This window comes from Burkholderia sp. JP2-270, assembly GCF_003233675.1.
Lineage (GTDB): Bacteria > Pseudomonadota > Gammaproteobacteria > Burkholderiales > Burkholderiaceae > Burkholderia > Burkholderia pyrrocinia_C.
This window is the reverse complement of sequence record NZ_CP029828.1, coordinates 114,198-170,307: the sequence shown is the minus strand read 5'-3', so window position 1 is coordinate 170,307 and position 56,110 is coordinate 114,198. Positions and strand designations below refer to the sequence as shown.

52 protein-coding genes and 11 pseudogenes (2 of these 63 only partly in view) are annotated in these 56,110 nt (G+C 61.0%); 34 read left to right on the top strand and 29 right to left on the bottom strand.

Features of this window, described 5'->3' with window-relative positions; genetic code table 11:
• Window positions 1–99 (bottom strand): annotated as a pseudogene (locus DM992_RS40200) (reverse transcriptase domain-containing protein); its annotated part reaches 638 nt to the left of the window's first position; the annotation flags it as partial.
• A 47-nt stretch (window positions 100–146) separates the two neighbouring features.
• Here DM992_RS40200 and DM992_RS40195 point away from each other — a divergent pair.
• From DM992_RS40195 to DM992_RS40180, 4 genes are all read left to right on the top strand, one after another.
• A complete protein-coding gene (locus DM992_RS40195) occupies window positions 147–689 on the top strand; it encodes a transposase (RefSeq protein ID WP_111021981.1) in 543 nt (180 codons plus the stop codon).
• Window positions 665–1,015: an IS66 family insertion sequence element accessory protein TnpB gene (gene tnpB, locus DM992_RS40190; RefSeq protein ID WP_111021798.1), complete on the top strand. Its 351-nt coding sequence runs from the start codon at window positions 665–667 to the stop codon at window positions 1,013–1,015. The genes DM992_RS40195 and tnpB (DM992_RS40190) overlap by 25 nt, the downstream gene beginning before the upstream one ends.
• A gap of 31 nt (window positions 1,016–1,046) precedes the next feature.
• On the top strand, window positions 1,047–2,612 hold the full coding sequence (locus DM992_RS40185; RefSeq protein WP_111021797.1) for an IS66 family transposase: 1,566 nt from the start codon (window positions 1,047–1,049) through the stop codon (window positions 2,610–2,612).
• 98 nt (window positions 2,613–2,710) lie between these two features.
• Complete coding sequence (locus DM992_RS40180) at window positions 2,711–3,277, top strand: AAA family ATPase (RefSeq protein ID WP_111021796.1); 567 nt, start codon at window positions 2,711–2,713, stop codon at window positions 3,275–3,277.
• 59 nt (window positions 3,278–3,336) lie between these two features.
• Here the strand turns inward: DM992_RS40180 and DM992_RS40175 are convergent.
• The 5 genes and pseudogenes from DM992_RS40175 to DM992_RS40150 all read right to left on the bottom strand — a co-directional run.
• Window positions 3,337–3,651, bottom strand: a pseudogene (locus DM992_RS40175) (group II intron reverse transcriptase/maturase); the annotation flags it as partial.
• Window positions 3,652–4,164: 513 nt separating this feature from the next.
• A pseudogene (locus DM992_RS40165) lies at window positions 4,165–4,904 on the bottom strand (IS3 family transposase); the annotation flags it as partial.
• A 50-nt stretch (window positions 4,905–4,954) separates the two neighbouring features.
• A complete protein-coding gene (locus DM992_RS40160; RefSeq protein ID WP_111021794.1) occupies window positions 4,955–5,317 on the bottom strand; it encodes an IS3 family transposase in 363 nt (120 codons plus the stop codon).
• Entirely contained in the window at window positions 5,314–5,703 is a 390-nt protein-coding gene (locus DM992_RS40155) for a transposase (protein WP_111021793.1), read from the bottom strand. Before DM992_RS40155 ends, DM992_RS40160 begins: the two co-directional genes overlap by 4 nt.
• Window positions 5,704–5,771: 68 nt before the next feature.
• Window positions 5,772–5,876 (bottom strand): annotated as a pseudogene (locus tag DM992_RS40150) (transposase); the annotation flags it as partial.
• A gap of 508 nt (window positions 5,877–6,384) precedes the next feature.
• On the opposite strand from DM992_RS40150, the gene DM992_RS40145 reads away from it, so the two are divergent.
• Complete coding sequence (locus DM992_RS40145; RefSeq protein WP_111021792.1) at window positions 6,385–6,942, top strand: hypothetical protein; 558 nt, start codon at window positions 6,385–6,387, stop codon at window positions 6,940–6,942.
• A gap of 288 nt (window positions 6,943–7,230) precedes the next feature.
• The gene (locus tag DM992_RS40140; RefSeq protein WP_162631876.1) at window positions 7,231–8,736 is read left to right on the top strand and encodes a class II fumarate hydratase; all 1,506 of its coding nucleotides are present in this window, start codon (window positions 7,231–7,233) and stop codon (window positions 8,734–8,736) included.
• Here the strand turns inward: DM992_RS40140 and DM992_RS42155 are convergent.
• Complete coding sequence (locus DM992_RS42155; RefSeq protein WP_162631875.1) at window positions 8,727–9,125, bottom strand: hypothetical protein; 399 nt, start codon at window positions 9,123–9,125, stop codon at window positions 8,727–8,729. The genes DM992_RS40140 and DM992_RS42155 overlap by 10 nt on opposite strands.
• Here DM992_RS42155 and tatA point away from each other — a divergent pair.
• The 5 genes from tatA to DM992_RS42150 all read left to right on the top strand — a co-directional run bounded on the left by tatA (window position 9,124) and on the right by DM992_RS42150 (window position 13,674).
• Entirely contained in the window at window positions 9,124–9,360 is a 237-nt protein-coding gene (gene tatA / locus DM992_RS40135) for a Sec-independent protein translocase subunit TatA (protein WP_111021790.1), read from the top strand. The genes DM992_RS42155 and tatA overlap by 2 nt on opposite strands.
• A 210-nt stretch (window positions 9,361–9,570) precedes the next feature.
• On the top strand, window positions 9,571–11,007 hold the full coding sequence (locus DM992_RS40130; protein WP_111021789.1) for an NAD-dependent succinate-semialdehyde dehydrogenase: 1,437 nt from the start codon (window positions 9,571–9,573) through the stop codon (window positions 11,005–11,007).
• 13 nt (window positions 11,008–11,020) lie between these two features.
• Window positions 11,021–11,398 carry a carboxymuconolactone decarboxylase family protein gene (locus DM992_RS40125; protein WP_111021788.1) on the top strand — a complete coding sequence of 126 codons (378 nt, stop codon included), beginning with the start codon at window positions 11,021–11,023 and terminating at the stop codon, window positions 11,396–11,398.
• Window positions 11,395–12,390, top strand: coding sequence for an NAD(P)H-quinone oxidoreductase (locus tag DM992_RS40120; RefSeq protein WP_111021787.1), 996 nt, complete (start codon window positions 11,395–11,397; stop codon window positions 12,388–12,390). The genes DM992_RS40125 and DM992_RS40120 overlap by 4 nt, the downstream gene beginning before the upstream one ends.
• 1,053 nt (window positions 12,391–13,443) lie before the next feature.
• Entirely contained in the window at window positions 13,444–13,674 is a 231-nt protein-coding gene (locus DM992_RS42150; RefSeq protein WP_162631874.1) for a hypothetical protein, read from the top strand.
• A 289-nt stretch (window positions 13,675–13,963) separates the two neighbouring features.
• Here DM992_RS42150 and DM992_RS40110 read toward each other — a convergent pair whose 3' ends face one another.
• The 5 genes and pseudogenes from DM992_RS40110 to DM992_RS40090 form a co-directional block, all read right to left on the bottom strand.
• The gene (locus DM992_RS40110; RefSeq protein ID WP_111021785.1) at window positions 13,964–14,266 is read right to left on the bottom strand and encodes a DUF2471 family protein; all 303 of its coding nucleotides are present in this window, start codon (window positions 14,264–14,266) and stop codon (window positions 13,964–13,966) included.
• 140 nt (window positions 14,267–14,406) lie between these two features.
• Window positions 14,407–14,886 (bottom strand): annotated as a pseudogene (locus DM992_RS40105) (IS3 family transposase); the annotation flags it as partial.
• A gap of 80 nt (window positions 14,887–14,966) precedes the next feature.
• Window positions 14,967–16,484, bottom strand: a complete 1,518-nt coding sequence (gene ltrA, locus DM992_RS40100) for a group II intron reverse transcriptase/maturase (protein WP_111021784.1) — start codon at window positions 16,482–16,484, stop codon at window positions 14,967–14,969.
• A gap of 680 nt (window positions 16,485–17,164) precedes the next feature.
• A pseudogene (locus DM992_RS40095) lies at window positions 17,165–17,873 on the bottom strand (IS3 family transposase); the annotation flags it as partial.
• A 441-nt stretch (window positions 17,874–18,314) separates the two neighbouring features.
• Window positions 18,315–18,731: a BON domain-containing protein gene (locus DM992_RS40090; protein ID WP_239511587.1), complete on the bottom strand. Its 417-nt coding sequence runs from the start codon at window positions 18,729–18,731 to the stop codon at window positions 18,315–18,317.
• A 623-nt stretch (window positions 18,732–19,354) separates the two neighbouring features.
• Here DM992_RS40090 and DM992_RS40085 point away from each other — a divergent pair.
• Genes DM992_RS40085 through DM992_RS40075 form a run of 3 tightly spaced genes read left to right on the top strand, consistent with a single transcriptional unit; the run spans window position 19,355 to window position 21,007 of the window.
• A complete protein-coding gene (locus DM992_RS40085) occupies window positions 19,355–20,305 on the top strand; it encodes a helix-turn-helix domain-containing protein (RefSeq protein WP_204356239.1) in 951 nt (316 codons plus the stop codon).
• Window positions 20,292–20,567, top strand: a complete 276-nt coding sequence (locus DM992_RS40080; RefSeq protein WP_162631873.1) for a hypothetical protein — start codon at window positions 20,292–20,294, stop codon at window positions 20,565–20,567. Before DM992_RS40085 ends, DM992_RS40080 begins: the two co-directional genes overlap by 14 nt.
• A complete protein-coding gene (locus DM992_RS40075) occupies window positions 20,567–21,007 on the top strand; it encodes a DUF3331 domain-containing protein (RefSeq protein ID WP_204356236.1) in 441 nt (146 codons plus the stop codon). Before DM992_RS40080 ends, DM992_RS40075 begins: the two co-directional genes overlap by 1 nt.
• Before the next feature lie 516 nt (window positions 21,008–21,523).
• Here the strand turns inward: DM992_RS40075 and DM992_RS40070 are convergent.
• The 4 genes and pseudogenes from DM992_RS40070 to DM992_RS40055 form a co-directional block, all read right to left on the bottom strand.
• Window positions 21,524–22,194: pseudogene (locus tag DM992_RS40070) on the bottom strand (SDR family oxidoreductase).
• Window positions 22,195–22,344: 150 nt separating this feature from the next.
• Window positions 22,345–22,805: pseudogene (locus DM992_RS40065) on the bottom strand (hypothetical protein).
• Window positions 22,798–23,958, bottom strand: a complete 1,161-nt coding sequence (locus DM992_RS40060) for a HoxN/HupN/NixA family nickel/cobalt transporter (RefSeq protein ID WP_111021779.1) — start codon at window positions 23,956–23,958, stop codon at window positions 22,798–22,800. The pseudogene DM992_RS40065 and the gene DM992_RS40060 overlap by 8 nt, the downstream one beginning before the upstream one ends.
• A gap of 223 nt (window positions 23,959–24,181) precedes the next feature.
• Entirely contained in the window at window positions 24,182–24,535 is a 354-nt protein-coding gene (locus tag DM992_RS40055) for a DUF4148 domain-containing protein (protein ID WP_111021778.1), read from the bottom strand.
• Between the two features lie 405 nt (window positions 24,536–24,940).
• Here DM992_RS40055 and DM992_RS40050 point away from each other — a divergent pair, with 405 nt between their 5' ends.
• From DM992_RS40050 to DM992_RS39995, 10 genes and pseudogenes are all read left to right on the top strand, one after another.
• A complete protein-coding gene (locus tag DM992_RS40050) occupies window positions 24,941–25,327 on the top strand; it encodes a response regulator (protein ID WP_111021777.1) in 387 nt (128 codons plus the stop codon).
• A 42-nt stretch (window positions 25,328–25,369) separates the two neighbouring features.
• Window positions 25,370–27,565, top strand: a complete 2,196-nt coding sequence (locus tag DM992_RS40045) for a PAS domain-containing sensor histidine kinase (RefSeq protein ID WP_239511586.1) — start codon at window positions 25,370–25,372, stop codon at window positions 27,563–27,565.
• Window positions 27,555–28,229 carry a response regulator gene (locus DM992_RS40040; protein WP_111021776.1) on the top strand — a complete coding sequence of 225 codons (675 nt, stop codon included), beginning with the start codon at window positions 27,555–27,557 and terminating at the stop codon, window positions 28,227–28,229. Before DM992_RS40045 ends, DM992_RS40040 begins: the two co-directional genes overlap by 11 nt.
• 515 nt (window positions 28,230–28,744) lie before the next feature.
• Window positions 28,745–29,008: pseudogene (locus DM992_RS40035) on the top strand (transposase); the annotation flags it as partial.
• A 68-nt stretch (window positions 29,009–29,076) separates the two neighbouring features.
• Window positions 29,077–30,197 (top strand): IS3-like element IS407 family transposase gene (locus DM992_RS40025; RefSeq protein ID WP_111021774.1). Its coding sequence is split into 2 segments (ribosomal slippage): window positions 29,077–29,335 and window positions 29,335–30,197, totalling 1,122 coding nucleotides; the frame shifts between segments, so codons are not numbered across the junction.
• 616 nt (window positions 30,198–30,813) lie between these two features.
• Complete coding sequence (locus DM992_RS43630) at window positions 30,814–32,118, top strand: hypothetical protein (RefSeq protein WP_204356235.1); 1,305 nt, start codon at window positions 30,814–30,816, stop codon at window positions 32,116–32,118.
• 255 nt (window positions 32,119–32,373) lie between these two features.
• Entirely contained in the window at window positions 32,374–33,096 is a 723-nt protein-coding gene (locus tag DM992_RS40010; RefSeq protein ID WP_162631872.1) for a carboxypeptidase-like regulatory domain-containing protein, read from the top strand.
• A 191-nt stretch (window positions 33,097–33,287) separates the two neighbouring features.
• On the top strand, window positions 33,288–33,680 hold the full coding sequence (locus tag DM992_RS40005; RefSeq protein ID WP_111021772.1) for a DUF302 domain-containing protein: 393 nt from the start codon (window positions 33,288–33,290) through the stop codon (window positions 33,678–33,680).
• 32 nt (window positions 33,681–33,712) lie between these two features.
• Window positions 33,713–34,204, top strand: coding sequence for a hypothetical protein (locus DM992_RS43625; protein WP_343212499.1), 492 nt, complete (start codon window positions 33,713–33,715; stop codon window positions 34,202–34,204).
• Window positions 34,205–34,352: 148 nt separating this feature from the next.
• A pseudogene (locus tag DM992_RS39995) lies at window positions 34,353–34,919 on the top strand (IS110 family transposase); the annotation flags it as partial.
• Window positions 34,920–35,040: 121 nt separating this feature from the next.
• On the opposite strand, the gene DM992_RS39990 reads toward DM992_RS39995, so the two are convergent.
• From DM992_RS39990 to DM992_RS39970, 5 genes are all read right to left on the bottom strand, one after another.
• Window positions 35,041–36,150, bottom strand: coding sequence for a glycosyltransferase family 4 protein (locus DM992_RS39990; RefSeq protein ID WP_111021770.1), 1,110 nt, complete (start codon window positions 36,148–36,150; stop codon window positions 35,041–35,043).
• 337 nt (window positions 36,151–36,487) lie between these two features.
• Window positions 36,488–36,799, bottom strand: a complete 312-nt coding sequence (locus tag DM992_RS39985; protein WP_111021769.1) for a BON domain-containing protein — start codon at window positions 36,797–36,799, stop codon at window positions 36,488–36,490.
• Between the two features lie 151 nt (window positions 36,800–36,950).
• Window positions 36,951–37,109, bottom strand: a complete 159-nt coding sequence (locus DM992_RS39980) for a DUF3309 family protein (RefSeq protein ID WP_111021768.1) — start codon at window positions 37,107–37,109, stop codon at window positions 36,951–36,953.
• 507 nt (window positions 37,110–37,616) lie between these two features.
• Window positions 37,617–38,885, bottom strand: a complete 1,269-nt coding sequence (locus DM992_RS39975) for an IS256-like element ISBcen18 family transposase (RefSeq protein ID WP_081938342.1) — start codon at window positions 38,883–38,885, stop codon at window positions 37,617–37,619.
• A 176-nt stretch (window positions 38,886–39,061) separates the two neighbouring features.
• A complete protein-coding gene (locus DM992_RS39970) occupies window positions 39,062–39,871 on the bottom strand; it encodes a Crp/Fnr family transcriptional regulator (RefSeq protein WP_111021767.1) in 810 nt (269 codons plus the stop codon).
• A gap of 1,414 nt (window positions 39,872–41,285) precedes the next feature.
• Here DM992_RS39970 and DM992_RS39960 point away from each other — a divergent pair.
• The 8 genes from DM992_RS39960 (at window position 41,286) to DM992_RS39925 (ending at window position 47,802) form a co-directional block, all read left to right on the top strand.
• A complete protein-coding gene (locus DM992_RS39960; protein ID WP_111021765.1) occupies window positions 41,286–41,804 on the top strand; it encodes an arsenate reductase (azurin) small subunit in 519 nt (172 codons plus the stop codon).
• An 11-nt stretch (window positions 41,805–41,815) separates the two neighbouring features.
• Entirely contained in the window at window positions 41,816–44,305 is a 2,490-nt protein-coding gene (locus DM992_RS39955) for an arsenate reductase (azurin) large subunit (protein WP_111021764.1), read from the top strand.
• Between the two features lie 134 nt (window positions 44,306–44,439).
• Complete coding sequence (locus DM992_RS39950; protein WP_111021763.1) at window positions 44,440–44,781, top strand: metalloregulator ArsR/SmtB family transcription factor; 342 nt, start codon at window positions 44,440–44,442, stop codon at window positions 44,779–44,781.
• Window positions 44,778–45,257, top strand: coding sequence for an ArsI/CadI family heavy metal resistance metalloenzyme (locus DM992_RS39945; protein WP_111021762.1), 480 nt, complete (start codon window positions 44,778–44,780; stop codon window positions 45,255–45,257). The genes DM992_RS39950 and DM992_RS39945 overlap by 4 nt, the downstream gene beginning before the upstream one ends.
• A 9-nt stretch (window positions 45,258–45,266) precedes the next feature.
• Window positions 45,267–45,761 carry an arsenate reductase ArsC gene (locus DM992_RS39940; protein ID WP_111021761.1) on the top strand — a complete coding sequence of 165 codons (495 nt, stop codon included), beginning with the start codon at window positions 45,267–45,269 and terminating at the stop codon, window positions 45,759–45,761.
• 17 nt (window positions 45,762–45,778) lie between these two features.
• A complete protein-coding gene (locus tag DM992_RS39935) occupies window positions 45,779–46,273 on the top strand; it encodes an arsenate reductase ArsC (protein WP_111021760.1) in 495 nt (164 codons plus the stop codon).
• A gap of 64 nt (window positions 46,274–46,337) precedes the next feature.
• Complete coding sequence (gene arsB / locus DM992_RS39930) at window positions 46,338–47,411, top strand: ACR3 family arsenite efflux transporter (RefSeq protein ID WP_060349295.1); 1,074 nt, start codon at window positions 46,338–46,340, stop codon at window positions 47,409–47,411.
• A gap of 79 nt (window positions 47,412–47,490) precedes the next feature.
• Window positions 47,491–47,802, top strand: coding sequence for a hypothetical protein (locus DM992_RS39925; protein ID WP_239511585.1), 312 nt, complete (start codon window positions 47,491–47,493; stop codon window positions 47,800–47,802).
• Between the two features lie 334 nt (window positions 47,803–48,136).
• Here DM992_RS39925 and DM992_RS39920 read toward each other — a convergent pair whose 3' ends face one another.
• The 6 genes from DM992_RS39920 to DM992_RS39895 form a co-directional block, all read right to left on the bottom strand.
• Window positions 48,137–48,733 (bottom strand): plasmid pRiA4b ORF-3 family protein, encoded by a 597-nt coding sequence (locus DM992_RS39920; RefSeq protein ID WP_111021759.1) that lies wholly within the window; start codon window positions 48,731–48,733, stop codon window positions 48,137–48,139.
• An 11-nt stretch (window positions 48,734–48,744) separates the two neighbouring features.
• Window positions 48,745–50,289 carry an IS66 family transposase gene (locus tag DM992_RS39915; RefSeq protein WP_111021758.1) on the bottom strand — a complete coding sequence of 515 codons (1,545 nt, stop codon included), beginning with the start codon at window positions 50,287–50,289 and terminating at the stop codon, window positions 48,745–48,747.
• A 51-nt stretch (window positions 50,290–50,340) separates the two neighbouring features.
• The gene (tnpB, locus tag DM992_RS39910) at window positions 50,341–50,688 is read right to left on the bottom strand and encodes an IS66 family insertion sequence element accessory protein TnpB (protein WP_074295443.1); all 348 of its coding nucleotides are present in this window, start codon (window positions 50,686–50,688) and stop codon (window positions 50,341–50,343) included.
• Window positions 50,685–51,116: a transposase gene (locus DM992_RS39905; protein ID WP_239511595.1), complete on the bottom strand. Its 432-nt coding sequence runs from the start codon at window positions 51,114–51,116 to the stop codon at window positions 50,685–50,687. The genes tnpB (DM992_RS39910) and DM992_RS39905 overlap by 4 nt, the downstream gene beginning before the upstream one ends.
• A gap of 249 nt (window positions 51,117–51,365) precedes the next feature.
• Window positions 51,366–51,767, bottom strand: a complete 402-nt coding sequence (locus tag DM992_RS39900) for a type II toxin-antitoxin system VapC family toxin (RefSeq protein ID WP_111021756.1) — start codon at window positions 51,765–51,767, stop codon at window positions 51,366–51,368.
• Window positions 51,767–51,985: a type II toxin-antitoxin system PrlF family antitoxin gene (locus DM992_RS39895; protein WP_111021755.1), complete on the bottom strand. Its 219-nt coding sequence runs from the start codon at window positions 51,983–51,985 to the stop codon at window positions 51,767–51,769. The genes DM992_RS39900 and DM992_RS39895 overlap by 1 nt, the downstream gene beginning before the upstream one ends.
• Window positions 51,986–52,244: 259 nt before the next feature.
• On the opposite strand from DM992_RS39895, the gene DM992_RS39890 reads away from it, so the two are divergent.
• The gene (locus DM992_RS39890) at window positions 52,245–52,727 is read left to right on the top strand and encodes a hypothetical protein (RefSeq protein ID WP_111021754.1); all 483 of its coding nucleotides are present in this window, start codon (window positions 52,245–52,247) and stop codon (window positions 52,725–52,727) included.
• A gap of 573 nt (window positions 52,728–53,300) precedes the next feature.
• Here the strand turns inward: DM992_RS39890 and DM992_RS39885 are convergent.
• Window positions 53,301–53,597: pseudogene (locus DM992_RS39885) on the bottom strand (transposase); the annotation flags it as partial.
• Window positions 53,598–53,753: 156 nt separating this feature from the next.
• Entirely contained in the window at window positions 53,754–54,968 is a 1,215-nt protein-coding gene (gene phaZ / locus DM992_RS39880; protein WP_111021753.1) for a polyhydroxyalkanoate depolymerase, read from the bottom strand.
• A gap of 674 nt (window positions 54,969–55,642) precedes the next feature.
• Between phaZ and DM992_RS39870 the strand changes: the two genes are divergently transcribed.
• Window positions 55,643–56,110, top strand: the start of a protein-coding gene (locus DM992_RS39870) for an FAD-dependent oxidoreductase (RefSeq protein ID WP_111021752.1). 1,863 nt of this gene lie beyond the right edge of the window; only the first 468 of its 2,331 coding nucleotides appear in the window; the start codon lies at window positions 55,643–55,645; its stop codon lies off the right edge, out of view.

The window sequence follows — 56,110 nt, the reverse complement described above, 5'->3', positions numbered from 1 at the left end:
CGAATTCCACAACCCAGTCATACTCCCAGCTTCGCCGCCTCACCAAGGCAATCGCGTAAGGGGAGAACGCCCAGGTCGATAGCCATAGGAGTTTGGATGTAAGCCGTCAATAAACGACGCTCTACCAATGGTAGGCAGAAGGTCAGATGCTAAGTGTCCGCGTGGACACATGCACTCAGACCGTGATGACAGAGAAACAGGACCTTCGAAACAGACTGGTGGTTGGCCACAGACGGGATGGCCGGCGGGAATTTGATGAAGATGCCGTGCGGGAGCTGGTCGAGTTTTGCCTGAAGCCGGGGGTATCGATCGCCCGGGCGGCCATGGACCATGACGTCAATCCGAATCAGTTGCGCCGTTGGATCTCGCGCCATCAGCAGCATACGCTGCAAACCCCAACAAGGCCGGACCCGCTGGTGATCGACGGCGTATCGATCGACATTCCGGGCACTGCACGTCGAGTTCCGACGAGTGAAGCGCAGGCATTCGTTCCTGTCGTCACGACTGCGTCGACCGTGCCTGCCGTTTCCCCAGTACTGCCACCAGCCCCGTCGTTGATGGCGCTCTCGTTACATGTGCGCTTGTCCAATGGTGTCGAATTTGATCTCGGCGAGGCGAGTGTCGATGAGCTGGCCACGGTGATCCAGATGCTCGGGAGGCTGCCGTGTTCCGGTTCGACGAAGGGCTGAAGGTCTACCTGCATCGCGATCCCGTCGACTTCCGCATGGGCATCAACGGGCTGTCGATCCTGGTCGAACAGGCGATGCGCCTGAACTCAATGACCTCGGCGCTGTTCGTCTTCGGCAACCGCCGTCGTGATCGAGTCAAGATCCTCGGCTGGGGCGGCAACGGATTCTGGTTGCTGCTCAAGCGACTCGAAGCCGACCGCTTCGTCTGGCCGAACGGTGGCGACACGATCACGCTCAGCACCGAGCAGTTGCACTGGCTGCTCGACGGCATCGACCTGGTCGTGATCCAGAAGCATCCCCAGCGATATTACGCGCGGATGAGCTGAACACCACGCAGGTGGCATGGTCTAATCGGCCATGCCGAACAACCCCGTCATGTTGAGCGCCGAGGAGTACGAGGCGCTGATTGCCGCGAGCGCCGAACGCGATGCGCTGCGCGGTGAGCTTCGGCTCGTGACGGCTCAGCGCGATCTGGCCGAAGAGAAGCTGCGGGCCTACAAGCACGAACTGTTCGGCGCATCGAGCGAAGCGCGCCATGCCGATCAGCTCGGCCTGTTCAACGAAGCCGAGGCACTTGCGACGGCTACCGACGCGCCCGCGCGCGAGGACGTGCCCGGCACATCGGTCGCCGCCCACACGCGAGGCAAGCGCGGGCGCAAACCCCTCGATCCGAACCTGCCGCGCGAGGTCGTGCGGCACGAGTTGCCCGAGTCCGAACGGTTCTGCGCGCATGATGGCCATGCTCTCGTCGAGATCGGCGTGGAAACGAGCGAACAGCTCGACGTGATTCCCGAGCAGGTGCGCGTCGTTCAGCACCAACGGGTCAAGTACGCATGCCCATGCTGCGATCTCGGTATCAAGGTCACGCCCGCACCGGCGCGTATCATCCCTCGCGGGCTGCTCACGGAATCCGCGCTGGCGTGGATCATCGCCGGCAAGTACCAGTACGGCATGCCGCTGTATCGTCAGGCCACGCTGCTGCGTCGCTTCGGCGGAGACATCTCGTCGAATACGCTGGCGGCCAGCGTGGTGCGGGTGGGACTGGCCACGCAGCCGGTAATCAACCTGATGCGCGACGCGCTGCTCGAGTCGGACCTGATCTACGGCGACGAGACAACGTTCCAGGTGCTGAAGGAACCGGGACGAAGGCCGCAGGCGAAGAGTTACCTGTGGGCGCAGATCAACGGCTTGGGGCCGCCTGTGCGGATGTTCTCTTACTCGCCGGGACGCGGTGCCCAACATGCGCAGAAGCTCTATGCTGGCGTGCAGCCCAGCACCGTGTTGATGACGGACGGGTATGAGCTCTACAACGGCATCGCCCACGATCACCAGCTCGTGCATCTCGGATGCTGGGCACACGTGCGCCGCGGCTTCATCAAGGCCGAGGAGTCGGTGCCGAAGGCGGCACGCTCGCCGGACCTGCTGGCGACGCGCTTCGTCGTGCTGATCGGTAAGCTGTTCGCAGCCGAGGCGCGCAGTGCGAAGTGGGCGCCCGAACGCCGGCAGCGACTGCGTGCCCGATACAGTGCCCGCGTGCTCTCCATCATCGAGCGCATGCTGGTCGAGCATCTACCGGGCATCCTGCCGTCGAGTCTGCTCGGCAAGGCATTGCAGTACATGAGCGGACAGTGGCCCAAGCTGGTCCGCTACGTCGAGAACGGCAACTGGCCGATCTCGAACAACCTGTGCGAGAACGCGATCCGGCCGTTCGTCGTCGGCCGCAAGGGCTGGCTGTTCTCAGATACGGTTGCCGGCGCGCAGGCCAGCGCCAACCTGTACTCCCTCGTCGAGACGTGCAAGGCGAACGGCCTCGAGCCGTATCGCTATCTGGTCTGGCTATTCAAGAAACTACCGCTCGCCATCGCAGCCGATGACTTCGCGGCGCTGACCCCATGGAATATGCCCGCTGCGGCGACGCTTTAAGATGCATCCTTATTTAATAGCCTACAGATTTCTTCGTTCGTATACTTGTGCACACGCGCCGGAATCTCCTTGGCTCTCAAACTACAGACGAGACTTTTATGCAAGCGCTGCGCCCAGCAGGACGCATCATTGTTCTGAATGGTCCGAGTAGCTCGGGAAAAAGTACCCTCTCCAAATATCTGTGTGAGAATTTGGAGCCGCAGCATTTGCATGTCGAGCTTGACGCCTTCCGACGGATGGAGCCTGCCCAATATTGGGACGTCGATAAGCCAACGATACAGGTTCGCGTGGCCGCCTTGTGTCGGGCAATTAATGCCACAGTTGCCACCTTTTCCCGACACGGCGAGGCTGTGATCGTCGACCATGTTCTTTCGGCCGACGCGTGGCGCTACCTACTTGAAGACCTTAGCGAACTACCCGTTCTCATCGTGGGCGTTTTTTGCGCGCTAGACGTCCTGGAGGGGCGCGAAGCAACCCGTGGTGACCGTAAGATCGGCTTGGCAGCGTCTCAATTTCAATCGATTCACGCTAACCGGCATTACGACTACGTCGTAGACACATCGTCCACAAACGCTGATGAATGTGGCCGACGGGTCCTGGAATGGTTGAACACTCAGCCGGCGCCGGCTGCATTTGCGACGATGCGTCAGAGACTCTTGCCGTAGTTTCGCAGGCCTGCCAATTCAAGACTACGACGTTAGGACGTCTTTTCCTGACCGCTTACGTTTGGATGGAACATCGGGTCGATCTTCGGCTCCAGCAGGAGCTTGACCGCCGTCTGCGCCACCCGGTCAGCAACCGTGGGCACGCCCAACATGCGCACACCACCTGACTTCTTCGGAATCGGGACCCCTTTGACCGGCGGCGGGAAGTAACTGCCGGAACAGAGTCGATTCCATAGCTTGTACAGGTTGTCGCCCAAGCGACTTTCGAATTGCTCGATCGATTCACGGTCGACGCCTGCGGCGCCGCCGTTCGCTTTCACACGTTGGAATGCTTTCCAGATTAACGCTTTAGGAATGTCAAACGGTCTGGTCATGCAGCCGCGCTCCTCCTGCTCACGCAGTTGACACGACTACAGACCGGGATGATGCAGCCCCTTCGCTCCACCACCATTACAGCGGCTTCAACACTACTACGAGCTGCTCCGCCCCTTGGTGGCGCATCGCTACTTTCGGCCTCGCCTTTCGGGCTTGTGCCTTTCGCTTGGCATCGCCACCGAAGGTTCCCGCAGTTCAACGTAAGAGCCCGAATCAGGCTGACGCTGCCTCTATGCCGGACACCGCCTGGCCCGTAAGCAGGTAACGGCCAGACTGATCGCAGGGCAACATCACTCCCCGGTTTTGATGTCATCTGAGTAGTTTCGACACTTGAACGGCAGTTCACGGTTGTTCGTCTTCCTGATTCATACCTGACGTCTTCCCGACGCCTTTTCCATGACGCTCACGACCAGGGCTTTTGACCCAAGCCGCTCATGGTGGTTTGCCACCCGCTCCTGCAAGCCGATGGCGAGGGGCCATACCCTCATCTCCTACGCCGCTTGCTGCGGCACACTGATGTCGCTTACCCAGGCTTGATTGGGCCGCCAGCCATCGAAACGCCGATCCAACAGATTCGGCGCCACCGGCAGGCGATGGGTCGAATCCGTCGTCACCCGATACGGGCGCTTGTAGACCGGGCGCAGCCCCTGGCGTTGCAGGCTGCGACGCACGCGTTCGGCGCTCGCCGGCCGGCCCTGAGCACGCAACTGTCGCACGATACGAGGACGGCCATAGCTGCCGCGGCTGGCACGATGAATGGCGGCGACCTCAGCGTCCAACATGGCATTGGCCAGTGCCCGCCGACTTGGCTCCCGGCCGCGCCACTGGCAATAGCCGCTGCGCGACACACCCAGAACCCGGCAAAGCCGACTCACGCTGTACTGGTCGCGATGTGCGTCAATCCAGGCGTACCTCACCGCGACCCCTTCGCGAAGTACGCCGTCGCCTTTCGAAGAATTTCGATATCCAGTTTTGCGCTGGCCAGTTCCTTACGCAGACGACTGTTCTCGGCCTCCAGGTCGCTGACCGGACGACGACTTGAGCTCGGTGCACTCGGCGCCGGCCCTGCTGCGGCCTGCGCACTGCCATCGCGCCGATCACGGCACCAGTTTCCCAGCGTCGCCACCGGCACGCCCAGCCTGCGAGCAGCCTCATGCTGACCGACGCTCTCAGCCAGCCGCAGCGCCTCAACCTTGAATTCCTTCGTGTACTGCCGTCTCGGTACCACGTTCTCTGCCATGTTCTTCTCCATACAGTCAAAAAGTTATCAAACTTCTTGCTGTACGTGGAATCGAGGCAGGGTCAGTGCGCGTTTGGTGGTTTCTGCGCTCGCCGGTGGGGCGAAAGCAAACCGTGTTCGCGCATCAGCCGCGAGACACGGGTTCGGGACACGCGGATGTCGTCCTGGATGCGCAGGCGCGCCCAGACCTTACGTGCACCTTCACCGACGAACGGCGTACGAGCCAGATCGGCACGGATTGCCGCGAGCAACTCGTGATCCGGTACCTTGGGTTTGGGACCGCGCCGCACTGGAGCAAGCTGGGTGACGTTGCTGAGCGTCCTGGCGCGTTCGGCATAGATCGTCGAACGCGGGAAGTCGAGCACCCGGCATACCCGCTGCAATCCGAAGGGCCTGCCGATCGTCATGGAGATCGCGTGACTCATGTCGACGACCTCCGTCCGAACAAAGGGCGACGTTCCTGCCGCTCCCGCTCCATGCGCAGAATCTCGACCTCCATGCTCAGCTCACCGACCCGATGCACGGCTTCCTTGAGCTTGATCTCCAGCGGATCGGTCTGGCGCGACTTGAGGCTGGCTTCGATGCCCGCCAGGGCGAGTTCACGCCATTGCTCGAGCTCGGCGATCGTGACGCCGACTTCGCGGGAAACGGCGTCAACGGATTCCCCACGCAACAAACGCAGGACGACAGCACGTTTGCGCCCGACGGACCACCGCTTGAATTCGGCCGCGCTGGCGGCGTCTACGGTCGCGCTACGCGCTCCCTGCGTCGCCGCCAGCGCGGCTCCCTGCAGGTCTACCTTCTTCAACATCTCAGACTCCAGTTTGGATGATGTCTTTTACCCCAAATCTGTGTCTAGAAAAACCGGAGCCGCCGCAACGCGTCACTGAACCCGTGCTTCCTGCACAGTTCCTTGACCGGCATACCGGCTTCAGCTTCCTTCAGAAACCCGATGATTTGCTGTTCCGTAAAGCGCTTCTTCATGTTCGTCTTCTTCTCCGAAAACGAACTTTACTAGACTCCGGCTGGCCCTGTTTGTACGGGGCAGGTCAGCAGGTCAATGGTGCACGCTGCGCTTCTAGCAAGATTCTTCGCCACCTTGCAACCATATTGACAAGCAAGCCGTTTGCACGAGTCCCTCGGCAATCGAGCGATTCGGACCGGTCGCTTCGGCAGCAACCGCCTCCCGAAACTCCTTCGTCTGGTCCATCGATCTCGGTTGTCGTCTATGCACCAGTGACTTCATCGGTCCGATCTTCCGGATCGGTTGGGAATCAAACTACCTGTGCCGCGTCCTCATGAACAGGTGGCACATGTTGAGCGCATACGAGTCGGCTTCTGTTCAGATTTTGGCGATCCAATTAAGTAACCCGACATACTGCGAATCGTGCATATGCGACCTTTTCGTTCATGCGAGAAAAAGGCGAAGTGCTCGGGACGAGACAATCTCTTCACGGTACTTTCCTTTCCTCTCGATTCCAAGGAGTTTGCGATGACCACGATTCGTGCAGATCTCGTTCTTTCGCAAAGTGCATTCAGCCATGTCGTTGATGTCCCGTACGATGCAATAGATATCGCGAGCTGGCTCTTCGCACTTCCAGACGCGGAATATCAGCGCTGTGCCCCCCCCGATCATATTGCAGCCGGCGCGACGTGGACGGACGACGGTCGGCGGATGTCGATCAATGTCGAGCAGATCGGCACCGGTCTCGTCGTACAGCACTACGTCGGCGAAATCACCGAGAAGAACTACTGCCGGATGGTCTCGCTTTCGGATGTTTTCACGCCACACGGTCGCACAAAGGTCCAAGTAGTCTGGGAACTGATCGCGAAGCCGTTGGCCGATGGCACGACGGAGTATACGAACAGCGTTATTTCGCGTCCGACCGACGATTTCCTCGAGTTTATCGAGAAAATGGGCGTTTCTTTCGAGCAGGCTGCACGCGATCGGCAGAGCGCGTCGGGCGATCATAACCGCCGAGAGACCCCTCTCTTCGCTGAGAGCATTGCCCATGCAGCTCGCGCAAGATTGGCTGCAGAAAATCATTGATTCTTGGCAAGCGGGAGAGCACTCAATGCAGGAGTCGCTCTCCGCAGATGCCTTCATATCTGTTTAATACTGATGCCGAGGTGCGCTCCGTAGGCAATCAGTTCGCCGCCGGCATTCGCGTTGATTATATTGATAAAGCGTTTGATCCTGTCTTCGGCGAATTGACACGATAAGCATAAGCGAGGGCAGTGGAGTACACCGCCCGGTATCTGTTGTCGCACGGCTGCGTGACGCACCAAAATTGCCAATTGCATTGATTAGCCACGTGATCCTTCAAAGGAAGATAAAATGAATCGAAGAGAAATGATCCAGTCGAGCCTCCTTGCCTCTCTGGCCGTCGCGGGGACTTCCGCATTCGCTGAGGGCGTTGCAGCCCAAACGTCTGCGCTTAAGGTCGGTTTTCGTCAGGAGAGCGACAGCCTGGGCAATGTAAATGTTCCGTCCGACAAGCTCTGGGGTGCGCAGACGCAACGTTCGCTCGAGCACTTCAGCATCGGTGGTGATTTGATGCCGCGCGAGATGATCACAACGTATGCAATACTGAAAAAGGCCGCGGCAAATACGAACTTCGCTGGCAAGCGGTTAAATGCCCTGCAACACCGATTGATTGTGCAGGTTTGCGACGAAATAATCGATGGCCAGCATCACGACATGTTTCCGTTGCACGTGTGGATGACCGGCAGCGGCACGCAGTTCAACATGAACGTGAACGAGGTAATTTCAAACAGATGCTGCCAGATCGCCGGTACACCGCTCGGCAGCAAGACACCGGTCCATCCGAACGACCATGTGAACATGTCGCAATCGTCGAACGACTCGTTTCCGTCGGCGATGTATATGGCCGCCGCTATCAACATCAAACAACGATTGATGCCGGCCGTAGCTGCGCTGCGTGATTCGATCGCAGTGAAAGCGAACGAATGGAAGAACATTGTCAAGATCGGCAGGACGCACATGCAGGATGCGACGCCAATCACGCTCGGACAAGAGTGGTCGGGCTATGCCGGCATGCTGACGGACAACCTCGAGCGCTTTGATGACGCGTTGAAAGGCGTCTACCGCCTTGCGCTGGGCGGCACCGCGGTGGGCACCGGCCTTAATTCGGCACCCGGCTTCGCCGAAGCGTCGGCGGCGGAAATCGCCCGGCTCACGAAGTTGCCGTTCGTCACTGCGCCAAACAAGTTCACGGTACAGGGAGCGCATGACGCGTTGGTTCACCTGTCCGGGACGATGCGCACGCTTGCAGTCTCGCTTTTCAAGATCGCGAACGATATTCGGCTAATGTCGTGCGGCCCGCGCGCGGGCTTTGCTGAATTGATCATCCCGGAAAACGAACCGGGTTCTTCGATCATGCCCGGCAAGGTCAATCCTACGCAAGCTGAAGCACTCGCGATGGTTGCGGCCCAGGTGATTGGCGACGACGTGTCGACTGGCATCGGCGGTGCAAGCGGCTACCTGGAAATGAACGTGTACAAGCCGCTGATCATTTTCGACATCACGCACTCGATCACGATCTTGAGCGACTCATGCACGAACTTCCGCAAATTCCTGATCGAAGGAACGAAGCCGAACCTGAAGAAGATCAAGCAGGACGTAGACAGCTCTCTCATGCTCGTGACTGCACTTTCACCGGTCATCGGCTATGACAAATCGTCGAAGATCGCTCACTACGCATACGACAACGACCTTACGTTGAAGCAAGCCGCATTAAAACTCGGTTTCGTCGATGCAGCGGAGTTCGACCGGATCGTCGATCCGAAGAAGATGGTCACGCCGTACGTCGCTCATGAGTAATCAAACGTGGTGATGTCGCGCGGGAATGAAGCGAATTTCTCCACATGTTGATCTGATGGTATGTAGCGAGGATTTTGGCGCGCTGACAACCGCCGACATCCCATCGATACCGGCGTTCTCTTGTGAGCGGGAAACCCACCGCGAGGCGCCGGTATCGGGCAAATTTTGCAGTGACGTGTACGGTTGGAGTTTTGAGGATGGCTTGTAGAAAGGATGATCCAATCGTTGGCGAAACCTGGCAAGTCATATCCATTGAAGCGGGAATTGATGACCAGCTTTGCACCGGTGACCACGGGCGTCAAGCTTCGACGATGCGCACCGCTGCTTTTGTAAACAAAAAGTTGCACGTCGCAGGGAGCGACGCGGCGGGTTAATAGGAGAGTTGTCATGGGGTCTCTGAGTGTCTGGCATTGGCTGATTGTGCTGGCGATCATCTCGCTGGTGTTTGGCACAAGAAAACTTCGCAATATCGGGAGCGACCTTGGTTTTGCGGTCAAAGGTTTTAAGCAGGGTATTAAAGAGGTCGAGTCGCTTTCTGAGGCGGGGTTGTCAGCATCACCTCGTGACGCAGTGACGGCACTCGATGCCGGCGAAGCGGCGCAGCGTTTCGACAGTGTTCGCTGATCAGACAAGATCGATTCTTTCTGCCTTCGCTACATCATTCCTCGTGTTGCACCGAGACGTGGTTCTTTCGTCAGGAACCGGTCCACGGAACTGAAGAAGTGATTGCCTTAGACGACGCCCAGTAGGGCCAATAGACCTCGCTAGTCTGACTAGTGAAGAACGCGATTTACTTCTGTATTCGAATCACAAATTTACTTAGGAGTTTGTATCTTGGGAATCAGATACGGAGCACTGCATCTTTTCATCAACGGCGAATGGATCGACGCGGGCGAACGCGAAACGGCGCCGGTGATCAACCCCGCCACGCAAATTGAGATCGGGCGCGTCCCGCTGGCGACGGCAGCCGATCTGGATCGCGCCCTGCAGGTCGCCGCTCAGGCGTTCGACGTCTGGCGCCATACCGTGCCGGCCGAACGCGCGCGCATTCTCAAGCGCGGCGCGGAACTGATGCGCGAGCGTGCCGAGCACATTGCGACTGTCATGACGCTCGAGGAAGGCAAACCGCTGGCGGAAAGCCGCGACGAAGTCCTGCGTGCCGCCGACTACTTCGAATGGTTCGCCGAAGAGGCGCGTCGCATCGACGGCCGTGTCGTGCCGTCCAACCGGCGGGGTGTGCAACAGCTCGTGAAGAAACAGGCGATCGGGCCCGTCGCCGCATTCACGCCGTGGAACTTTCCGGCGATCACCCCGGCGCGCAAGCTCTCGGCCGCACTCGCCGCCGGATGCAGCGTTATCATCAAACCCGGCGAGGAAAGCCCCGCCACGGCGCTCGCGCTGGCGCGCGCACTGGATGACGCCGGTTTGCCGAAGGGCGTGCTTCAAGTCGTATTCGGCGTGCCCGACCAGGTGTCGAAGCACCTCATAGCCTCCCCGGTCATCCGGAAGGTGACGTTCACGGGCTCGGTGCCGATCGGCCGTCTGCTGTCGGCGCGCGCGGCCGAAGGCGTCAAGCCCATCACGCTGGAACTGGGCGGCCACGGGCCCGTCCTCGTATTCAACGATGCGGATGTCGAAAAGGCCGCGGTCGAAGGCGCGGCGAATCGCTATCGCGGTACGGGCCAGATCTGCATCTCGTCGACGCGCTTCCTGATCCAGCGCGAAGTCTACGACGAGTTTGTCGGTCACTTCGTGCGTGCCGCCAACGCGCTCAAGGTCGGGAACGGCATGGTTGCGGGCACGCAGGTCGGGCCGCTGGCGAATCCGCGCCAGCTTGCCAAGATGGAGGAACTCGTCGCCGATGCGGTGGAACGTGGCGCAACGGTTCTCGCCGGCGGAAAGCGCATCGAGGGCAACGGGTACTTCTTCGAGCCAACGGTCCTCGCCGACGTGCCGAAGGACGCGCGCGTGATGCACGAGGAACCGTTCGGCCCGATCGCGGTGCTGATGCGCTTCGATGGCCTCGCCGACGGGCTCGCCGAAGCGAACCGGCTGCCGTACGGGCTCTCCGCCTATGCGTTCACGAGCAGTGCGCGCATGGCCATCGATGTCGCGGACGGTCTCGAAGCCGGCATGATCGGCATCAACCAGTACCGCATCGTTTCGACCGAACTGCCGTTTGGCGGCATGAAGGAAAGCGGCCACGGCTCGGAAGGCGGCGCCGAGGGCATCCAGTACTACCTCACGCGCAAATTCATCAGCCAGGTTTAAAAGGAGCATCGACATGTCTCACGCAGATTTCAGCAGCCCGCGGGAAGCCGCACGCGCCTTTACGCCGACGCTCTCGGCCTTCGTCGACGACACGCTCTATCCGCGGATCTGGAGCGATCCGGCGCTCTCGCCGCGCGACCGCAGCCTCGTGACCGTCGCCGCGCTGATCGCGGGGGGCCATCTCGACGAGTTGCCGGCGCACCTGCGTCGCGCCGTGACGAACGGTGTCACGCCGGAAGAGCTGTCAGCGGCGATCACGCACCTCGCGTTCTATGCGGGATTCCCGGCAGCCATCTCGGCGTCGGCGGTCGCGCAATCGACACTCGGCGCAAGTATTCAAACGGTAGGTAGTGCCGCTAATTCATCCGCCACACAGGAGGGTTCGCAATGAGAGCGATCACATTCGAGGATTTCGGCGACGCCGAGGTTCTCCAGCTCGCCGAGGTCCAGGCACCCGAGGTTCGCCCCGACGATCTGCTGGTACGGGTCCACGCCGCGGGCGTCAATCGTGCGGATCTGACGCACCGGCGAGGCGGATACGGCCGGCCGAACTTCGGTGACTCCACAATCATGGGGCTCGAAATTGCTGGCGAAGTGATCGAAATGGGCGGTGCCGTGCAGGGCTACAAGGTTGGCGATCGCGTCATGGGTGTGGTCGGAGGCGGTGCGTATGCGGAGATGGCTCGGATCGATTGGAGAATGGCAATGCCGATTCCAGCTGCGCTCGACTACGTTCATGCCGCTGCGATACCGGAAGTCTTCGTGACTGCGCACGAGGCGCTGATACATCTCGGCCGCCTGCAGCGCGGCGAGTCCGTGCTCATTCACGCGGCGGCGGGCGGGGTAGGTTCCGCTGCGGTCCAGTTGGCCTACGCAACCGGTGCGACGATATTCGCGACCGCCGAGGCTTCGAAGCTGGAACGGATCGTTCAACTGGGTGTCGACCATGCGATCGACTACAAGACGCAGGACTTCGCGGAAGTTATCGCCGACAATACAGACAAGGGCGGCGTGGATGTGGTTATCGACTTCGTCGGTGCACCGTATTTCACGCGGAACGTAGCGTCGCTCGCAAACGGAGGGCGGCTGGTGCAGGTGGGTATTCTGGGTGGGGGCGGTGACGTGAGCGTCGCCCTCGAACAGATCCTGTATCGTCATCTGCAAATCATCGGCACGGTGATGAAGTCGCGCGACCAGCGCGAGAAACACGCGATGGTCCGGCGCTTTCGCGACCATTGGCTCGAACGCTTTACAGGTGGAGCCAGCCTGGAACCCATTGTCGACAGCACGTTTGCGCTGGAAAACGCCGCTGATGCGCATCGCCGGATGGAATCAGAAGCAAACGTAGGGAAGATCATCCTGACGATGCACGAGCGCACCTGAGGTTCCGAGTTGTGAATGCAGTGTGCCCCGGAGCGGTTGCTCGCCGAAGACGCATAGGTAACCGCTCCTGGCCGAATTTTGAAGTCCGCGCTCTTACTGTGCAGCGCCTGTCACTTGCACACTATCAATCTCCGGACGTAACGGACGCGGTCAGACGGCTTTCCGAAAGCAAACGAGTTTGATTCGGCGAATGCTGGAAGTAGCGTGGTATGGAACTTCGGCGACCGACCCTGGCGAACTGACGTTCGGCAGATGATCGAGGCGGGGTTGGAAAACCAGAAGACGAAATGGACAGGATAGGGGGGAATGTCCATTCAATTGGCTATTGGATAGAGGTGACACGACCTGCAAAGTAGCTGATTTGGAGGCCGTCGAAACTCTTCAGTTTTCCTTAGAACGGCAGATACGTGGCTGTGCCACGAAATAGTGGAATCGCTATCTCCATCTGGATCGCCCCAGCTGCTATGCACGTACGAAGTCAGGAAAGCGAATGCTCTATTTCGAAGAGGGCGACCGGTTCTGGGCCGATAGCGACGCAGCCTGCGCGTTCGCGACCTGCGGCTTCGACGCTGACTGGTCTCGGAAGCCTCATTGACACTCTGGCGTTAAGTCAGCCCGGTTCTGGCTGAACGAAGGCATTCTGCGGCTACTGGCGGGATGGTCGGGCGCTATCAGGGGAGGACGGAGTGCGGGCAGTACTCCGCCCATCTCGCCGAGCGACACAACCGGACGCCAGCGGAGCTTGATCGATCCATCGTCGACCGCACTGTCCTGAACTCCGAGTACCTTACGATGCTCGATCTGGCACCCGTTGCCTCATTTTCACAGGCCACGTGAAGGAAAGGGAGCTGCACAAAGCCCGGCACACAAGCGTATAGGGAGATAAGTTTTCCACCTTTTTCCAGCGACGGGATCGTTCTCCTGCCATGTCTGCGTCAGCGTATCGGCGCTCGCCGGATTGGTCTTTGCAGACGCCGACGTCGACTAGGTGTCGACCAAGCCTGTTGAGAAGCTTTTGGCAGCTCAAGTGTGACGTAGTGCCGACTTGTACCGGTGGTCGAGATCAACAAAGAACGAGTTGAGGTCGTCCGGGCCGAAGGCAGCCGGCGACCCGTGCGCGGCGGCGAGGCGGCGGATGAAGCGTTCCGACAGGGCTTCGTGCCGGACGATAGAATGAGTGAGCACCAATCGGCGCCGGTGGCTCCCGTCGCGGCCGCTGCTGATAAGCCTTGGGTCGTGCCGACAGCAAGAGAATCGAATCGCACATTCGAGCTTATATATTGAACGTTGGGTTCTCCGGCATAACGCGAGCCTACGATTTGCGTCCCTTGTCTGCAGAAGGTTGGGGCGCTCTGGCGGCTGGGTTGTGGCGGCTACCAGAGCGCCGTGGGTACATTGCGCGCGCGTCGCCATGTGGTCTGCGCCATGCCTACGCATACGACATCCGTTGCCCGCTATACCGATTGCTTGGCACTACGACACCCTCACACTTCGTCGTCTTGTTGTGTGGCCGAAGACACATCAGCCGATGCTCTCGGACACATTGATAGGCGATCGGCAGCGGCGCTGCGGACTAGTGCCAGTCAATCAGCCCATTGAAATCGATGCCAGGTAACGTCGTAGGCCCAATTCGGGGAAGGGCCGCCAGGACCGCGGCTTCATTTCGGCTTTGGAAACCGAGGTCCCAAAACGCTTCCTCGTCGATTTCGAGTAGAGCAGGCCAGGTGACAGCGACCGCCACGCCCGAGTTGAAATAGCGTTCCGTAATCGACATCACGATTCGACGCAAGTCTTCTGTGGCGCGTTTGAGCGCGTGTTTGAACAGCACCGGATCGATTTCCGGATCACATGTTTCGGGTATTTCGAACAGTGCCATGGGCGAACGTATCGTGTGGTGGTGTGCAGACCAACTTTGGGTGGGCGATGCAGCGATCTGAATCTCCGTTGCATCCGATCCGCGCCGGCGACCGACCGAGTGACCTTGCCCCTGTTCCACGAATCCCATAGCTGAAGCCATCAGGCCGCTTGCCCTCGTTGAGCTGCGGCCCAATTCTTCTCGAACGTCATGGGGCTGACGTAGTTCAATGTCGAATGCAGTCGGCGGGCATTGTAGAAACCAAGCCAGTCGACGATTTCATCCATCGCAGCACGCCGCGTCACGAAGTGCCGACCGTGCAGTCGTGCGACCTTCAGCGAACCCCACAGACTTTCGGTCGGCGCATTATCCCAACAATCGCCACGCCGGCTCATCGACGAACGCATGCCGTACGCCTTGAGCGTGTCCTGGAAGAGTCCGCTGCAATACTGGCTGCCACGGTCGCTATGCACAATCACGCCGGCTTCTGGGCGGCGCCGGAACCATGCCATGCGCAGCGCGTCCGTGACCAGCTCGGCCTTCATATGCGGCTGCATCGACCAGCCCACCACCTGCCGGCTAAACAGGTCGATTATGGCGGCCAGATACAGCCAACCTTCGGCCGTCGCCAGTGGAGTAAGAGACCGGGCGTAGTCGAGCTATCTCCCGGCCTCTCCTCCCCGAACCGGACTTGCACCTCTCAGCGCATCCGGCTCTCCGTTCAAGCGTTGCTCATAGCAAAGGCGACATCGGCATAGCGCGATTCGATGGTGCTGCGTGTCTCATCGCGCATGATGTACGGATTTTCCGACGGGCTACGCCACCTGAACTGGCCCTTCCGACTGGTAACAAGACGCCGAAGCGCCACCGGCCCATACCAACCTCGACTGTTTTGGCCCTGCAGCACCCATGTTGCAGCCTGTCCCGGCTCCGGCGCCCGGACGTAGTCGCGCATCAGCGACCTGAACCCTCGCCGATACCTGCGCGCGAGCCAGTAGCCGAATTTCCAGAAGACCGTGCGATCCAGCTTTCTGAACATGGTGGCCGTGAAGTCGGTGTATTGGTAGAAGGCGGCCCAGCCGGCGATCTGCCGGTTCAGGCTTTCCATCAGGTCCATCCGGTTCATGCCGTAGTTGCCCGACAGTTGCTTGACGAGCCTCCCGGCAAAGCCTCGATACTTCTCCCACGGAATGGTCGTTACCGGCCGCATGCGGCCACGTGATCCACGCTTGCGGATGATGCGGTGACCGAGGAATACGAAACCGTCGTTCACGTGTGTAATATGGGTCTTCTCCATATTCAGCGTGAGCTTCAGTTCGCCTTCGAGGAACTCTCGGCATGCTTCGCGCACTGCCTCGGCATGTTCGCGAGTTCCCTTGACCACGATCACAAAGTCATCTGCATACCGACAGTAGGCAATAGCTGGTTTCCACTGCCGTTTTTCTCGAACAGTAATCGGACGCTGCTTGAGAATCGCGAAGTTCCACGCCCACCGATCCTTCCGCACCTTCTTGCTCAGGTAGTTCCTTTCCATCCACGCATCGAATTCGTGCAGCATGATGTTGGATAGGAGCGGCGAGATGACGCCGCCCTGAGGAACGCCTTCACTCGCGGCACGAAACAGATCACGATCAACGCATCCTGCCTTGATGAACTTCCAGAGCAGGGCAAGGAGGCGCTGGTCGGCGATCCGCTTGCGGATTCCCTTCAGAAGCAAGCGATGATGAACGGTGTCGAAGTAGCTGGCGAGGTCGCCCTCGATGACCCAGCGTCCAGCGGCACTTTGTTCGCCACCATCCTGCAACTGAAGCTTCACCGTGCGAATCGCGTGATGCACACTACGGGCAGGCCTGAAGCCATATGAAACCGGATGGAAATCGCTCTCCCATATCGGCTCCATCGCCATCAGCATGGCCCGTTGCACGATCCGATCCCGCAGGCTCGGAATGCCAAGCGGCCTGAGCTTGCCGTTCGCTTTCGGTATATACACGCGTCGTGCAGGCCGCGGACTATACGAGCCCGCCAACAGCTCTTCGCGTATCGTCGCCAATTCATGCTGGAGATTTGCTTCCAGCATGCGTCTGTCGACTCCGTCCACGCCCGGCGTGCGAGCTCCACTGGATGCCAGCGTAATGCGAGCCGCTTCACTCAGCCAATCTCTATCGGCAATCAGTCTCAGGAGTCGATCGAACTTGCGCTCTTTGTTCTCCGTCGACCATGTCGCCAGTTTGCTCTGCATTTCACTGATTATCAAAGGTCTTCACCTCTCTATGGTCAGCTAATTAACCAAGCAAACCACTTCAACTGCCTCCCTTCGCCATGTAGCCGGCTTTCCCGACCTCGGACTACTACGGAGGCTCCGCCAGTCTGCACGTCATCGGGGGCACACTCCCTTGGCATCCGTGCAGACCTTCCCCAGTTCACATGCTGGACTCAACGCATGGGCAAGGTTGCCTGTCGCAGTCTTTACCCTTGCTTGCCGCAAGTCGTCGCGAACACCACGGTCTAGCTGCGCGCTCCCCGTGGTCCCATGCTGACCAGCTTACATATCCAATCGGCATTCGTGCCGCCGGGCCATACGTGTGACCGGCGCCAGTTCGCGTCCTGCCCGTAAAGCGGTGTGGGCAGGGGTGACATTCCAACCCTCAGATGCGGTTTAACAGGTTCGTGTTCCTCAACCGTCCCATGCTCAGCCTGGAGGCTCATCTTGGCGTAACCGCTTCGCCGCAAGCCCCGTTTCCCACGGACTACGTCACCTTGCCAGTGTCAGCAAGTCACCGCCGCTTCGGCTCACTTCCTCTCGCAGCAGAGGAAGGGCATGCCCCGGTACTGCGACGTCAACTCCTCCGGGTCCTGCATTCCAAACATGCTCAAGCAGCTTCACCCCCGTACGGGCGGGCTACGCTGGCTGGGCGTACCATACGTGATGTCACTCGTCCAGACCTGATTCGGCGCTGTCGCCGTGAAGTTGCGCTCCAACAGGTTCGGCGCGACCGGCAGGTTGTGGTTCGAGTTCGTCGTTGCGATGTACTTGCGCTTGTGCCGTGCGCGGATACCATGCTGCGCCATCAGCTTGCGAACTCGCTCCTTGCCCACGCGTACGCCGCGTGAAACCAGCTCTTTCCACATGCGTGGCCAGCCGTATTCACCCTTGACCTCTGCGTGAATCGCCTTGATGTGCGCCAGCAGTGCGTCGTTGCTCACGCGGCCTCGGTGCGGCTTGTTCTGCGCAACACGTTGCCGCCGCTGATGAAAGCCGCTGGGGCTTACATCGAGTACTTCGCATAACACCGAAATCGGCCAGTGACGGCGATTGCGTTCGATGAAGGCGTACTTCACGTCGAGTCCTTCGCGAAGTACGCACAAGCCTATTTAGGATATCGCGCTCCATCTTCAGCCGCGCCAATTCCGCACGAAGTCTCGACAACTCCATCTGCTCCGGTCTTACCGGCCTCGTGCCCGCTCCGCCAAGCTTGCCTTCCTGCTCAGCCTTGACCCAGTTGGAAATCGACTGCGCTGGCACGTCCAGCGTCGCGGCCACCGCCGCAACGCTCTGACCGGCTTTTACCAGCCGAACCGCTTCCAGCTTGAATTCGAGCGTGTAGCGCGCCCGTTTCGTCTTGCTCATCTTCTTGACTCTCCTTGCTTGAGTTTAAACGCTCAGCAAGGGATTCGTTTTTCGGGGGCAAGCTCAGAGATCGCTCCAGGTTGGACTAGCATCGGGAAAGCGATACCTAGGCGGAACACCTTGGTTCTTCCGAACCGCGCGCATGTCGAAGCTCTCCCACGTCGAGAGCGCCGAACTCGTTCGCGTGCGAAGTGAGATCGCGCGCGAGCACGTGTAGATCCTGTTGACCGGGCGGTGCCTGGCGCGCGACGTCCGCGACGTCGAGGAGCGTCCGCGCTGCGCGTGGGAAGATGATCGTCTTGGCCAGGGGCACAAAGTGCGATGGAGATCGAAAGCGTCGGGACCGAACGTCGGCAGCGCGATTTCGCCCGGGCCGGTCAGGATCGCGGCTTCGTACGGCGCGCCGCCGACGCGGCGAATACCTCTGCGGTCATGCTCGCGTCAATGTCCAGCTTCCTTCACGGACAAGTGGTTGACCACCAAGTTCTCCGGCGCAACAGCCTGCGCCGCGGTTTGCGCCAGTTCGATTTGAGTGTCGTCGGGAACAGTGCCGTCGAGCGTGACCGTGTTTCCGCGCGCGATGACGCGAATGTCCGACGTCGCGAGGCCGCGCGTCGACGTCAGCGCCTTGCGGACCTGCATTTCGGCGTGCCAGTTCGCGCGGCGGAGTTGCTTCTTGCCGGGTGTCGATACGGCAGACACCGAATCGGGGGCCGCAGTCTGCGCGACTGCGGCGGTTGTCATCGTGAAGAGCGGGAAGAGTGCCAATACAGCGAGCTTAATCGGACGCATGTTTTCCTCTCGTTGAAGGTAGCGCCGAGCCGCGCGTGGACGCTCGGCCCGAGCGTATGTGGACATCCCCCGCCAACGACGCACCGGTGCTATTGCCGCGCGAGCGAACCGCCGGCGCACTAAGGCGCTGGACGGCGCCTGCGTCGCATGGCGCATCGATATCATCGTCGTTCGGGTGACTGGAGTATCGCCTCTGCGCTCCGGTCCGGATTGCCGGAATGCACGCCGGCTTGTCCACAGGCACGGTACTGGCGCGCGGCGCCCGCACCTCCTGCGCACCGTCCGGTCGCGGTCGTGCATATCGGAAAGTGCGCGGTCACCGTTGCGGGTGGAGTATGCGCTTGCAGGGCCGTGGGATGGGTTCGACGATCGTCGCCGCCGCGCTACCCGATCGCATCGCCTGGATCATACGAAGGTATGAACGCACTCGCCGGATCGATGCCTCGTTCGATCGCGCCCATGCCGGTGTGTGGCGGCGCCATGCGGGCTCCGCGCCGCACGGTGAGGGCGAACCGCCGGAATGTGTCCGCATCGTGGCATTAAACCTCGATATGACGCGCCCCACCCATTGTCGCTTTCACGCATCCCTATGTACGGCTGGCCCTTGCGGTACCGATTGGCTAACGTTGAGTGCATGCAGCACATCACTGCCGATCATCGTCCTACGATCCCTTCGGAAAACCATCATGATGCTTTCCTTGCCAAACCTCCCGAGTTCCGTCGACGGCGTCGACGCGTGCGGTCGGCTGCCGGCCGCGCACGATCCAATCAAGCTCGAGCGTGACTGGCGCGAGCCCGACGCGGCGCCGCAGGCTGACATGGCGCTCTCGCGGTGGACGCGACAGGAAGCGACATCCGTCGCCGTGTCGCAAGGCGGTAGCGCTCGATTGCACTGCATCGGCATCAGCCTGAAATGCACATCGCTGACGTTCGCGCATGCGGGGCGTGTGCTCGTCGACGGGCGCGTGACCGCGGGCGCCGTGCAAGTTACTGCTCCAGGCGTGCACTGCCGGGCAGACTTCCACGGCGCGAGCGACGTTCTTCATCTGTTTGCGTCGCAGCGCGTGCTCGCCGAATGCTACGAAGACCTCTTCGTCCGGCCGCCGTCGGGCGATATCGTCATCGCCGACCCGCGCCTAATCCGCGATCCGGCGCTGGAGCGGCTCGGCCAGGCGCTCGCGGTGTCGCACACACGAGACGGTGCGCTCGGGAAGGTGTTTGCCGACGGTGTCAGCCTCGCGATCGTGTCCCGCGTCATCTCTCGTTACTTCTCGGTGTCGCAGCGCGGTGCACGACGGACTGCCGAACTGCCGTCGTGGAGAATGCGGCGCGTGGTCGAATACGTGGACGCGCATCTAGACGATCCTATTGGCCTTGCCGACATGGCGAAGAGTGCCGGTCTCACGCGCATGCATTTTGCCGCGCAGTTTCGTCATGCTACAGGGCTGCGTCCGCACGAATACCTGATGCGCCGCCGGATTGAGCGCGCACAGCAGCTGCTGCTGGAATCTCGTCACGACGTGCTTGATGTGGCACTAAGCACCGGCTTTCGCTCGCGGGCCCACTTCACGACGGTTTTCAAGCGCTTCGTCGGTCAAACGCCTTGCAGCTGGAGGACGAACAACCATGAACAACGGTGATCTGATTAGCGCGTTCCTCGCTGTCAGCGAGGGGTTTCTGTGCGGCACTCAACGCGTGGACGACGACACGCGGCGGCAGCCGCAACCGATGCCCGCACCAACGCGCGACACGACGACGTTGCGCCTCGTCCGCACGGGCGGCGGCGCAGCGCACGTATGGGACGACGTATCGGGCCGCGCAGCGGGCCGGTACACAACGGTGCTGGTGCGCGACGCGCGGCAGGAAAGAGCGATGGCTTCATACAACGGAGAGGAACGGTGATGGAAATTCGGACAAACGTGGTAGATGTCGATCCGTGGACTCAGACCCTCGGCCTGCTCACGCAGCTGTGTGCGCCGTGCGACGTGCAAGCGTCCGCGCGGGCGCGCGAGGCGAATGAGGTGCGTCGCACGCGCGCGGGCACCGACGCGAGAATTAAGACGTACCCAATTTCCGAACGGCGAGCTGTCGCGATCAGGGTGATCGAACGCCAGAGTGCGACGACCGTGTCGATCGCCTGGCACGATGCGACGCGGTGCTCGTATGGCGATCAGGCATGGCAGACGGTGCGCGCGCGCGTCCGCGGCGTGTGCGCAGTGAGCGGGTGTCCGATCGAGCCCGGCGATCCGGTTTACCGGCCGCGTCCGACGCGTCCGGTACCGATCAATGCTGGTGCGATGATTCTTGCATCGGTGCTGGAGCGTATCGAGGAACGGGCGTGAGTGTACGCGCGCGTGGCCTACCGTACGGCCGCGCGCGCTGGCGCGGTGCGCACGCCGTAGGCGTCGCCCCTCTCATATCTCGTTAGGTCAAGTGTTTCGCATTGCCCGATCGCGTGTGGGTAACCACGCGGGGCGGGGAGCCGCATGATAGCGCCGCGTGTTGACACCTAACCGACGCGGCGTGGCGGGATGATTCGCGGCGTTCCATGCGGGCGGCCGCTTGAGCGCACCGCGGTCGGCGACAATTCCATATCCGAAAAGACCGCTTTGATCGAATCGACCAACCGCGGCGACTGAACCGCGCCGACTATGCAGGCGGCAAGTGCCACGGCGCTCGACAGGCATAGCGCTTTCAACAGGCGGATGACGATTGGGTTCAGGAAGGCATTCTTGTCGAACGACGGAAGGTGGCGCGCACAACGCCGATGCAGCCACGTTCGCGTGATTGTCGGCAGGGGCCCCTTACGCCGTCCGCGTAATCCGCCCCCCGGTGCACGCGGGTCCGCCTGGTGCTCGTTACAACATACCGCCGTTCTCGCGCACGACATGGTTATTGATACCGCCACCGTTCGGGGGCTAGCGAGGAGTGCGATGATGGTCGAGAGGGCCTCCGGTTGACCACGGCGTTCAATCGGATTCAGCTTCTCCATGCGTTCGATGAGTTCCAGGCTTGCCAGCAAGGAGCGGCCCGGTGGCGACCGGCCTGGCGCGACCGCGTTCACGCTGATGCGACGGCCGCGCAGTTCCTGTCCGAGGACTTGCGTCAGCCCTTCGACCGCGCACTGCGTCGCGATGTACACCGCGTGGGTCGGCAAATACACGTCGCTTATGCTCGTCGTCAGGTTCATTATCCGGCCGTCGCGTCGTCTAGTTCGGCGATCTGCGCCTGAAGCGTTACGCCGGCATTGTCGACCGCGAGCTCGGTACCGCCATACGCCTTTTCTGCCGAATCGAGCATCGCGACGGTAGCCGCCGGATCAGTTGCGTCGCCCTTGACGAGCAACGCGTCGTCGCCCACCCGGCGGATTCGTGCGACGACTTCTTCCGCCGGTGCCGCATCACTCGCATAGTGACGGTGTCCCTAAACCCATAGTGCGTGCGGCGAACCGCGATGTCGGCGCCGACGCCATGCGAAAAGTGTACGGCGCAATCTTGCCGGACGATTGAGATGTGAGAGTTCCGTCGATGAGTTGCAGCGCAGCCGCTGACGCGACAAGTCGCGCGACCGAACCCGGTCTCGCGGACAATCGGGTTCGGGGGCAACGGCGCGCGATACGCTTAATTCGGCGTCGGGACGCGCGGTGACAGAAATCGGGCAGGCCGAAGCAATGCAACATTTATGCGTGCCGCTGATCGAGCACCTTGAAGCAAACGGTCGCGCCGTCTTCGGTCGGATCGACGTGTACGCGAAGCGGCCGGATGCCGGCGGCCGCCACTCCGACTCGCACGATCGCGGCCCACACTTCCCGGACTTCACGGCCGAAGTCTGTATAGGGTTCCGCGTCGTATTCGGTGGCATGCGCGACGTCGCTCAGCGTTCTTGTGTGCGCGAAATGATTCGTGCCCGGCGTGACCGCTTCGGCCCGGCCGAGACCCACGTGGCTGGCATTGTGGATTAGGACGCCTATGGGGCCTGCTTGTTCGATCACTTCTGGGACGGCGTAATCGAACGACGCGTCGGACAGTGCGGTGAGTTCGGCTGGGTGCATGTCGACGCCGGAAACGCGTACGAGTGCGCCTCGGCCGTTAGCCTGCCGAAGCTGCTGGACGCCCCGGTGACAAGCATGAATTTACTCATGGTAGATGCCCTCTGAAGGCAAGTAATTGTAACGTTGCGGAATGCTATGGGCCGCGGCCGTGGCGCAGCGCTGCTCGATCCGCCTGAATTTCCAGATCGCGATCGAGACGGCCCAGGTTCCACCGAACAGGCCGACGATCGCAAAGCCGAGGTCGTTCAGATCCAGCTCCGCGAGCCATGTGCCGCCTGCGCCGTGCATGCTCAGTGCGTGGTTGAGCAGACCGAGCACCTCGACAGTGCCGATGATGAACCCAATGCCGATCGAGAGGCCGGTTACGACTAAGTTGTAGTAGATCTTGCGAAGGGGCTGCGCGAGGGTCCATCCACACGCGACGTGCAGGAACGAACCGTCGATTGGGTCAAAAAGCAGCATGCCGGCCGCGAACAGCACGGGTAGGCAGAGAGTCGCGTGCCACGGCAGACCGGACGCGGCGCCCGACCCGGTTAGCACCAGCAGCGCGATTGCGGTCGCCGTATCGAAGTCCACTCCGAACAGCCGGCCGATAGAGTACACCTGCGTCGGCTTGCGTACGATGCGCATCAGCGGTGGAAGCACGCGTGAGACAAGACCGCTCGATTCAATGCGCCGCTCGAGCTGGGCTGCGTCGTAACGACCCATGCGCATCGCGCAGAACGCTGAGTATTGGTCGTAGAACGCGGCGACGTTCAGTGCCGCGATCGCGTAGAGGTATACGCTCGATACCACGGCGGCGAGCACGCTGGTCAGCGCGTGCAGCGTCGATCCGGTGTCGACCACATGCCCGGACAGCGAGCGCATACCGAGCGAGATGAGCACGGCGAGGGCAAATACGATGCTCGCTTGACCGAACGAAAACCCGAAGCCGACACTCACCGAGCGTTGGCCTTCACGGGGCAGCTTGCGCATGGTGTTGTTGATCGCGGCGATGTGGTCCGCATCCAACGCGTGGCGCATGCCGAGCAAAAACGCGGTGATTCCAGCGCCGATTCCGGACGCACCGGAACCGACGCTCAGAGGCTGCGGGACGATCAGTGCGATCAGCGTACCCCAGCCGACGACGTACAACAGAACGATGAATGCGACGATCGCGATCGCCCCAAGATTGATCGACGTGGCTCGGTGTCGGTGTGTTCGGTCGGTGCCGGCCGGCGCTAGTTGTCGACGTGCAAGCATGGCAGCCTCGTCAAAGGAAGTAGGACGGACCCGACAACGCGCGGACCCGCGGCGAGGGAAACGCCGGACCGGCGTAAGGTTTTCGGAATGTACGGGAACGTTGGCGACGGTTTCGACGTGACCGATTCCTTGCCGATCCCGAGCGGATCGGCCCGTTATGCGCGTGCCAATCGCGCCGTCCCGCCGCGCGCGCTGGCTTTGCGCGCGGGCGGAGCAGCGTAGTTCAGCTGCCGAAGTACGGATTGCAGAAGCTGGCGGGTCCGACGCAGCTTCCCCCCTTCGCGACAGTGCGCGTGGCGTGGGATCCGGCCGCGCTCCTGCCCCATTCGGGGGCGCCGCCGAATCCCTCCGCGTGTGCCTGCCGTGTGTCGTTCGCAGCGATTTTCGCTTCGGCGGCCTGGATGTCGGTCGGGTAATCTTCGTCGTCGGAGCGCGACGGCAGATAGCCTGCTTGTTCGACGCGGGCTAGGTCGGCGCGCACCTGTGCGCGCGTGATGGGTGCAGCGGTTTGCGCGTAACCGGCGGCGGGAATCAGCGCGCAGGCGCCCAGAATCAGTGAGGCGGCGATGTTCTTCATGATGACGCTCCTTCTTGTATCAAATGGGGACAGTGGAAATGCGTGCAAGCACGCTGGCGACGACCTGTGCTACGTTGAAATCGTTCAAGGCGGCGGACTACGAGACTCGCGGCGAAGAGGGTGTGCCGGCTGTTGATCGATGGTCCACGCGTGCAATATAGGGACTGCAGGCCGTGGCTCGTTACGCGAACGCACGCAATACTGCGAATTCGCCGGATCGCGAGCGGCGCAGGCTGGCCGCGCGACGGCGGGTCGCCGGTCCTGCCGGGGTCCGGAAGCAGGCGGGAGCGGCCGCGACTATACGTACATATGATTTCCGCGGATCACCAATTTCTCTAAGATGGCTAAGGTCAGGGCGACAGTATCGCGTCGCCCACCGTACGATTTCGGCCGAGGGCCCCAGGTTTGCAGAAAAATCCGATCGTTTCGATTGTCGACGACGACGAATCCGTGCGCGTCGCAACGTCGAGCCTGGTGCGTTCCCTTGGTTGGACGGCCCGCCTCTATGCGTCCGCGGAACAGTTTCTCGCGGCGGACGGCATGGGCGACGTATGCTGCATCATCTCGGACGTCCAGATGCCTGGCATGTCGGGCCTGGAGATGTATCGACGCCTGGTCGACAGCGGCATCGTGCTGCCGGTCATATTCATTTCTGCGTTCGCGTCCGATACGGTCCGGCGGCAGGCGCTCGACATAGGCGCCCTCTGCGTGCTCGGCAAACCAGTGGACGCCGCAGAAGTGGCGCGTCAACTGGACTCGATGAGGCCGGGCGGGACAGATGAGGCACGCTGATCCGTGTTCCCCTTTCTTCGTGCGGCGCGCTGCGGAAAGACGATGATGCTGAACGAGAACACCTGTAGACCCTGGCGCGAAGATGCGTGCGTGCTGTACTTGTTGGCCGGCGCGTTGGCCGTGGCGGTCTTCATCGTCGACGTGACGCCGCTAGGAATCGCGATCGCGGTGCTTTACGTGGTCGTCGTGCTGCTAGTCGCATCGGCCGGCTCGCGGCGTGTGACCTCGATCACCGCCTGCGCGTGCATCGCGCTCACGCTGGCCGCGCTCGCGCTGTCGCATAACGAACGCTATTCGGGCGGCACCTTCGCGCGCTGTGGCGTGAGCCTGCTCGCGATCATCACCACGGCATGGCTCGCGCTGCGCAATCTCTCGAACACCGCGATCTTGCGCGAGCGGCTTCGGTTGCTCGACCTGACCCACGACGCGATCGTCATCTACGACCTGCACGACCGGATCGCGTTCTGGAACCAGGGCGCGGAAGCACTGTACGGCTGGACCGCGCAGCAGGCGATCGGTCAGCCGGTTAACGTGCTGATGCAATCACACACTTCGGTGCCGCTCGATGACATTCGCCGAGCCGTACTGAAGTACGGACAATGGCAGGGCGAACTGCAGCGCGTGCGCCGAGACGGCAAGACGGTCATGATCTCGAGCCGGCTTGCGCTATGGCGCGATGCCGGCGGCAAACCGGTCGCGATCCTCGCGGCAAACAACGATATTACCGACCGCAAGCGCATGGAAAGCGAACTGCAGCGTCAGCAAAACGAACTGCGGGCGACGATCGACGCGATACCGGGAATGGTGTGGAGTTCGGACGGCGACGGCAAGGTCGGTTACGTGAACAGGCGCTGGGACGAGTTCGGGGTCTCGATCGCAGAAAGGGACGAAGACATCTGGCGTGCCATCGTCCATCCCGACGACGTCGATGCGCTGCACGCCGCGTGGAAGCGCGCCGTCGCGGCATGCTCTCCGTTCGAGGGCGCTGCGCGAATCCGGCGCGGGGACGGCGTCTATCGATGGGTACACATTGGCGCGGAGCCACTGCGCGACGACAGCGGCCGCGTCGTCCGCTGGTACGGCTTGAATACGGACATCGAAGCGCGCAAGCAGGCCGAGCATGCGTTGCGCCGCAGCGAAGCATTGTTGTCAGACGCACAGCGCCTTAGCCACACTGGGAGCATCGCGATGCGGCTGCCGGACGGCGGAATGTGGTGGTCCGACGAAACGTACCGGATATTCGAGCTGGCACGCAACACAATGCCGAGCGTCGAGAAGATCGTCGAGCGAGCCCATCCGGACGACGTATCGCAGGTGACGGGCGGATGGCGTCGGCTGATGGCCGGCGAACCGTATCTCGACATCCAGTTCCGGCTGATGATGCCCGATGCCCGCATCAAGCACGTTCATTACATAACCCATCTGATGCCGCACCCGGTCGATGCCGAATACGTCGGCGCGCTGATGGACGTGACCGAACGCGTCGCCGCGCAGGACGCGCTCGACCGTTCCACCGCTGAGCTCGCGCACGCGACACGCGTGACGATGCTGGGCGAACTCGCCGCGTCGATCGCGCACGAGGTCACCCAGCCGCTCGCCGCAATCGTGGCGGCGGGCAATGCAGCACTGCGCTGGATCGACCGGCCGGAGCCGGATCTGGACGAGGTACAGCAGTCGGTCGGCCAGATGATCCGCGATGCCACGCGGGCGTCCGACGTGATTCGGCAGATTCGCGCCATGGCACGGAAACGAGCACCTGAGCAGACGTCGCTCGATCTGAATGCGGTTGTGCGAGAATCGCTCGGGCTCTTGCGGCGTGAACTCGACAGCCAGCGTGTCGAGGTCGAAGTCGACTATTCGGCGTCGCTGCAGCGAGTGTGCGGCGACCGCGTGCAACTGCAGCAGGTCGTCATCAATCTCGTGATGAACGCGGTGCAGGCAATGTCGGGCGTCGAGCCATGCGCGCGCCGACTGCGCATTAGCACGCATGCGTTCGACGATCGACACGCGCACGTCGTTGTGCAGGACAGCGGCACGGGGATCCGGCACGCGGATTTCGACCGCCTGTTCAGCGCGTTCTTCACGACCCGGGAGGATGGCATGGGAATGGGGCTGTCAATTTGCCGATCAATTGTCGAAGCGCACGGCGGCCGTATCTGGGCCGACGTGCGCGCATGTCCGGGAGCCATAATGCAGTTCGTTTTGCCAGTCGAGGAGGAAATGTCTAATGAGCACTGACGCGCAGGATTCGGCCGAGCAGCCTATCGTTTACGTCGTCGACGACGACGAATCGATGCGTACGGCTGTCGACATGCTGCTTCGGTCGGTAGGACTGCGTGTTCAGGTGTTCGCGACCGCGCAAGAATTTCTCGCGTTCACCAAACCTGACGTACCGAGCTGCTTGATCCTCGACGTTCGCCTAAAGGGCCAGAGCGGCCTTGCGGTTCAGGAACAGATTGCGGCCGCTGATCTGCAGCTGCCGATCATCTTCATGACCGCATACGGTGACATAGCGATGTCGGTGAAAGCGATGAAGGCCGGCGCGATGGATTTCCTCGCGAAACCATTCCGCGAACAAGACATGCTGGATGCCGTCGCTGCGGCGCTCTCGCACGATGAGCAAGGCAAGAGCGGACAGCGCGCACTCGCCGATCTGCGCGGCCGGTATGCGACCCTGTCGGCGCGCGAACGCGAAGTGATGGCGTTCGTCGCGAGCGGACTGATGAACAAACAGATTGCGGCCGAAATGAACCTCAGCGAAATTACAGTGAAGATCCATCGCGGACAGGCGATGAAGAAGATGGATGCACGTTCGCTGGCCGACTTCGTCAAAAAAGCCGAGGCCCTGGGCATCGATCGGCCCACCGGTTCCGGCGCAGCGCCGCGGATTCGCGAAACTTGAGTCCGCATGCCGCGCCGTGTCGGTCGCGTTCGACGGGCAAGCGCGCGTCGCCGTTCGAATCGACAAGCATGCTCAGGTCCCGAGAAAGATGGTGTCTTCGTGATTGGAAAAGCGAGCTCCTGAAACTGCGGTCGATATCCCAGTGGTAGTGGCGGAGGATCGCTCCAACGTGCCGCACCGGCAGCAACAGCCTGTATTAACATCGACACTCCGAGCAGTGCTGCCGGCGCGCTCGATGATGGGCACCGCTTACTGTCGCTCAGCACGCGCAGAACGTAGCCAACCGGCCGATGGTGATGACGGCTTGCTCGATCGCTGCCGACCATGTGTTGCTGTAGTTCAACCGGATAAATTGCCGATACCTTTCCGAAGTCGAGTACATGTGCCCAGGCCCGATCGTGGCGTTGTTGCAAAAATCCGTCCGCGACATGCTGACGTTTACGCGCAACGGCGTCCGGGCGTAGCTCTGTTAACAGTTCGTTTTCCTGCGTACATTCTCGATTTTTGCCGAGCAGATGCGCAAGGACACGACCAGCAAGCAAGCGAGTTTCAAAGCCAAATACCGCGTCAAGAACTGGGCGCAGTACAACGCGGGCCTCATTGCTCGAGGGGATGTGACGATGTGGATCGACCCAAGCCTGTTCGCAGCGCCGCCCGAGCTGGACGTACGCTCCCGTGGCCGCCCTTGCGTCTGCCCGGATGCACTCGTACAGATGCTGCTCGGCCTCAAGCAGGTCTTTCACCTGCCGCTTCGCGCACTGCAAGGGTTCGCGCTCAGCTGACCTGCCCCCTACAAACAGGGCCAGCCGGAGTCTAGTAAAGTTCGTTTTCGGAGAAGAAGACGAACATGAAGAAGCGCTTTACGGAACAGCAAATCATCGGATTTCTGAAGGAAGCTGAAGCCGGTATGCCGGTCAAGGAACTGTGCAGGAAGCACGGGTTCAGTGATGCGTCGTTCTACACTTGGCGCGCGAAGTTCGGCGGCATGGAAGTCTCGGAAGCCCGCCGGCTCAAGGACCTCGAGGTGGAGAATGCCCGGGTGAAGAAGCTGCTGGCCGAAGCAATGCTCGATATGGAAGCGTTGAAGGTCGTCGTCAAGGGAAAGCCCTGAGCCCGCAAGCCAAACGCGAAGCAGTATCGGCGATTCGGGAGAAGGTCAACATCTCCGAGCGCCGCGCCTGCCGGCTTGTCGGGCTTTCTCGCAGCGTGCTGCATTACGACGCGAAGCCAGACCACGAGAATGAGGTGCTAGCGGCGCGTCTGGTGGAGTTGGCGCACGAACGTCGTCGATTCGGCTACCGCCGACTGCACGCCCTGGTGGAACGCGAAGGCACGCACGCCAATCACAAGCGCATCTATCGCCTGTACCGTGAGGCAGGGCTGGCTGTGCGGCGCCGTCGCAAGCGCCGCGGCGTAATGATTGAGCGCGAGCAACTGGCATTGCCGGGCGCACCCAACGAGGTATGGTCAATCGATTTCGTGATGGATGCGCTTTCCAACGGCCGGCGCGTGAAGTGCCTGACCGTCGTCGACGACTTCACGAAAGAGGCTGTCGACATCGTCGTCGACCATGGTATCTCAGGTTTGTATGTCGCTCGGGCATTGGACCGTGCAGCTCGCTTCCGTGGCTATCCCAAGGCGGTGCGAACAGACCAGGGACCCGAATTTACGAGCCGCGCGCTTGACCAGTGGGCGTATGCGAACGGCGTCACGCTGAAGTTGATTCAGGCGGGCAAGCCAACGCAGAATGCGTACATCGAATCGTTCAACGGCAAGTTCCGCGACGAATGCCTTAACGAGCACTGGTTCACGACGCTCGCGCACGCTCGGGCTGTCATCGCGGCATGGCGTCAGGACTACAACGAGCAAAGGCCGCACAGCGCACTGAACTACCTTGCGCCGTCAGAGTTTGCGGCAAAACATCGGGCAACCGCGGATGCTCCTGCCGCTTTCCAGGAGCTGGTTTAAAGGGACTTTGCTAGAAGCCCATCGGCCCTATTGAAGGGGGCAGGTCAACGTTGCTAGCAGAAAATTGTGGAAAGGCCCCGTGAGTTAAAGGCATTTTCGAAAGTTGCTTGCGGCTGAGTGGTCGTTGCATTCCTACAACAGAATCCGTGCCGATGTTCTCTAACGTTGCTAGCACGTTGGCTCGATCCGTCAGCTGGCTACTGCAAGATAAGTCACAGCCTGCTTGAGACAGTTCCTCAATCGATTCTCGCGCGAGCCCTCAATTTCGACGCTGCGCCCCGTGCAATATCGCGTTACCGATGCCCGCGCTTACAGTCAGGAAAACACGGCGCTAGCAGTATTACTGGACGTTGCTAGCACTCTTGTGAACGCCGCTAGCAGTGATTGTGAACGCCTACACCAGCTAGCGGGGGCAAAGCCGTCGTCTGGAAGTCCTGGATCCCGCGCCGGCGAACGACTGTCCGAGCCGGAGCGTCGGCGGCGGTGGTCGGCGCAGGGAAAACCGGCCACCATGCAGACGTGTCTCGAGAGGAGCCTCGGCACTGTTGATTCAGATCAATGCTCGACCAGGCCCGGCGCTTAGTCTGAAAATGTACGCCGGACTTGAGGAAAGAACATGCGCGCGCTCCTTTTCACGTTGGCAATTCTGCTAGCGCCGCCGATTTCAGTTCATGCTCAAGTCGGTATCGATATCAATCTTCCGGGCATCAACATTGGCATCAACATGCCGGTCTACCCTCGACTCGTCCGGGTGCCTGGCTATCCCGTCTACTATGCGCCGCAGGCCAATGGGAATTACTTCTTTTACGATGGCCTCTATTGGGTCTACGATCAAGACAACTGGTATGTCAGCAGTTGGTACAACGGGCCGTGGGAACAGGTAGAGCCCGAGTACGTGCCGGTGTATGTGCTGCGCATTCCGGTGCGCTATTACCGCCGGCCGCCTCGTTACTTCGTCGGCTGGAATCTCGATGCGCCACCGCGCTGGGGCGACCACTGGGGCCGAGACTGGGAGGCAAACCGGCGCGGGTGGGATCGGTGGGATCGCCGGTCTGCTCCGCCTCCAGCGCTTCTGCCGAACTACCAGCGGCAGTACTCGGGTGCACGGTATCCTCGGGCGGTCGAGCAGCAAAATGCTATTCGGTCCGAGAATTACCGCTACCAGCCGCGCGAGGCCATCACGCGGCAACATTTTCAGCAACAGGGCAATCCGGGCGACGTTCGTGGCAGACCACAAACGCCCGGCCAGATACGCGCGCCATCCGAGCAGCAGACACCGCCCGATCGGCAACCACCTCGTCAGGCTGTGCCAAGGATGCCGCTCACGCCCACTCAGCCATCCGCCATACAGCCGTCGGCCCCCATGCAGACACCTCAGCCGGTCCAGCCGCAGACACAACAGCCACGCGAGCAATCGCGCGGCGATATGGGTCCCGGCCAGCAACGGAACGAATTGAATCCGCGGCCGTCGCCGCGTGAGCAACAGCAGAATCAGCAACAGCAACGCCAGCAGGAACAGCAACGCCAGCAGCAACAGCAACAGCAACAGCAACGCCGGCAGCCACTCGAGCCTCAGCCGGACCTTCGGCCGCCTCAGTCGCCGATGCAGCAGCCGGTTCCGTCACAACAGCAACCGATGCCGCGCGCTGTTCAGCCGCCAGCGCCTGTGTCGCGCCCTCAGCCTGCACCAGCGGAGGCAATGCCGCCTCGTGGCCAACCGAATCAACCTCGGCAGCAGCCGCCTGGGCAACAGCAAGACAGACAAGCCACTCGGCAAATGCCTGCCGCTCAACCTCCGCAGCAAACGCCTGCCCCACAGGGGGGATCGCAGGGCAACGACGGGGGGACAAGACCGACAGGCGTGGCCAGTCCAATCATTAGCAGTCGCCTGCCACGCCGCTTCTACTCCATTGACGGATGACGACATAGGCATGCGAGACGGAGCGAACGAGGGAGGGCAGCGTTATCGCCAACGTTCGTTAATGCGCAGGCTCGACTGGCCCGCACCGAAAGAACTCGTCGCGGATGATCGAGGAACACGGCGCTGATATTGATGCAGGAGTGCACCTCGTCGCTGTAGCGGGAGGTTCGGCGTTTGATGTTCTTCACTCGACCAGCGAACTTCCTGCTGTCCAAAGATATTTGTCGTATACCGAGCCCAAACCGGAGATCCAAGATGTTCCCTACCCTGTCCAGGTTGTCCAGGGCCACGCTGCTCGCAACAGTATGCGTTGCGTCGGTAGTGGCCCTCAACGCAAGTGCGCAACCCGCATCGGGCGCGCGCGGAATGCGGCCCTATCAGTTGTTCAGTCAGGACGAGCGGGCTGCATTCTGTGAGCAGATGCACAGTGCGCAGACGCCCGAAGCGCGTCGGGCCATCGCACAACGCATGCACGATACGATGGTGGCCCGAGCGAAGGAGCAGGGCGTTGCGCTGCCGCCGCATTTTCTCAACCGCTCCCCGATGATGGGCGGCGGTATGGGCATGGGCTATCGCGAAATGGGCTGCGGTCCCGGCGGCAACGTTGCCGCGTTCGCTGACAATCTGTCCGAGCGACACGACCATGGGATCGCCTATATCACGGGCGGTGTCGGCCTGGACGAAGTGGCCGCGCTGCGCAGTATCGCCTCGCGTTACAGCATGCGGGCTCAATTCTCGTCCGCTTCCGGCGAATCCCTGTCCGGCGTGGTCCTGCAGTTGCGCAAGAGGGACGGTACGCTTGTCTTCTCCGCGACGTCCGACGGGCCATACTTATACGCAAAAATGCCGCCCGGAACCTATCGGATGACTGCGACTTTTGATGGGGTCGAACGCAAGCGAACCGTCACCGTGCCAGCGCGCGGCGGCGTCAGCGTCACGTTGACATGGCCGGCGGCGAATTCCGGCTTGGCGCGCTGACCTCGATTGGGGCGTGGCGGGTAGCAGCCGAGTTGTATCCGGGCAAGTGCAAGGTGCTCGTCACTACTCGAGGCGACCTCGATTTACGAGTTGATCTGCCGTCCTGCTCGGTCTCGTCTTGATGCGTGCCTGATCGAGCGCTTGAACGGTTCGATTGCAAGCTGATTCATGTCATGACTGGAGAAAAAACCATGAGTGTGTCGTACGGATTTGGTAAAACGGTTACGTATTCATTCGATGAAGCGATCGAGCGGGTCAAGCAGGAACTTGCCAAAGAAGGATTCGGCATCCTTAGCGACATCGATGTCGCCGAGACCCTCAAGAAAAAGCTTGGCGAGACCATGCCACGCTATCGCATACTCGGCGCGTGCAACCCAACGCTGGCACACCGTGCGCTGCAAGCCGAGCCGGAAATCGGCCTGTTGCTGCCCTGCAATGTCGTCGCTCGGGAAGATGAAGCAGGCGTGGTTCACATCGATGTCATCGAGCCGATCGCGATGTTCGAACTGGTCGAGAATTCGGATCTGACCAAGCTTGCGACGGAGGTCAGCGAACGTCTCAAGCGTGCTTTGAACGCAATCTGATCGAAACGCAGGTCGCAGGAGGGATGGGAGTGATGCCACGAACTGAACCCGCCGGACCGCGCGTCCAAGCCGATTCGAAATCGCGCGAATCGAATCAACAGTCGGCGCTAACTGGCGAGGTCACCGGATTCGTGGTCATATGGGTCATCGTTCTTGTTAGCGTGACCCTGGATTTCGTCCAGGAGTATCGGGCCGGACAAGCTGCGGAACAGCTCAAACAAACGGTTGCCGTTCGCGCAAACGTGATACGCAATGGACATCCGCAGGACATGCCAATCGCCACGCTGGTTCCTGGCGATGTCGTTCTGCTTGCCGCTGGCGATCTCATGCTGGCAGATTGCCGCTTGATCGAGGCCAAGGATTTCTTTGTCAACCAGGCATTGCTGACGGGCAAATCCTACCCAGTTGTTCATCTGGCTTGCCGGACCCCGAGGAATGAAACGGATGTGTTCGGGGCCGTTGACGCGCGCTGCGCCCGGCGGGCGTACCATGGGTGCGCAGCGGTGATCGAGGTCGGCTCATGACTGGTGCTCCGAGCCCGTTACCCAGTTGGACCCGCGGCCCTGCGCGCACCCCAAATTGTGACCATGAGCGATGAGCGCTCTGGAGCACGCTTACCAGACTTCGATAACGAGGGCTGCTGCCGCTGCCAACCATCCGGCAGGAGGTTCCATGCAGATACTCTATCCCCGCTGCGCGGGTCTGGACGTGCACAAGGACACCATTGTGACCTGTGTGCGTTGCGTCTCGGCCCCCGAGCACCATGAAGTGCGCAGTTTTCCTGGCACCACCACCGGCCTGCTGGCACTTTCCGACTGGCTGACCGAGCACGCCTGCACGCACATCGCCATGGAGGCGACCGGCGTGTACTGGAAGCCGGTCTGGCACATTCTCGAAGGACACTTCGAGTTGGTTCTGGCCAACGCACAGCACATCCGCAACGTGCCTGGGCGCAAGACCGATGTCAACGACGCGACGTGGATTGCTGATCTGATGGCTCATGGGCTGATCCGCTCGAGCTTCGTGCCGCCTGAGGCCACGCAGGAATTGCGCGATCTGACGCGCACCCGCAAGCAGTTGGTGCGCGAGATCGCCCAGCACAACCTGCGCATCCAGAAGGTGATGGAGGATGCCAACCTCAAGCTGGGAAGCGTGCTGTCCGATGTGCTCGGCAAGAGTGGTCGGGCCATGCTCAAGGCGATCATTACGGGCGAGGATGATCCTGAACGTCTGGCGGCACTTGCTCAGGGAAATGCACGCAAGAAGACCGCCGAACTGCGCGAATGACCATGCCTCCACCTATCCAGTGTCTCCTCATCAAGACGAGGACGCTGATGTCGACAGCCGCGATGATTCGAGCTTAGCGATCGACCACCGGGCATCGATGATCTACGTCAAAAAATTTTCCAGCAGCGGATGCGCATTGCGGTTCGAAGTGGCGGGGCATTTGGACGAGCCGCATATAGGCATCAACATACTTCTGCGCCATTAATTGCGCGCTGAAACGACAGTTGAAATGCTTGCGGATCACCGGGCGCGAGAGCGCTTCGAGGCGTTTCAGGGCTTCGACGGCGCCATGGACATCATCGACAATATAGCCCGTTACCCCGTGTTCGATTACCTCAGGGACCGAGCCGCGGTTGAATGCGATAACCGGGGTGCCGCATGCCAATGCCTCAATCAACACTAGCCCGAACGGCTCCGGCCAGTCGATCGGAAACAACAACGCCCTGGCACCTGACAGAAATGCGGACTTCCGTGCTTCGCCGATTTCCCCGACGAACTCGACATGCGGCTGCGACAGCAAAGGCTCGATCACGGTCGTGAAGTACGCATGGTCGGCTTTGTCCACCTTAGCGGCAATTTTTAGCGGTAGACCTGCGAGCGCTGCGATCTCGATAGCCAGATCGGGGCGCTTCTCTGGACAGATGCGACCCAGAAACGCTAGATAGTCCGGCTGAGCTTCGGGTTGAGGCGTCAGCAGATCGTTGGGCAGCCCATGATGGATCGTGTCAAGCCAGTTTGCTAGCGGTAACGGCAAGCGCTGGGCATTCGAAATGGACACCAGTGGCGCGTGCGGGAACAGATCGAACACCGGTTTCAGCTCCGGTAGATCGAGGCGACCGTGGAGCGTCGACAGAAACGGCACACCAAGTTCAGAAAAGAACGGGAACGGCAGGTAGCTGAGGTGGAAGTGCAACACGTCGAACTCGTGAGCGACGCGACGCACCGTTTCCAGCAGCAGCAGATGTGGGGCCAAGGCATCACTGATTGTCGAGTCAAGACGCAACGCACTTGGCCATGACGGGATGAGACGAGCGGTCGTCTTCGAGTCACCGCTGGCGAATAGTGTGACGTCGTGGCCGAGATCGACCAGTGCTTCTGTAAGGTACGATACGACTCGTTCCGTCCCGCCATAGAGTTTCGGCGGAACGGCTTCATACAGTGGAGCAATCTGTGCGATGCGCATCGACGTGGCGCTCCTTCTCGCGGCAGTCAGCAATATCTAGCGCCAAGGCGGGGGCAAGCCGTCGGCGATGCATAACAGGTGCTACGCCGCTTTCACATGGCGGCCGTCGACCCATGCAGATCTGGCACGCGGTATGTGTCCGACGAACGGCAGCTTCAGCTAGGCCCATCACGCGCGGTCGTGATAATAAGCGTGTCGTTGCAATGTTCGCCATGTCGGCATGCGTTCTCATCAAAGCCAGGACGGCTTCCTCGGCGTGACGGATGATCGTGCCACAGTCTCGCTCGCTGGAAGCCGTCGTGCCGAACACGCGGTACGTGGCGTGATCGATCATCCGTCACTTGAGCCGCATCGCGTTCTTAACGGATTTGACTCCCCCAACGCGTCGCGCCACCTCGACGGCCTTATCGATATCGGCCTGTGACCGGACGAAGCCGCTCAGTTGCACGACGCCCTTGAACGTCTCGACATTGATTTCGGCGGATTTCAGCGACGGCTCATTCAGCACGGCCGCCTTCACCTTGGTGGTGATAACAGAGTCGTCGACGTATTCCCCGGTTCCTTCATGTATGCGAGAACCTGCGCAGCCGAGGAAGAACGTCAGAAGCAGCATCATGAAGAATGCAGAAATGCGGTTGAGTTTTGTCATTTCCTGCTCCGTATGTAAACGTGAATTGTTGCGGCAACTCTGGATGCGGAGACGCCGTAAAGCTTTGCAGTCCGTCGGTCTGGCCAACCCAAGGTCCATGATCACGGACCGGACAGGCACGTTCCGGCGTGACTTTTCAACTCCGGTGCGCTCACAACCTGCCGAGCAGTAGCAGGATGACGACTACAACGAGAATGAAACCGAGGATGCCGCTCGGTCCGTAGCCCCATCCTCTGCTGTGCGGCCACGTTGGAACCACTCCAATGAGCAGCAGCACCAGAACGATCAGTAGAATTGTTCCTAGCGTCATGTTGTATCTCCTCGACTGGCCCGACTCGGGAATGCCGTGCGGAAGGCATGGTCTCGAGATTCCTCATCACAGATGCAGCATCTGCAGAGACATGTTGCTGAATCCGTGTAAAGATTTTTAGCGTGGTCAAGGGCAGACCCGTTTGATCTAACGCAACTGTGTATGTCGGGCTCGGCTCTGTGCTTAGTGGTCAGGGATGCGGCGAGATGACGGTCCAGCGAATGGCTGAATTGCGATCCGTACGCGTCACACCGCACTCGCTATACGTGCCATCAGCAGCATTGTGCGTTGCACGATATCGTTGTGCCTTTGTACCTTTGTACCTTTGTACCTTTGTACCTTTGTACCTTTGTGCCTTTGTGCCTTTGTGCCTTTGTGCCTTTGTGCCTTTGTGCGATGGCGATGAGCCCGACGGTAGACGGACGTGACGGGGCGGCATGACTCGACATCGAATATTCTCGATGGAACCTGTCCGCATTTTTGTGGGCGAGGCGGTTGAACAACAGGTTATCCACGCGCCTGCGTAAACCGTTCGCCGAACAGAATAGCAAACTGGTTCATCGCTGATTTCCAGTCGAAGGCGGCCCTCACGGTCTTGGCCAGTACGTTGCGCAGCGCCAGCCAGAGCAGCTTGATGGCCGCCTCGTCGTTCGGGAAGTGACCGCGCGTCTTGATGATCTTGCGCAATTGCATGTTCAAGCTCTCGATGGCGTTTGTCGTATAAACGACTCGCCGAATTTCCGGCGGGAACACGTAGAACGGCACGACGTGCTCCCACGCGCGTTGCCACGACTGCACGATCGTCGGGTACTTCGCGCCCCAAGGTCCGTCGGCGAAGTCTTGCAGCGCTTGCCTTGCTGCCTCTTCGCTGGCAGCCGCGTAGATCGGGCGCAGCGCCGTGGCGAGTACCTTGCGGTCCTTGTAGCTGGCGTATTCGAGGCTGTTGCGGATCAGATGCACGATGCAGGTCTGAACGGTGGTCCGCGGATAGGCCGCGCTGATGGCTTCGGTTAGCCCCTTCAGGCCATCGACCACGGCGATCAGGATGTCCTGGCAGCCGCGCGTCTTGAGTTCATTGAACACCTTGAGCCAGAACTTGGCGCCCTCGGTCTGCTCGATCCAGAGGCCCAGCACATCGCGCTGGCCATCGGCTTGGATGCCCAAGGCCAGATAGACGGCCTTGTTGCTGACCACCCCGTCGTCGCGGATCTTGACCCGCAGCGCATCGAAGAACACGACCGGATACATCGCCTCGAGTGGGCGGCTCTGCCAGCTCAGCGCTTCGGCCATCACCTCGTCGGTGACCGAGCTGATGAAGTCGGGCGACACTTCGGTGCCGTATTGCTCGGCCAGAAACCCTTGAATCTCGCGCACGCTCATGCCACGCGCGTACATCGCAATGATGCGTTCGTCGAAGCCGGTGAAGCGGCGCTCGTGCTTGGGAATCAGGATCGGCTCGAAGCTGCCGTCACGGTCACGAGGGACTTCGACACGAACCGGGCCGCGATCCGTGATGACCGTCTTGCCGCTGGCGCCGTTGCGCTCGTTGGCTTGTCCGGCCGGCTTGGACTGGCCCGACGGGTAGCCCAGATGCAGATTCATCTCGGCGCCCATCGCCCGTTCGATGATCGCCTTGTTGAACGCCAGCATCAGATCCTGAACCTCGGTCGGCGTCATCGGCCCCTTGACCAACTGGTCCAGCAGTTCCTTGGGCAACTCAGGCAGCGGCCCGCGGGCCGCTGCCTGACGCGCTACGGTTTGTCTCTTCTTCTTCATCGGCATATCCATGACTTTTATACCTCATGATATGCCCCGCCCACGAAATGACGGATAGGTCCTCTCGATGCGGTGATTACAGGCAACGCGGTACCCAGTTGGCGGGAATTCGTCAGATGAGCCCTCATAAGCTCAACGTCATTGGCATGTACTGAAGCTAAACGAGCATGGACTTTCTATGCTCCACCCGCAAACCGCAAGCTTGAGCTGGCACGTGGCGAGACCGTGCGATCTCGCGGAGTCATCGTGTCGCGTGCCGAGTCCCCGATATCGCTATCGCGGCCAGGTAACAGCCGGTCGAATTCCCGCTTCACGACGCCATAGCACTCGCACGCCCGCGTTTCGAGTCCTGGTCGATCCAGCACCTCTATATGGCCATAGCTGTAGCGGACCAATCCGGCGTCCTGCAGCTTCTTTGCCGCTTGGGTCACGCTGGCTCTCCGGACGCCAAGCATGTTGGCAATCAGGTCCTGCGTCATTTTCAACTGGTTTGATGGGAGACGGTCAATGCTGTGCAGCAGCCATCGACATAGTTGCTGATCGATCGAATGATGTCGGTTGCAAACAGCCGTTTGGGCGATCTGCGCGATCAGTGCCTGGGTATAGCGAAGCAGCAACTGCTGAATTGCGCCGGCTCGATCGAATTCGTCTTTCAGGATCCTCGCCTCCAGTCGGTACGCCTGGCCCGCGTTTTGCACGACGCATCTGCCCGGAGTGGTCTCGCCGCCCATGAAAATTGGAATGCCGATCAGCCCGTCGTTCCCCACGACCGCAATTTCAGTCGAAGCTCCGTCCTGCGTGAGGTATAGCAGCGACACAATAGATGTCGTAGGGAAATAGACGTGGTTGAGGTGATTGCCAGACTCGCATACGACCCGTCCCAACGGCAATTCGACTCTCACCAGATGCCTCGCAAAGCGTGCCAACTCCGCTTGGGGAAAAGCCCCAAGCAGGTGATTTTCTTCGGGGCGTAGCTTGTTTTCCATATGTTACGTCTCAATCGCTCATTGACCGACCGCGCGTCCTCGCAGGCTGGCCAGAGCTAAAAAGATCGCATCAGGCCAGCATTTGACCGGTTGTCGTTGGCACCGGAAGGTTGACCAGACCGACTGCATTTTTCAGTGACAGCCGGAACGGCAGAAACCTGGGACACGTCACATTAGAAATTTTTAGTGCGTCCGATGGCGGCGGACTTGATTTAACTCAATCGCCAGTTGCCGGACGCGGACGGGTGGCAAGGAGCGGGGCGAGCTACCGCAAAAGTGACTGTTGCAAAAGACTGGAGACCAACCCGGAGGTTGCTAAGGTTTCGAAATGATCGGAACACGAGAAACCATGTCAAGGATCACTTAGAGATAACGGGCGGACTTCTCTGACGAGCCTACGTTGTGTCTCGCCGGGTCGAGCATGAGCGGGACGCACCTTATCCGGGAATTCAATCAGACTGAGCAGTTATCGAGAATTGTCGTCGGTACGAGGCTATCGAAAGCCAACGTTGCCAGTCTGAGCTTCGTGGCAGGGGTCTCTGGCTTCGTGGTCAGGCCCAGCCCGTCGCACGAATTGTTCGCAGCCGTTCGAAAGTTCACGTCAGGTGGCATTTGTGTGAACCTTGAAGCCTCCGACCATGCCGAGGTTTGACGCGGAATAAGTTGCGGGTAGCTTACCGCATGAGCGGCTGACGCCCATGGAGCACCATACTTTTCGCATCGCGTGCGGCCAGACAGTGGATGAACTCGTGGCCACGCTGGGCGCAAGCTCGAAAACTGTAAGCACCGATCGCACAAATATCGTAGGGAAAATGGGGCTCCGCGGCCAAGTCGATCTGGTCCGGTATGCAATCGTCAGTCGAACGCGACGAGGTGGTGATCTGCGGAAGTGTATCGAACAGTTACAGCCACACCATTGGCGTGGCGGTAGCAGGTGCTACGGTGGTTGCGTGCTCATGTGACCGGGAAAAGTTGCTTTGGCAGCCCGAGTTTATCAGCGGCCCTGATGCGGAAGCGCGAAGTTCGCCGTCCGGCTAGTTTCCGGCGGTCACAACCGGCGGCTATCGGCGCCAATTTCGGACGTTCGATCGCGCTTGCACCCAGACTTCAGAGCGCCTGCTTAGGCTAAGTCAATGGACTGTCACGAACTGTGCCGCCTAATCGATTTGCCGGCGGGATCCATCTGGAACCGAAGCGCGTCCGCCCGCGCGATCTACCAGTAAACCCGGCATCGTCATGTTCGGCTGCCGACCAGCCTTGAAATCCTGAAAGGTTTGGCCTACACCCCAATCAATACTTCAAGAAATATAAAAATCTGGGCGCCGCAATTCGTCTAAGAAGTTGCTTCCGCCACCATTTCGATTGGAATCCAGTTCGTACACGCGATCAAGCAATCCGCCTATCAAATGTCGAAATGGAGGAGACCGTGAGTCTTAATCGCAGGCAATTTCTCACACTAACTGGTGGAGCGGCCGCGGGCGTCACCGTGGCTGGAGTTCCATCGGCACAGGCCGCTCAGGCCGATGCCGGGCGAACGACACTGCCCTATACCCCCAAAGTGATCGCCCGAGCCGGGCAATTGCGGCCAAATGTGCCCCTCGCGTTTACCTTTCCCGATGCGTCGTCGCCATGCGCAGTAGTCAAAATGGGGACCCCCGTCCCCGGCGGCGTCGGCCCCGATAAAGACATCGTCGCGTTCAGCGTGTTGTGCACCCATATGGGCTGCCCGGTCGCATACGATGCCGCCACACGCGAATTCAATTGCCCTTGCCACTTCAGCAAGTTCGATGCTGAAAAAGCCGGTCAGATGATTTCGGGACAGGCAACGGAAAAGCTTCCATCGATCGTGCTCGACTACAACGCCAGCAACGGCACGGTGCGCGCGATCGCAGTGGACGGATTGATCTACGGCCGCCAAGCCAATCTGCTGTAGAGGGGGCGATCATGGCTACCAACAAGGACCGGGTGGCACTGCCACCCGTTCAGGCCCAGCGCACGAATCTGACCTGCCACTTCTGTATCGTCGGATGCGGATACCACGTGTTCAAATGGCCCGAAAACGTAGAGGGTGGACGAGCACCGAACCAGAACGCGTTGGGGCTGGATTTCCGCACCCAGCTGCCGCCGCTGTCGATCGTCATGACACCGGCGATGCAAAACACCATCACCGATAAGGACGGTCGCCGGTACAACATCATGGTCGTGCCGGACAAGACATGCAGCGTCAACCGCGGCTTGTCGTCGACGCGTGGCGGACAGCTCGCGAAGGTGATGTACAACCCGGACGGCGGCGTCGCCAAGGAGCGCTTGCGCAGCCCTCGCGTATATCTGTCCGATCAATGGATGGATACGAGCTGGGACGACGCGCTCGCGCTGTATGCCGGCCTTACCAAGAAGATCCTCGATCGCGACGGCCCGTCGGCGCTCGCTTTCGATTGCTTCGATCACGGTGGCGCCGGCGGCGGCTTCGAAAACACATGGGGCACCGGCAAGCTGATGTTCACCGCGCTCAAGACGCCGCTCGTGCGCATCCACAATCGACCGGCCTACAACTCGGAGTGCCATGCAACGCGGGAAATGGGGATCGGCGAGTTGAACAACAGCTATGAGGATGCCGAGCTGGCCGACGTCATCATGGCGATCGGTTGTAACTCGTACGAAACCCAGACCAACTACTTCCTCGCGCACTGGGTGCCGAATCTGCAAGGGCAAACGGTCGACAAGCGCAAACAGCGTTTCCCCGGTGAGAGCGTCGAAGCGGCGAAGATCATTTTCGTCGATCCGCGCCGCACGACTACGATTGCGATTGCCGAGCACGTCGCCGGCAAACAGAACGTATTGCATCTGGACATTGAGCCCGGTACGGATATAGCGCTCTTCGACGGCTTGCTGACCTACGTGGTCGATCAGGGATGGCACGACAAGGCCTTCATCGCGCGATACACGAACGGATTCGACGATGCGTTGAAGACCAACCGTCTTTCCTTGAACGAAGCCAGTCGCATTACCGGTGTGCCGGTCGAGCGCCTGAAGCAGGCGGCCGAATGGGCGTACAAGCCCAAGGCATCAGGACACCGCCCGCGGACCATGCACGCCTATGAAAAGGGAATCATCTGGGGTAACGATAACTACCTGATCCAATCCGCATTGGTCGACGTCGTGCTGGCGACACATAACGTCGGTCGGCGCGGCACGGGCGTCGTCCGGATGGGCGGACATCAGGAAGGCTACACACGGCCCCCGTATCCGGGCAACACGAAGATCTACGTCGACCAGGAGATCATTCACGGCAAGGGCATGATGTACACCTCTTGGGGCGCGAATCCGTTCCAGACGACACTGAACGCGCAGGAACATCGTGCGGTCATCTTGCACCGCTCCGGCATTGTTCGGGAAGCGATGTCGCGCGAGCGTGGTGCGTCGACCGCGCAACTCGTCGATGTCGCCTATGACGCCGTGAAGAACAAGGGCGGGCTGTTCTTCACGAACATCAACCTCTATCCGACCAAGCTTGCGGAAGCCGCGCATCTGATGTTGCCAGCGGCGCATCCAGGCGAAATGAACCTGACGTCGATGAACGGCGAGCGACGCATGCGCCTCTCGGAACGCTTCATGGACCCGCCCGGTACCGCGATGCCGGACTGCCTGATTGCGGCTGCGATCGCGAACACGCTCAAGCGAATGTACGACGCGGAGGGCAAGCACGACATGGCCGACCGGTTTGCCGGCTTCGACTGGAATTCCGAAGAGGACGCATTCAATGACGGCTTCCGGCAGGCTGGGCAAGCCGGCGTCGGGCCAATCGACAGCCAGGGCGGCAAGACCGGCAATCTGGTGACCTACGCGCGGCTTCATGCGATGGGCAACAACGGCGTCCAGTTGCCCGCCAAGTCGTATGAAGGCGGCAAGTTGATCGGCACCGAGATGCTCTACATGGACGGCAAGTTCGACACGGCCGACGGCAAGGCCCAATTCAAACCGGCGAAATGGACGGGGCTGCCCAAGACGGTGGCGGATCAGAAGGCGAAGTACAAATTCTGGATCAACAACGGCCGCGTCAACGAAGTCTGGCAGACCCTTTACCACGACCAGTACAACGAGTTCGTGCGCGAACGCGTACCGATGGCCTTCCTCGAGCTCAACCCGGACGACGCGCGCTCGCTCGGCATCACGTCGAGTGACGTCGTCGAGGTCTATAACGATTACGGTTCGACCTACGCGATGGCCTACCTCGAGCCGGCGATCAAGCGTGGCCAGACGTTCATGCAGTTCGGGCATTTCAACGGGATCATGGGCAACGTGACGACCCCGTGGACGGACCGGAACGTCGTGCCCTACTACAAGGGCACGTGGGCGAACCTGCGCCGAGTGGGGTCCGTTCAGGATTTCAAGGACACAGTGAGCTTCAAGAGCCGACGTATCGACGCAACCTGAGTGCGCTTGAGTTTATTCCGGATGCAACGCGGCGCGATGGCGGCTCAACCGCTGTCGCGCCGCGTTTTGTTGGGGATGGCGATCGGGGTACGGAGAGCCTGTGCAATCTTCAATATTTCAACTATGATTGAAACATGGAAACGAACTCTGTCGTCCGCGCCCTTGGCGCCTTAGCTCAGGAATCCCGGCTTGCCGTCTTTCGACTGCTCGTGGAAGCAGGGCCCGGAGGGTTGCCCGCTGGTCAGATTGCCGAACGGCTGGGCATCGCCCCTTCGTCATTGTCTTTTCACATGAAAGAACTGACCTACGCCAACCTCGTGACGGTCGAGCAGCAGGGGCGCTACATGATTTATTCGGCTAACTACACGTCGATGAATGATCTGATGGCGTACCTGACGGAGAACTGCTGCGGCGGCAATCCGTGCTCGCCCATCAGTACCGGCAGTTGCAAACCCGTGAAGGAGAAAGCGTCGTGAAACGTCTGCACATTCACCTTTCCGTCGAAGATCTGGCGGCCAGCATCCGGTTTTATTCGGCGCTGTTCGCGAACCAGCCCACCGTTGAAAAGGCCGATTACGCCAAGTGGATGCTCGACGATCCACGCGTCAACTTCGCGATCTCGCAACGCGGCGCCGCGCCGGGGCTCGATCATCTCGGCGTTCAGGTCGAGAACGAGTCCGAGCTTGCCGAAATGCATACGCGCTTGGGCAGCGCTGCGCTGCCCGTCGACGAGCAGATCGGCACGGCGTGCTGCTATGCGCGCTCCGACAAGTACTGGACGGTCGATCCGCAAGGCATCGCTTGGGAGACATATCAGACGCTCGGCGAGGTTCCAACCTTCGGTGAATCCCGTCACGCGTCGGCGGCTGAGTCGAATGCCGACGCTTCTGCTTGCTGTTCCCCTGCGCGCGGCAAGCCGATCGGCGTGCCGGTGGAATCTTCCTGCTGCTGAGGCCCAAACATGAACGACAAGCCCTACAACGTGCTGTTCATCTGCACCGGCAATTCCGCCCGATCGATCCTGTCCGAAGGCTTGATGAACCAGCTTGGCGACGGGCGTTTCGTAGCCTATTCCGCCGGCAGCCATCCGAAAGGCGAGGTGAACCCGTTCGCATTACGCGAACTGGCACGTTGGCACTTGCCGACCGAAGGGTATCGAAGCAAGAGCTGGGATGAATTCGCGGCACCTGACGCGCCCATGCTCGATTTTGTCTTCACCGTGTGCGACAAGGCCGCCGGCGAGGTCTGCCCGATCTGGCCTGGTCAACCGATCACCGCACATTGGGGCGTGCCTGACCCGGCCGATGTCGAGGGCTCCGACGAACAGAAACAGCAGGCCATGCACGACGCCGCGCTGACGTTGAAACGTCGTATCGACCTGCTGCTGTCACTGCCGTTCGCCAAACTCGACAACGTCGCACTGCAGAAGTCCGTGACCGAGATCGGGCAAAAGTAACTTTGAATCGTAAACCCATGACCACGAACGTACTGATCCTCTGCACCCACAACTCGGCGCGCAGCGTGCTGTCCGAAGGGATGCTCAATCATTGGGCTGCGAAGCTCGGCAAGGACGTCCGCGCGTACAGCGCCGGCAGTGCGCCGAGCGGTCGCCTCAATCCGTTCGCGCTGGAAGCGCTGTCGAACGCTGGCGTCGACGTGAGCGGCTACCGCAGCAAGAGCTGGGACGAGTTCACGGGTGATGGCGCGCCCGAAATGCGCGTCGTCATCACGGTGTGCGACAGCGCGGCCGCCGAGACGTGCCCGTACTGGCCCGGCAGCCCCGTGAAAGTGCATTGGGGCTATGCCGATCCGTCGAACGCTTTGGGCGGCGACGAAGGCAAGCGTCTCGCGTTCGAACTCACGCGCCAGGCAATCGGCTATCGCATGCTGCAGTTGCTGGCACTGCCGCTCGATCGCATGAGCAATGCCGAACTCCAGACGGCATTGACCGAGATCTCGCAAAACTGACCATTCGCATGGCGGCCCGCCGAAACGCGCGGCCGCCGACGACTTCAAGACCGAACCCTGTCCAATGAACACGTCCAACGTTGCCCCGCCGGGCAAGGCTGTCGCAAAGCCTTCCATCAATTTCTTCGAACGCTACCTGACCGTCTGGGTGGCACTGTGTATCGTCGCCGGCATCGCGCTCGGCCAGGTGCTGCCCGGCCTGTTCCAACAGATCGGCCGGATGGAATATGCGCAGGTCAATCTCCCGGTCGGGCTGCTGATCTGGGTGATGATCATCCCGATGCTGGTCAAGGTCGACTTCGGCGCGTTGCACGAAGTGCGTCAGCACGTGAAAGGCATCGGCGTCACACTCGTCGTGAACTGGCTCGTCAAGCCATTCTCGATGGCGTTCCTCGGCTGGCTGTTCATCCGCCATCTGTTCGCGCCGATGCTGCCGGCGGACCAGCTCGACAGCTACATCGCCGGCCTGATCCTGCTGGCCGCCGCACCGTGCACGGCGATGGTGTTCGTGTGGAGCCGCCTGACGGGTGGCGATCCGCTGTTCACGTTGTCGCAGGTCGCGCTCAACGACAGCATCATGGTGATCGCGTTCGCGCCGCTGGTCGGCCTGCTGCTCGGCATGTCCGCAATCACGGTGCCGTGGGCGACGCTGCTTACGTCCGTCGTGCTCTACATCGTTATCCCGGTGATCATTGCGCAGATCCTGCGCAAGCGGCTGCTCGCGAACGGTCAGGCTGCATTCGATGCCGCGATGGCGAAGATCGGCCCGTGGTCGATCGCCGCGCTACTGGCCACGCTCGTGCTGCTGTTCGCGTTCCAGGGCGAAGCGATCCTGAAGCAGCCGCTGGTGATCGCGCTGCTCGCGGTACCGATCCTGATCCAAGTGTTCTTCAACTCCGCGCTCGCTTACTGGCTCAATCGCGCCGTGGGCGAGAAGCACAACATCGCGTGCCCGTCAGCGCTGATCGGTGCATCCAACTTCTTCGAGCTGGCCGTCGCGGCTGCGATCAGCCTGTTTGGCTTCCATTCCGGCGCAGCGTTGGCGACTGTCGTCGGCGTGCTGATCGAAGTGCCCGTCATGCTGCTGGTGGTGCGGATCGTCAACCAGTCGAAGGGCTGGTACGAGTGCCGGACCTGATATGTCCACGTATGCACCCCGCCCGCGCGTCTGGCTGACGCCGTCGCTCGGGCTGACGCAGATCGTCTGATGGGGTTCGATGTTTTACGCGTACGGCGTCCTGATGCAGCCAATGCAGGACGAGCTAGGTCTGTCGAAGCCGGTCGTCGTCGGCGCCTATTCGGTGGCGCTGCTGATCTCGGGGCTGTTGTCCACGTCGGCCGGCAGCATCATCGACCGCGTCGGCGGGCGCGCCCTGATGGCAGGTGGATCGTTGCTGGCGGCGCTGATGTTTGTCTGCTTGTCGGGGTATTCGTACCTTTCGTGCAAATTCTGGTGGTCAGTTGCCGCCGCCCCTTATCTCGCAAGGCTCCGCGCCCCTGCGACATCCTTTCAAAACGCGACTTTGTAAACGGTTGTTCAGAAAGGCATTTCCGAACCAAAGCACCAGAATTTACACGAAAGGTACGAATACCCCCATGCGGGCTTTTTTGTTTTCGAGTGTCCCTATTAGGGACACTCGGACATCGGTGCCACGGTAATTTCGAGCTCAGATAGGCATCGCGAAAGTGTCCCTAATAGGGACATACGTTACCGTAGGGACGCGAGAGACGACTGATGCCCGATAGCTGGCCGGTGCCGGTCAACATTGGGTCACGGCCTTGCGTACCAGGGCTGTCCGGGTCGCCAAGTGATTCGAATCGCCTCGTTTCGAAGTAAGCGTCAATCTGAGGCCGTCTTGACGATCAGACCTTGACCTCTGAGAGCCGCTGATTCGTGAGCACGAGATCGAAGGCGGCGGGATCGAAGCTGCCGCCACACCACTCGAGGAAGTGGTCGTGCTCCTCGTGCGTCGGATCGGTGATCGCTTCGAGGAAGTCGGCATATCCTGGAACTCCACCGACGTCTTCCGGTGGACACGCATTCTGCCCGTCCAGGCACAGCGGCCGGCGCATGTCTGGATCAGGCGTCAGCGCCTTCTCGACCTTGATCCGATGCTGCCAGTTGTCACCGTAATCGTAGACGTAGGTGAATGACTTCAGCCCGCCCAGCGCCTTCGCCAGCGTGACCCGTGCTTCATTGAGCATCGGTGGATCGCTCTGGAATCCGAAGTCATCAGGTTCACCATAGTTGGTTTCGCCGAAGACGAACTCGTGCAGGTGCCCGCCCTCCCAGCCCATGGCCAGTTGCAGCACGACATGCAGCTTGCCCAGCCGGATCGAGCCGGGAACGATGATTCGTCGCCAGATCGCCGGCTTGACGTACTTCAGCTCAACGCGCAGTACGTAATCGGGCACTGGCGCCTTGACCAGGCGCACGGCAGGTTTGCGGGGTTGGACCATCGGGTTGATTGTCAGGCGGCTTGCTGCTCGATGTGTGCAGCCGGCATCAGGCGCCACGGCAGCAACTCGTCGATGCGATTGATGGGATGATCGGCGATGCGCTCAAACACCGTGCGCAGGTAGGCAAACGGCTCGATGCCGTTCAGGCGCGCCGTACCGATCAGGCTATAGATCACCGCCGCGCTTTGGCCACCGCCGTCGGAGCCTGCGAACAGATAATTGCGCCTGCCGAGAACCAGCGGCCTGATCGCGCGCTCCGCCGTATTGTTGTCCACCTCGATGCGCCCGTCTTCGCAATAGCGTATGAGTGCATGCCAGTGCCCCAGCGAGTATCTGATCGCCTTCGCCAGCCCCGACTTCGCCGATACCTGTGACAGCATGTGTTCGAACCAGGCCTTCAGTTCAGTGAGCAATGGGGCCGAGCGCAGCTGACGCGCAGACAGGCGCACGTCCGGCGTCTGGCCGCGAACCTCGCGTTCAACGGCATACAGCGTCCCAATGCGGCGCAGTGCTTCCTCGGCAATTGGTGAGCTGTCCAGCTTGTACAGGTCGTAGAACTTGCGCCGCGCATGCGCCCAGCACCCGGCCTCGATGACCGTGCCGTCACGATACAGCGCGTCATACCCGCTGAAGGCATCTGCCTGCAGGATTCCCGTGTAGCCCGCCAGATGTTCCCGAGGTCGTTCACCTTTGCGGTCGGGTGAGTACCTGTACCAGACGGCTGGTGGCGCGCGGCTCCCTGCCGGGCGGTCATCCCGCACATAGGTCCACAGGCGCGTCGTGCGTGTCTTGCCACGCCCCGGCTCCAGCACCGGCACGGGCGTGTCGTCGGTATGGATCTTGTCTGCGGCGCGAACGTAACCACCGAGTGCGTCTGACAGGGGTTGCAGCAGCGCAGCCGCTTCACGCACCCACGAAGCCAGTGTTGCCCGGTCCAGTTCGATGCCCGCGCGGCGATAGATGCCGGCCTGCCGGTATAGCGGCATATGGTCAGCGTACTTCGCGACGACGACCTGTGCGAGCAGCCCCGCACCCGCCATCGAGCGTGCTATCGGCCGCGAAGGTGCCGGCTTCTGTACTACTGCGGCACAGCGCGGGCAGCTCAGCTTTGGACGTACGTGGCGCAGTACCTTGAAGTAGCCGGGCACATAGTCGAGCACCTCCGAGACGTCTTCGCCGAGCGCCCGCATCTGTTTGCCGCATTCCGGGCATCCGCAGTTTGATGGTGCATGCACAACCGTTTCGCGAGGAAGATGTACAGGAAAGTGCCGTGACTTGCGGCGCAGTGGAACAAGGTTCGTAGTGGCCGGCGTATCCGCAGTCGCGTCGGCATCAGGCGCCTTCGCCGGTGCGGCCATATCTGGTTCATGAACAGGCAGCTCACCGAGGGCGAGCTGCAGCTGGTCCATCAGTTCTGTCATGCGCTCAGATGAGCGGCCATACTGCCATCGCTTCAGTCGCGAGATCTCGGCCAGCAACTGCGCGATGGTCTCGTCGCGCGAGGCAACGATGCGCTTGAGAGCGGCGATGTCATCGGGCAGATGGCTGGCTGGCATGCATGCCAGTGTAAATGAAGGCCACGCGCTTGTGGGCTCCCGCACCCTGCCTTATGCCGCGTGCGTCGGCTGCCACGTCCGCTCGGGATGCCGCCAGTCAATCCCTTCGAGCAACATCGACAGTTGGGCGGCTGACAGATGGACTGTTCCCGAGTCCGCCTGCGGCCACACGAAGCGTCCACGCTCGAGTCGTTTCGCGTACAGGTTCATGCCGTCGCCGCTCCACCATAAAATCTTGATGAGGTCACCGCGACGCCCGCGAAACAGGAAGATGTGCCCCGAGAAGGGATCACGTCCGAGTGCTGACTGCACCAGCGCGGCAAGTCCATCCATGCCACGGCGCATATCGGTAACGCCCGCTGCCAGCCATACGCGGGTACCGCCTGGCGGCGCAATCATGCTGGCATCAGGCAGCGCAGCACGAGGCGCAACTGCACGGGGTCGACCATGCCCGTGACGCGTACACGGGCACCATTCAGTTCGATCTCGATGCCCGACGCTGCTGGTACGCTCTCGCGATGTGGCTCGACAGGCTGTAGAGCGAGCGACGCCGGTTCTGCGGTCTCGCCGGTCGGTGCATCCGGTAGCGCTACGGGCAGCAACACCGCTGTGTTGTTCGCCACTCCTTCAAACAGGCCCGCCCGCAGTTGCCGGCGCCACTTGAACACCATATTGGGATTCAGTCCGTGCGCCTGCGCGAGCTTGGCCACCGAAATACCCGGTTCGCACGCCGCGACGGCAACTTGCCGTCGGTACTCTGGTGTGTAATTCGGTCGGCCCTTGCGGTTCGATGATCGCGCATTCCGTGTGTCCAAAGTAGTCCCCATCACTTGAAGTAACGGACATTACTTTGGACACCGGCTTCAGCTCTGTCCATGCGGCCACGGAATGACGCTTACGTTTCGAACTCGGCAGAGTCCCAATCATCGAACGGATGACGCGCTAGCTCAAGTTTACGTTGGGCGCGATCGCCGCTCGATATCGGCAACAAAGCGGCCTAAATCCAGCGGGGAGTGGTTTGGACGGGGAAAGAGAGGCCTCATCCAATCCCGAAATATCGGCCCTACCCACGCCCGTCACTGTCCGAGAATTTGGGCTCCGGGCAAGCGGCTCGCGCGCTGGTCGAACGTGAGCAGGGGGACTCGTCCCGCGGCGCCGGCCTGACCGACGTGCAGGCAATCCGCGAAATCCCCGCCATGCTCGCGGTACAAGTGCAACGCGCGTTCGAGCGCGCTTTCTGCCTCAAAGCTCAGCTCACGCGTCTCGAGCAGCGCGGTCAACGCGGTCAAGATGTGCAGCCGATCGAACCGGTAGCGGGACCGCAGCACCCATTCGAGCTCGAGCATCACGGTGACCGGCACGAAAAACGCCTCGGCTTGTCCGGCCGACGCGGCGAACAGTTCGCGGATATGTTCGACCTGGTCGACGTCGTCGTTGGTCAGCCAGCGCACGAGGACGTTGGTATCGAGACTGGGCATCAGGCGTCGCCCATCCGCATGGCCTCAGTCGGCACACTGGTCGTCGACGGTAGTGTGCCCTGCAAATCGAGCAGACTCCGAGTCTTCGCGCGCAGGATGACCGTCCCATCGTCGAGCGGCGTAAACACAATCCGTACGCCGGCGGCAAGGCCGAGCGCGTGCCGGATTCCGGCGGGCAACGTCAGTTGCCCCTTACTGGTGAGTGTGGCTTCAAACATGGCTTCTCCTTACATTTCAGCCCATTGTAAGGCGATGCGATCATCTTCGCAATGCACTCGACGCGAGCCGTAGTCGCCCCTCACGCAACCCGCCCCAGCAAGCGCATGACACGTTTTATCATACGAATTTGCACCGAATCCCCTATATTGAACGTTCGGCAGTCAAGGGCGAATCTTCACGACGCGCGCGTTGGCAAAAGCGCCCGCGTCCACGGCGGAGCGGGCTGCCGATCACGGATCATGACAAGGAGGGGCAACCATGGGTTCATCGCTGCAGGGCATTGCGTTCCGGTCGGTGTACAACAAAAAGTGGATCTCGCTGGTTACGAGCTTCTACGGCCGAGATTGTTACGTCGCATGCAAAGACACACCGGACGCGTTTTGCATGTTTTCGCTGAGTCCGATGATGGGGGTCTTTAGCGATGTGGAGGGCAATTGGATCATGCAAAGCCTGGACGATCCGACGAAATTGGTCCCATATGAAGGCCGTATGCCACCGGATGACAATACCCTCAATCATGCGCGCTTCTCGTTTACCAAGACCGCGCTCGGCCAGGGCACGCTGGTATCGATTGTTACACTGGAGAAGCACTTGGCCTGGGTGATCGACGACAACGGCACCGACCAAGGCGTGCTGAGTCTGGCCGCCCCTTATACGTTGGATTACGTCGGTGACGAAGTCGACGGCAAACTGACGTTCGAGTACTGGGACAGCGTGCTTTCGCCGTGGCCGCCCGCCTAAGGGCGATCGGGCCGCCTGACCGCCCCGCCTGCCGCTCGCCCTCGTGGCGGAGTGACGCGGACCGCGTACGAAGCCGACTGGGGTGACCCGCACCGCGGTGCTCAGGCGCTGCGCGGCCCTGCGACGTAGCCCGTACAACCCACGGTCACGTATCTCTCAATCCGGCTTCGGCCGGATTTTTCATGGTGCGGCGGATCGACACAACATTAGTTGAAATTTAGACACAACTTTAGTTGTGCGAGCGGCGCCGGCCCGCGGCGGGGCAGCCTGTAGGGGTATTCGTCCTTTTCGTGCATGTATGGACCCGACGCCTTTTGCAAGCTTCTTGTTCGTGATGTCGAAACGGTCTGCATGCATGTATCCGGCTTGCTAGATGGGCGATCGCCGAAGGACGCCCGCAGCCTCGATGAGATCCGCGCACCCGGTCCTTAGCAAAATCGCGGCTTGCCGCGAGCGGCAGCCGGCACGAAAAACAGGCTTCGGGGTGCTGGTTCAACCTATTTCGTCATCGCTTCGAGAAGCTTCGAAAAACCAGGGTGGGTACGACTCTCCATAAAGAGTTGGGCGATTCGATCAGGCAGTGGCGTTCGGTTGGCGATAGTGTTCGTCGCTGCTGAGCAGCGCCTGTACGATGCGCGCGTTCTTGTTGGCCAGCGCGACGGCGGTGCAGTTATATCCCCGTCGGGCGATCAACTCCTGTAGCCAGAGGCTTTGGGGATCGGTCTTCGCTTTCACGTAGCGAAGCACGGCCCGAGCACCATGGATCAGCAACGTTCGCAGATAGGTGTCGCCACGCCGGCTGATGCCCTGCAGGCACGGTTTGCCGCCCGATGAGTATTGTCTGGGCACGAGGCCCAGCCAGGCCGCTAAATCGCCCATCTAGCAAGCCGGATACATGCATGCAGACCGTTTCGACATCACGAATAAGAAGCTTGCAAAAGGCGTCGGGTCCATACATGCACGAAAAGGACGATTACTCCGTCAAGCGCCGCGTGGCGGCTGCGGAACCCCGGGGACGCAGCCGCCTCAAGCCGCGCGCGAGCGTCGTTGGCCGTGTTCGGCGCGGGCGAATGCCGCCTGCAACGCCGGATGCACGTCGGCGCTCCAGCTTTCGCCCGTAAACAGTCCGTAGTGGTCGCAGCCCTCGACGTCGATGCGTTGCCGCGCGCCCGGTGCGAGGCCGCTGCACATATCCAGTGCAGCGTGGGTTTGCCCGGCGCCGGTGACGGCATCGCGCGTCCCCTCGACAGTCGTCAGGACGATGTCGTGAAGCGCAGCGGGTTCGACCCGCACGCCCCGGACGTTCCATGTCCGACTCGCCAGGCAGGCACGCTGGAAGACGATGTCGACGGTATCGAGGAAATACTCGGCCGGCATGTCGACGAGCGCAAGATATTCATGCAACGCCCGGCGCGCGGTTGCGAGCGAGTCCGCATTGCCGCTCGATACGGCTTGCCGATAACGTTCGACCAGTGCGAGATACCGTTGCGGATACGCGATCGCGATTTCGGCGCGCTGCAAATAGGCCGGGAACACGTGGCGCCCACGTCCTGCGAACCCGGATGGCACCACGTCGATCAGCGTGTCGCGACACCAGGCGAGCGAATGCGAGCGCGCCGCGATCCCGAGCGCACTTGGATTGATTCGTGCATCGAGCGGGCCGCCGATCAGTGTCACGCTCGCCGGTAGGACAGCCCCGCGTAGCGCGCGCAACGCGATTGCGCCGAGCGAAGGAAAGGTCGCCTGACAGACGGCGACGACATGTGCCGGCCGGCCGTCAGGCGGAAGCGCATCGATGAAGCCGTCGAGCATCGACACGTATTCGTCGAGGCCGAACCGACCCGCGGCGAGCGGCACATCGCGCGCATTGATCCAGTCGGTGATGAACACGTCGCCGTCGGCAAGCAGCGTTTCGACCGTCTCGCGCATCATCACGGCCGCGTGTCCGGCAAGCGGCGCGCAGAGCAGGATCGCCCGTTGGGCACTCGGGCGGGAGAAGCGGCGCAGCGAGCAGAACGGGGTATGCGCAACAACCGTGTCGGCGACCTCGATGCGCCGGCCAGCCAGCTCGATCGCGCCGATCGCGAATGGCGGCGCGGCGGCATCCAGGTCGAGCAAGGGTTCCAGCAGATCGGCGTAACATCCCGACGCTGCGTCGGGCCACAGGCCATACGCATGCCGTGCTCCTGCATGGCACGCACGCAGCCATTGCCGTTGCAGTTCGATCAGGTCATACCACATGGCAAATGTCCGGGGTCTCGATGGTACTCGCACAGCAATACTGTCGACCGGCCAGCCGAGGGCATGTTGACCTGCGTCAGCGCCATTCCGATATCCGGCACATAAGCTGGTTTCCGAGCCTTCGACCGGTGCATGGAACGAATCATGAACGTACCTCGACGCATCCTTGTCGTCTTCTACTCGCGCACCGAAACGACAGCCGCGTTCGCGCGGCAACTGGCCGCCGAACTCGATGCGGATTGCGAACGGTTGCAGGAAACCGACAATCGGCGGCGCTCGGGCGTGATCGGCTACCTGCGTTCGCTGGCGGACGTCATGCATCACCGCGTTGCGGACCTTCAGCCGACCACGTGCGAACCGTCGGCTTACGACGGCGTCGTGATCGGCACGCCGGTGTGGGCGGGACGTGCATCGACACCTGTATCGACCTGGCTCGCGCGTCACGGGCATGCACTGAGATCGACCGCCTTCTTCTGCACGATGGGCGGTCGAGGCGATCAGACCGCATTCGGCCAGATGGCGGAGCTGGTAGTGCACCGGCCTGTCGCGACCTGCGCGATCTCGAGGCGCGATATCCGCGATGGCGCCGCTTCCGGAAAACGGTCGGGCTTTGCCCGGTCGATTGCCGGCGGGCTCACTGTGCGCGAGCCGCACGCGAGCGCGGGGTGAGCGGCATGCCGGCGCAGATCGCGCGCGAGCGTCGCTTCGACTACGTGCTGGTCGGCGGCGGCATCGCGAGCGTGTCCGCCGCGCATGCGTTGCGGCGGGAAGATCCGGCCGCCAGCATCGCGATCCTGTGCGGCGAACAGGTGCTTCCGTACCAGCGGCAGCCGCTGACGAAGGAATTGCTCGCGGGAAGCGTCGACCCGACGGCCATCGCGATACACCCTGTCGGATTCTACGACCTGCGCAGGATCGACCTTCTGCTGGGCGCGAAGGTGGCGTCGGTGAATCCGGACGCGCATGTCGTCGTGCTCGACGACGGCGCGAGAGTGCGGTATGGCAAGCTTCTGGTCGCGACCGGCGCGTCGCCGCGCGCGCTGCAGGTGCCGGGCGCAATGCTTGCGGGCATACACCGGCTTCACGATGTCTGTGACGCGGTTTCGCTTCGTGCCGATGCCGACCGGCAGCGTCGCCTGCTG

Excerpts from the sequence above, each read along its gene's own strand:
- DM992_RS40145 (WP_111021792.1), top strand. The coding sequence starts at position 6,385 with ATGACCACGATTCGTGCAGATCTCGTTCTTTCGCAAAGTGCATTCAGC.
- DM992_RS40080 (WP_162631873.1), top strand. The coding sequence starts at position 20,292 with ATGAACAACGGTGATCTGATTAGCGCGTTCCTCGCTGTCAGCGAGGGG.
- DM992_RS43625 (WP_343212499.1), top strand. The coding sequence starts at position 33,713 with ATGCCACGAACTGAACCCGCCGGACCGCGCGTCCAAGCCGATTCGAAA.
- DM992_RS39970 (WP_111021767.1), bottom strand. The coding sequence starts at position 39,871 with ATGGAAAACAAGCTACGCCCCGAAGAAAATCACCTGCTTGGGGCTTTT.
- DM992_RS40125 (WP_111021788.1), top strand. The coding sequence starts at position 11,021 with ATGTCTCACGCAGATTTCAGCAGCCCGCGGGAAGCCGCACGCGCCTTT.
- tatA (WP_111021790.1), top strand. The coding sequence starts at position 9,124 with ATGGGGTCTCTGAGTGTCTGGCATTGGCTGATTGTGCTGGCGATCATC.
- DM992_RS40155 (WP_111021793.1), bottom strand. The coding sequence starts at position 5,703 with ATGTTGAAGAAGGTAGACCTGCAGGGAGCCGCGCTGGCGGCGACGCAG.
- DM992_RS43630 (WP_204356235.1), top strand. The coding sequence starts at position 30,814 with ATGCGCGCGCTCCTTTTCACGTTGGCAATTCTGCTAGCGCCGCCGATT.
- DM992_RS39975 (WP_081938342.1), bottom strand. The coding sequence starts at position 38,885 with ATGAAGAAGAAGAGACAAACCGTAGCGCGTCAGGCAGCGGCCCGCGGG.
- DM992_RS40005 (WP_111021772.1), top strand. The coding sequence starts at position 33,288 with ATGAGTGTGTCGTACGGATTTGGTAAAACGGTTACGTATTCATTCGAT.
- DM992_RS39890 (WP_111021754.1), top strand. The coding sequence starts at position 52,245 with ATGGGTTCATCGCTGCAGGGCATTGCGTTCCGGTCGGTGTACAACAAA.
- DM992_RS40160 (WP_111021794.1), bottom strand. The coding sequence starts at position 5,317 with ATGAGTCACGCGATCTCCATGACGATCGGCAGGCCCTTCGGATTGCAG.
- DM992_RS40010 (WP_162631872.1), top strand. The coding sequence starts at position 32,374 with ATGTTCCCTACCCTGTCCAGGTTGTCCAGGGCCACGCTGCTCGCAACA.
- DM992_RS40120 (WP_111021787.1), top strand. The coding sequence starts at position 11,395 with ATGAGAGCGATCACATTCGAGGATTTCGGCGACGCCGAGGTTCTCCAG.
- DM992_RS40075 (WP_204356236.1), top strand. The coding sequence starts at position 20,567 with ATGGAAATTCGGACAAACGTGGTAGATGTCGATCCGTGGACTCAGACC.
- DM992_RS39940 (WP_111021761.1), top strand. The coding sequence starts at position 45,267 with ATGAACGACAAGCCCTACAACGTGCTGTTCATCTGCACCGGCAATTCC.
- DM992_RS39990 (WP_111021770.1), bottom strand. The coding sequence starts at position 36,150 with ATGCGCATCGCACAGATTGCTCCACTGTATGAAGCCGTTCCGCCGAAA.
- DM992_RS39920 (WP_111021759.1), bottom strand. The coding sequence starts at position 48,733 with ATGGTCCAACCCCGCAAACCTGCCGTGCGCCTGGTCAAGGCGCCAGTG.
- DM992_RS39925 (WP_239511585.1), top strand. The coding sequence starts at position 47,491 with ATGTTTTACGCGTACGGCGTCCTGATGCAGCCAATGCAGGACGAGCTA.
- DM992_RS40180 (WP_111021796.1), top strand. The coding sequence starts at position 2,711 with ATGCAAGCGCTGCGCCCAGCAGGACGCATCATTGTTCTGAATGGTCCG.
- DM992_RS40045 (WP_239511586.1), top strand. The coding sequence starts at position 25,370 with ATGATGCTGAACGAGAACACCTGTAGACCCTGGCGCGAAGATGCGTGC.
- arsB (WP_060349295.1), top strand. The coding sequence starts at position 46,338 with ATGAACACGTCCAACGTTGCCCCGCCGGGCAAGGCTGTCGCAAAGCCT.
- phaZ (WP_111021753.1), bottom strand. The coding sequence starts at position 54,968 with ATGTGGTATGACCTGATCGAACTGCAACGGCAATGGCTGCGTGCGTGC.
- DM992_RS42155 (WP_162631875.1), bottom strand. The coding sequence starts at position 9,125 with ATGACAACTCTCCTATTAACCCGCCGCGTCGCTCCCTGCGACGTGCAA.
- DM992_RS39955 (WP_111021764.1), top strand. The coding sequence starts at position 41,816 with ATGGCTACCAACAAGGACCGGGTGGCACTGCCACCCGTTCAGGCCCAG.
- DM992_RS40140 (WP_162631876.1), top strand. The coding sequence starts at position 7,231 with ATGAATCGAAGAGAAATGATCCAGTCGAGCCTCCTTGCCTCTCTGGCC.
- DM992_RS39915 (WP_111021758.1), bottom strand. The coding sequence starts at position 50,289 with ATGCCAGCCAGCCATCTGCCCGATGACATCGCCGCTCTCAAGCGCATC.
- ltrA (WP_111021784.1), bottom strand. The coding sequence starts at position 16,484 with ATGCAGAGCAAACTGGCGACATGGTCGACGGAGAACAAAGAGCGCAAG.
- DM992_RS40110 (WP_111021785.1), bottom strand. The coding sequence starts at position 14,266 with ATGGCACTGTTCGAAATACCCGAAACATGTGATCCGGAAATCGATCCG.
- DM992_RS39905 (WP_239511595.1), bottom strand. The coding sequence starts at position 51,116 with ATGGGGACTACTTTGGACACACGGAATGCGCGATCATCGAACCGCAAG.
- DM992_RS40060 (WP_111021779.1), bottom strand. The coding sequence starts at position 23,958 with ATGCTTGCACGTCGACAACTAGCGCCGGCCGGCACCGACCGAACACAC.
- DM992_RS40055 (WP_111021778.1), bottom strand. The coding sequence starts at position 24,535 with ATGAAGAACATCGCCGCCTCACTGATTCTGGGCGCCTGCGCGCTGATT.
- DM992_RS40040 (WP_111021776.1), top strand. The coding sequence starts at position 27,555 with ATGAGCACTGACGCGCAGGATTCGGCCGAGCAGCCTATCGTTTACGTC.
- DM992_RS39960 (WP_111021765.1), top strand. The coding sequence starts at position 41,286 with ATGGAGGAGACCGTGAGTCTTAATCGCAGGCAATTTCTCACACTAACT.
- DM992_RS39950 (WP_111021763.1), top strand. The coding sequence starts at position 44,440 with ATGGAAACGAACTCTGTCGTCCGCGCCCTTGGCGCCTTAGCTCAGGAA.
- DM992_RS39900 (WP_111021756.1), bottom strand. The coding sequence starts at position 51,767 with ATGCCCAGTCTCGATACCAACGTCCTCGTGCGCTGGCTGACCAACGAC.
- DM992_RS39895 (WP_111021755.1), bottom strand. The coding sequence starts at position 51,985 with ATGTTTGAAGCCACACTCACCAGTAAGGGGCAACTGACGTTGCCCGCC.
- DM992_RS39980 (WP_111021768.1), bottom strand. The coding sequence starts at position 37,109 with ATGACGCTAGGAACAATTCTACTGATCGTTCTGGTGCTGCTGCTCATT.
- DM992_RS39935 (WP_111021760.1), top strand. The coding sequence starts at position 45,779 with ATGACCACGAACGTACTGATCCTCTGCACCCACAACTCGGCGCGCAGC.
- tnpB (WP_074295443.1), bottom strand. The coding sequence starts at position 50,688 with ATGATTGCGCCGCCAGGCGGTACCCGCGTATGGCTGGCAGCGGGCGTT.
- DM992_RS40185 (WP_111021797.1), top strand. The coding sequence starts at position 1,047 with ATGCCGAACAACCCCGTCATGTTGAGCGCCGAGGAGTACGAGGCGCTG.
- DM992_RS40085 (WP_204356239.1), top strand. The coding sequence starts at position 19,355 with ATGCTTTCCTTGCCAAACCTCCCGAGTTCCGTCGACGGCGTCGACGCG.
- DM992_RS40090 (WP_239511587.1), bottom strand. The coding sequence starts at position 18,731 with ATGTCCACATACGCTCGGGCCGAGCGTCCACGCGCGGCTCGGCGCTAC.
- DM992_RS40195 (WP_111021981.1), top strand. The coding sequence starts at position 147 with ATGCTAAGTGTCCGCGTGGACACATGCACTCAGACCGTGATGACAGAG.
- DM992_RS39985 (WP_111021769.1), bottom strand. The coding sequence starts at position 36,799 with ATGACAAAACTCAACCGCATTTCTGCATTCTTCATGATGCTGCTTCTG.